The 57,671-nt window shown below is 32.7% G+C and carries 54 protein-coding genes, 4 tRNA genes, 1 pseudogene and 1 other annotated feature; of the genes and pseudogenes, 33 read left to right on the top strand and 26 right to left on the bottom strand.

Translation table 11 applies throughout. From position 1 onward, the window contains the following. Positions 1-206 precede the first annotated feature (206 nt). Positions 207-437 carry a YdcH family protein gene (locus tag A9G34_RS00290; protein ID WP_034945960.1) on the bottom strand — a complete coding sequence of 77 codons (231 nt, stop codon included), beginning with the start codon at positions 435-437 and terminating at the stop codon, positions 207-209. Positions 438-546: 109 nt separating this feature from the next. Here A9G34_RS00290 and A9G34_RS00285 point away from each other — a divergent pair, with 109 nt between their 5' ends. Together A9G34_RS00285 and A9G34_RS00280 are read left to right on the top strand one after the other, a co-directional pair. Continuing rightward, on the top strand, positions 547-2,070 hold the full coding sequence (locus A9G34_RS00285; protein ID WP_065568532.1) for a helicase HerA-like domain-containing protein: 1,524 nt from the start codon (positions 547-549) through the stop codon (positions 2,068-2,070). 81 nt (positions 2,071-2,151) lie between these two features. Continuing rightward, a complete protein-coding gene (locus A9G34_RS00280; protein ID WP_034945954.1) occupies positions 2,152-3,216 on the top strand; it encodes an AI-2E family transporter in 1,065 nt (354 codons plus the stop codon). A 47-nt stretch (positions 3,217-3,263) separates the two neighbouring features. Here the strand turns inward: A9G34_RS00280 and bcp are convergent, their stop codons facing one another. Both bcp and hemL read right to left on the bottom strand, forming a co-directional pair. Further along, positions 3,264-3,740, bottom strand: coding sequence for a thioredoxin-dependent thiol peroxidase (bcp, locus tag A9G34_RS00275; RefSeq protein ID WP_065568540.1), 477 nt, complete (start codon positions 3,738-3,740; stop codon positions 3,264-3,266). 51 nt (positions 3,741-3,791) lie between these two features. Beyond that, a complete protein-coding gene (hemL, locus tag A9G34_RS00270; protein WP_034945948.1) occupies positions 3,792-5,087 on the bottom strand; it encodes a glutamate-1-semialdehyde 2,1-aminomutase in 1,296 nt (431 codons plus the stop codon). 154 nt (positions 5,088-5,241) lie between these two features. On the opposite strand from hemL, the gene erpA reads away from it, so the two are divergent. The 3 genes from erpA (at position 5,242) to A9G34_RS00255 (ending at position 6,416) form a co-directional block, all read left to right on the top strand. Beyond that, on the top strand, positions 5,242-5,580 hold the full coding sequence (gene erpA, locus A9G34_RS00265; protein WP_034945944.1) for an iron-sulfur cluster insertion protein ErpA: 339 nt from the start codon (positions 5,242-5,244) through the stop codon (positions 5,578-5,580). A 659-nt stretch (positions 5,581-6,239) separates the two neighbouring features. Beyond that, positions 6,240-6,327, top strand: a tRNA-Leu gene (locus A9G34_RS00260). Positions 6,328-6,340: 13 nt separating this feature from the next. Further along, a tRNA-Gly gene (locus A9G34_RS00255) sits at positions 6,341-6,416 on the top strand. A 351-nt stretch (positions 6,417-6,767) separates the two neighbouring features. Here A9G34_RS00255 and A9G34_RS00250 read toward each other — a convergent pair. The 7 genes from A9G34_RS00250 to A9G34_RS00220 are packed head-to-tail and all read right to left on the bottom strand — an operon-like array spanning position 6,768 to position 12,046. Beyond that, the gene (locus A9G34_RS00250; RefSeq protein ID WP_034945941.1) at positions 6,768-7,049 is read right to left on the bottom strand and encodes a YciI family protein; all 282 of its coding nucleotides are present in this window, start codon (positions 7,047-7,049) and stop codon (positions 6,768-6,770) included. A 28-nt stretch (positions 7,050-7,077) separates the two neighbouring features. Further along, positions 7,078-7,821 carry an SDR family NAD(P)-dependent oxidoreductase gene (locus tag A9G34_RS00245; protein WP_051825228.1) on the bottom strand — a complete coding sequence of 248 codons (744 nt, stop codon included), beginning with the start codon at positions 7,819-7,821 and terminating at the stop codon, positions 7,078-7,080. A gap of 12 nt (positions 7,822-7,833) precedes the next feature. Continuing rightward, positions 7,834-8,610 carry an SDR family NAD(P)-dependent oxidoreductase gene (locus tag A9G34_RS00240; protein ID WP_051825226.1) on the bottom strand — a complete coding sequence of 259 codons (777 nt, stop codon included), beginning with the start codon at positions 8,608-8,610 and terminating at the stop codon, positions 7,834-7,836. A 5-nt stretch (positions 8,611-8,615) separates the two neighbouring features. Continuing rightward, positions 8,616-9,770 (bottom strand): NADH:flavin oxidoreductase, encoded by a 1,155-nt coding sequence (locus tag A9G34_RS00235; RefSeq protein ID WP_065568531.1) that lies wholly within the window; start codon positions 9,768-9,770, stop codon positions 8,616-8,618. A gap of 19 nt (positions 9,771-9,789) precedes the next feature. Next, positions 9,790-10,929 (bottom strand): AfsA-related hotdog domain-containing protein, encoded by a 1,140-nt coding sequence (locus A9G34_RS00230; RefSeq protein WP_065568530.1) that lies wholly within the window; start codon positions 10,927-10,929, stop codon positions 9,790-9,792. Between the two features lie 3 nt (positions 10,930-10,932). Continuing rightward, entirely contained in the window at positions 10,933-11,457 is a 525-nt protein-coding gene (locus A9G34_RS00225) for a DUF2867 domain-containing protein (protein ID WP_034945932.1), read from the bottom strand. Then, a complete protein-coding gene (locus A9G34_RS00220) occupies positions 11,429-12,046 on the bottom strand; it encodes an NAD(P)H-dependent oxidoreductase (protein ID WP_051825224.1) in 618 nt (205 codons plus the stop codon). The genes A9G34_RS00225 and A9G34_RS00220 overlap by 29 nt, the downstream gene beginning before the upstream one ends. Positions 12,047-13,151: 1,105 nt before the next feature. Here A9G34_RS00220 and hcp point away from each other — a divergent pair. Together hcp and A9G34_RS00210 are read left to right on the top strand one after the other, a co-directional pair. Further along, entirely contained in the window at positions 13,152-14,822 is a 1,671-nt protein-coding gene (gene hcp, locus A9G34_RS00215) for a hydroxylamine reductase (protein WP_065568529.1), read from the top strand. A gap of 124 nt (positions 14,823-14,946) precedes the next feature. After that, a complete protein-coding gene (locus A9G34_RS00210; RefSeq protein ID WP_034945926.1) occupies positions 14,947-15,363 on the top strand; it encodes an Rrf2 family transcriptional regulator in 417 nt (138 codons plus the stop codon). A 182-nt stretch (positions 15,364-15,545) separates the two neighbouring features. Here A9G34_RS00210 and A9G34_RS00205 read toward each other — a convergent pair whose 3' ends face one another. Then, the gene (locus A9G34_RS00205) at positions 15,546-16,193 is read right to left on the bottom strand and encodes a DUF421 domain-containing protein (protein ID WP_065568528.1); all 648 of its coding nucleotides are present in this window, start codon (positions 16,191-16,193) and stop codon (positions 15,546-15,548) included. Between the two features lie 426 nt (positions 16,194-16,619). Here A9G34_RS00205 and A9G34_RS00200 point away from each other — a divergent pair, with 426 nt between their 5' ends. After that, entirely contained in the window at positions 16,620-16,826 is a 207-nt protein-coding gene (locus A9G34_RS00200) for a hypothetical protein (RefSeq protein ID WP_034945920.1), read from the top strand. Positions 16,827-17,135: 309 nt separating this feature from the next. Here A9G34_RS00200 and A9G34_RS00195 read toward each other — a convergent pair whose 3' ends face one another. Further along, complete coding sequence (locus A9G34_RS00195; RefSeq protein ID WP_034945916.1) at positions 17,136-17,408, bottom strand: DksA/TraR family C4-type zinc finger protein; 273 nt, start codon at positions 17,406-17,408, stop codon at positions 17,136-17,138. A gap of 166 nt (positions 17,409-17,574) precedes the next feature. On the opposite strand from A9G34_RS00195, the gene msrA reads away from it, so the two are divergent. Genes msrA through msrB form a run of 3 tightly spaced genes read left to right on the top strand, consistent with a single transcriptional unit; the run spans position 17,575 to position 19,142 of the window. Beyond that, positions 17,575-18,126 carry a peptide-methionine (S)-S-oxide reductase MsrA gene (gene msrA, locus A9G34_RS00190; protein WP_034945913.1) on the top strand — a complete coding sequence of 184 codons (552 nt, stop codon included), beginning with the start codon at positions 17,575-17,577 and terminating at the stop codon, positions 18,124-18,126. Continuing rightward, the gene (locus A9G34_RS00185) at positions 18,126-18,644 is read left to right on the top strand and encodes a cytochrome b (RefSeq protein WP_065568527.1); all 519 of its coding nucleotides are present in this window, start codon (positions 18,126-18,128) and stop codon (positions 18,642-18,644) included. Before msrA ends, A9G34_RS00185 begins: the two co-directional genes overlap by 1 nt. A 54-nt stretch (positions 18,645-18,698) precedes the next feature. Then, positions 18,699-19,142, top strand: a complete 444-nt coding sequence (msrB, locus tag A9G34_RS00180; protein ID WP_034945905.1) for a peptide-methionine (R)-S-oxide reductase MsrB — start codon at positions 18,699-18,701, stop codon at positions 19,140-19,142. A gap of 148 nt (positions 19,143-19,290) precedes the next feature. Here msrB and lptG read toward each other — a convergent pair whose 3' ends face one another. Both lptG and lptF read right to left on the bottom strand, forming a co-directional pair. Next, on the bottom strand, positions 19,291-20,355 hold the full coding sequence (gene lptG, locus A9G34_RS00175; protein ID WP_034945902.1) for an LPS export ABC transporter permease LptG: 1,065 nt from the start codon (positions 20,353-20,355) through the stop codon (positions 19,291-19,293). An 11-nt stretch (positions 20,356-20,366) separates the two neighbouring features. Continuing rightward, entirely contained in the window at positions 20,367-21,470 is a 1,104-nt protein-coding gene (gene lptF / locus A9G34_RS00170) for an LPS export ABC transporter permease LptF (RefSeq protein ID WP_065568526.1), read from the bottom strand. A 144-nt stretch (positions 21,471-21,614) separates the two neighbouring features. Between lptF and A9G34_RS00165 the strand changes: the two genes are divergently transcribed. The 12 genes from A9G34_RS00165 to A9G34_RS00110 all read left to right on the top strand — a co-directional run bounded on the left by A9G34_RS00165 (position 21,615) and on the right by A9G34_RS00110 (position 35,563). Beyond that, positions 21,615-23,099: a leucyl aminopeptidase gene (locus tag A9G34_RS00165; RefSeq protein WP_065568525.1), complete on the top strand. Its 1,485-nt coding sequence runs from the start codon at positions 21,615-21,617 to the stop codon at positions 23,097-23,099. A gap of 14 nt (positions 23,100-23,113) precedes the next feature. After that, on the top strand, positions 23,114-23,569 hold the full coding sequence (locus A9G34_RS00160; protein WP_034945893.1) for a DNA polymerase III subunit chi: 456 nt from the start codon (positions 23,114-23,116) through the stop codon (positions 23,567-23,569). Positions 23,570-23,720: 151 nt separating this feature from the next. Continuing rightward, a complete protein-coding gene (locus A9G34_RS00155; RefSeq protein WP_065568524.1) occupies positions 23,721-26,579 on the top strand; it encodes a valine--tRNA ligase in 2,859 nt (952 codons plus the stop codon). Between the two features lie 182 nt (positions 26,580-26,761). Beyond that, positions 26,762-26,837 (top strand) — tRNA-Lys (locus A9G34_RS00150). Between the two features lie 1,265 nt (positions 26,838-28,102). Beyond that, positions 28,103-28,435 carry a DMT family transporter gene (locus A9G34_RS00145; protein ID WP_034945887.1) on the top strand — a complete coding sequence of 111 codons (333 nt, stop codon included), beginning with the start codon at positions 28,103-28,105 and terminating at the stop codon, positions 28,433-28,435. Between the two features lie 653 nt (positions 28,436-29,088). Further along, positions 29,089-29,808 (top strand): epoxyqueuosine reductase QueH, encoded by a 720-nt coding sequence (locus tag A9G34_RS00140; RefSeq protein WP_065568539.1) that lies wholly within the window; start codon positions 29,089-29,091, stop codon positions 29,806-29,808. A 145-nt stretch (positions 29,809-29,953) separates the two neighbouring features. After that, positions 29,954-30,565, top strand: coding sequence for a CDP-alcohol phosphatidyltransferase family protein (locus A9G34_RS00135; RefSeq protein ID WP_065568523.1), 612 nt, complete (start codon positions 29,954-29,956; stop codon positions 30,563-30,565). A 9-nt stretch (positions 30,566-30,574) separates the two neighbouring features. Further along, positions 30,575-32,332 carry a bifunctional alpha/beta hydrolase/class I SAM-dependent methyltransferase gene (locus A9G34_RS00130; RefSeq protein ID WP_065568522.1) on the top strand — a complete coding sequence of 586 codons (1,758 nt, stop codon included), beginning with the start codon at positions 30,575-30,577 and terminating at the stop codon, positions 32,330-32,332. A gap of 6 nt (positions 32,333-32,338) precedes the next feature. Continuing rightward, entirely contained in the window at positions 32,339-33,670 is a 1,332-nt protein-coding gene (locus A9G34_RS00125; RefSeq protein ID WP_065568521.1) for a phosphatase PAP2/dual specificity phosphatase family protein, read from the top strand. Beyond that, a complete protein-coding gene (locus A9G34_RS00120; RefSeq protein ID WP_065568520.1) occupies positions 33,664-34,146 on the top strand; it encodes a hypothetical protein in 483 nt (160 codons plus the stop codon). The genes A9G34_RS00125 and A9G34_RS00120 overlap by 7 nt, the downstream gene beginning before the upstream one ends. A 62-nt stretch (positions 34,147-34,208) precedes the next feature. Continuing rightward, positions 34,209-35,147 (top strand): phosphatidate cytidylyltransferase, encoded by a 939-nt coding sequence (locus A9G34_RS00115; RefSeq protein WP_065568519.1) that lies wholly within the window; start codon positions 34,209-34,211, stop codon positions 35,145-35,147. A 152-nt stretch (positions 35,148-35,299) separates the two neighbouring features. Next, positions 35,300-35,563, top strand: a complete 264-nt coding sequence (locus A9G34_RS00110) for an HPr family phosphocarrier protein (RefSeq protein WP_034913021.1) — start codon at positions 35,300-35,302, stop codon at positions 35,561-35,563. Between the two features lie 122 nt (positions 35,564-35,685). Here A9G34_RS00110 and A9G34_RS00105 read toward each other — a convergent pair whose 3' ends face one another. Further along, on the bottom strand, positions 35,686-37,047 hold the full coding sequence (locus tag A9G34_RS00105) for an APC family permease (protein WP_065568518.1): 1,362 nt from the start codon (positions 37,045-37,047) through the stop codon (positions 35,686-35,688). A 350-nt stretch (positions 37,048-37,397) separates the two neighbouring features. Here A9G34_RS00105 and A9G34_RS00100 point away from each other — a divergent pair, with 350 nt between their 5' ends. Both A9G34_RS00100 and A9G34_RS10645 read left to right on the top strand, forming a co-directional pair. Continuing rightward, positions 37,398-37,619 carry a hypothetical protein gene (locus A9G34_RS00100; RefSeq protein ID WP_034945877.1) on the top strand — a complete coding sequence of 74 codons (222 nt, stop codon included), beginning with the start codon at positions 37,398-37,400 and terminating at the stop codon, positions 37,617-37,619. 889 nt (positions 37,620-38,508) lie between these two features. Then, entirely contained in the window at positions 38,509-38,682 is a 174-nt protein-coding gene (locus A9G34_RS10645) for a hypothetical protein (protein ID WP_176701459.1), read from the top strand. Between the two features lie 167 nt (positions 38,683-38,849). On the opposite strand, the gene A9G34_RS00090 is transcribed toward A9G34_RS10645, so the two are convergent. Further along, a complete protein-coding gene (locus tag A9G34_RS00090) occupies positions 38,850-40,538 on the bottom strand; it encodes an amidohydrolase (RefSeq protein ID WP_065568517.1) in 1,689 nt (562 codons plus the stop codon). A 150-nt stretch (positions 40,539-40,688) separates the two neighbouring features. Here A9G34_RS00090 and matP point away from each other — a divergent pair, with 150 nt between their 5' ends. The 3 genes from matP to cysB all read left to right on the top strand — a co-directional run bounded on the left by matP (position 40,689) and on the right by cysB (position 44,929). Continuing rightward, positions 40,689-41,153: a macrodomain Ter protein MatP gene (gene matP / locus A9G34_RS00085; protein ID WP_065568516.1), complete on the top strand. Its 465-nt coding sequence runs from the start codon at positions 40,689-40,691 to the stop codon at positions 41,151-41,153. A 29-nt stretch (positions 41,154-41,182) separates the two neighbouring features. Further along, complete coding sequence (gene topA, locus A9G34_RS00080; RefSeq protein ID WP_065568515.1) at positions 41,183-43,792, top strand: type I DNA topoisomerase; 2,610 nt, start codon at positions 41,183-41,185, stop codon at positions 43,790-43,792. 165 nt (positions 43,793-43,957) lie between these two features. Further along, positions 43,958-44,929 (top strand): HTH-type transcriptional regulator CysB, encoded by a 972-nt coding sequence (cysB, locus tag A9G34_RS00075; RefSeq protein WP_065568514.1) that lies wholly within the window; start codon positions 43,958-43,960, stop codon positions 44,927-44,929. Positions 44,930-45,005: 76 nt separating this feature from the next. Here cysB and hisIE read toward each other — a convergent pair whose 3' ends face one another. The 10 genes from hisIE to lolB all read right to left on the bottom strand — a co-directional run bounded on the left by hisIE (position 45,006) and on the right by lolB (position 54,306). Then, positions 45,006-45,632: a bifunctional phosphoribosyl-AMP cyclohydrolase/phosphoribosyl-ATP diphosphatase HisIE gene (gene hisIE / locus A9G34_RS00070; protein WP_065568513.1), complete on the bottom strand. Its 627-nt coding sequence runs from the start codon at positions 45,630-45,632 to the stop codon at positions 45,006-45,008. Continuing rightward, positions 45,626-46,402 carry an imidazole glycerol phosphate synthase subunit HisF gene (gene hisF / locus A9G34_RS00065; protein WP_065568512.1) on the bottom strand — a complete coding sequence of 259 codons (777 nt, stop codon included), beginning with the start codon at positions 46,400-46,402 and terminating at the stop codon, positions 45,626-45,628. Before hisF ends, hisIE begins: the two co-directional genes overlap by 7 nt. Continuing rightward, positions 46,384-47,136 (bottom strand): 1-(5-phosphoribosyl)-5-[(5-phosphoribosylamino)methylideneamino]imidazole-4-carboxamide isomerase, encoded by a 753-nt coding sequence (gene hisA, locus A9G34_RS00060; protein WP_065568511.1) that lies wholly within the window; start codon positions 47,134-47,136, stop codon positions 46,384-46,386. The genes hisF and hisA overlap by 19 nt, the downstream gene beginning before the upstream one ends. Before the next feature lie 2 nt (positions 47,137-47,138). Further along, positions 47,139-47,726, bottom strand: a complete 588-nt coding sequence (hisH, locus tag A9G34_RS00055; RefSeq protein ID WP_034945868.1) for an imidazole glycerol phosphate synthase subunit HisH — start codon at positions 47,724-47,726, stop codon at positions 47,139-47,141. Next, positions 47,727-48,794, bottom strand: coding sequence for a bifunctional histidinol-phosphatase/imidazoleglycerol-phosphate dehydratase HisB (gene hisB, locus A9G34_RS00050; RefSeq protein WP_065568510.1), 1,068 nt, complete (start codon positions 48,792-48,794; stop codon positions 47,727-47,729). A gap of 8 nt (positions 48,795-48,802) precedes the next feature. After that, positions 48,803-49,861 (bottom strand): histidinol-phosphate transaminase, encoded by a 1,059-nt coding sequence (gene hisC, locus A9G34_RS00045; protein ID WP_065568509.1) that lies wholly within the window; start codon positions 49,859-49,861, stop codon positions 48,803-48,805. A 9-nt stretch (positions 49,862-49,870) separates the two neighbouring features. Continuing rightward, positions 49,871-51,172 carry a histidinol dehydrogenase gene (gene hisD / locus A9G34_RS00040; protein ID WP_065568508.1) on the bottom strand — a complete coding sequence of 434 codons (1,302 nt, stop codon included), beginning with the start codon at positions 51,170-51,172 and terminating at the stop codon, positions 49,871-49,873. Positions 51,173-51,176: 4 nt separating this feature from the next. After that, complete coding sequence (gene hisG, locus A9G34_RS00035; RefSeq protein ID WP_065568507.1) at positions 51,177-52,076, bottom strand: ATP phosphoribosyltransferase; 900 nt, start codon at positions 52,074-52,076, stop codon at positions 51,177-51,179. Between the two features lie 39 nt (positions 52,077-52,115). Beyond that, positions 52,116-52,240: a sequence feature (His leader region), on the bottom strand. A 592-nt stretch (positions 52,241-52,832) separates the two neighbouring features. After that, complete coding sequence (ispE, locus tag A9G34_RS00030; RefSeq protein WP_065568506.1) at positions 52,833-53,678, bottom strand: 4-(cytidine 5'-diphospho)-2-C-methyl-D-erythritol kinase; 846 nt, start codon at positions 53,676-53,678, stop codon at positions 52,833-52,835. Positions 53,679-53,691: 13 nt separating this feature from the next. Beyond that, the gene (gene lolB / locus A9G34_RS00025; RefSeq protein WP_034945856.1) at positions 53,692-54,306 is read right to left on the bottom strand and encodes a lipoprotein insertase outer membrane protein LolB; all 615 of its coding nucleotides are present in this window, start codon (positions 54,304-54,306) and stop codon (positions 53,692-53,694) included. 174 nt (positions 54,307-54,480) lie between these two features. Between lolB and hemA the strand changes: the two genes are divergently transcribed. From hemA to A9G34_RS00005, 5 genes and pseudogenes are all read left to right on the top strand, one after another. Further along, complete coding sequence (gene hemA, locus A9G34_RS00020) at positions 54,481-55,752, top strand: glutamyl-tRNA reductase (protein WP_034945854.1); 1,272 nt, start codon at positions 54,481-54,483, stop codon at positions 55,750-55,752. Positions 55,753-55,789: 37 nt separating this feature from the next. After that, complete coding sequence (locus tag A9G34_RS11020; RefSeq protein WP_080715888.1) at positions 55,790-56,041, top strand: DUF1289 domain-containing protein; 252 nt, start codon at positions 55,790-55,792, stop codon at positions 56,039-56,041. A gap of 118 nt (positions 56,042-56,159) precedes the next feature. Next, complete coding sequence (locus A9G34_RS00015) at positions 56,160-56,402, top strand: zinc ribbon domain-containing protein (RefSeq protein WP_034945848.1); 243 nt, start codon at positions 56,160-56,162, stop codon at positions 56,400-56,402. A gap of 94 nt (positions 56,403-56,496) precedes the next feature. Continuing rightward, positions 56,497-56,583: transfer RNA gene (locus A9G34_RS00010), tRNA-Leu, on the top strand. Between the two features lie 717 nt (positions 56,584-57,300). Next, positions 57,301-57,671 (top strand): annotated as a pseudogene (locus A9G34_RS00005) (hypothetical protein); the annotation flags it as partial.

Below are 57,671 nucleotides of genomic sequence, written 5' to 3'. Positions count from 1 at the left end.
TAAAAAAAGCAGAAAGAAAATTAGTAAATAAAGGCGTAAATTGAAAAAATATAAGTGTAATATAATTTCAAAATAAATAATTAGTATAATTATGTAAGTTAGAATACAATAAAAAACCCCAGTAATGGGGTTTTTTTATCTCTCTAAACGAATATGAAATTATTAAAAGAGATAATAACTAAATTTTTTAACAATATATTGGTAAGTTACAGTTTTAAATGGTTATCATTAGTTTTTCTTAAAATATCATAAATTTCGTCTTTAATTTTAAGTTTCTGTTTTTTCAATGCTTCTATTGTTTCGGTCGTATCAACAATAATTCCATTTTCAATATTTTTAATTTTTTGATCAAGTTCATTATGTTTATCAAATAATTTTTGAAAGCGGAGATCGGAATTTTTTAATTTTGATATTACTTCTCGGTATTCTGGAAACATAGCTACTCCCTAGTTAGGTTGAGTGAAATAATAACAATAGCAGTTATCACTATTTCAGCTTACAATATTATTGGCTATTTTAGTAGCAATTTTTATGAGGATTTAATCCATGAGTGAATCAATAGTTATCGCTAAAAGCAATGGTAAAGATCTATCTATTTTAGCTCCTTTCGCAAATCGCCATGGTTTGATCACCGGTGCAACAGGAACCGGTAAAACGGTTACTCTACAAAAAATGGCTGAAGGTTTTTCTCAAATTGGGGTGCCTGTTTTTATGGCCGATGTTAAAGGTGATTTAACCGGTTTGGGTGAAAACGGTATATTATCTGAAAAATTGCAAGCTCGGCTAGCAAATATGGGGGTTGACAACTGGCAATCCGATTCGTTTCCTGTTGAATTATGGGATGTGTTTGGCGAAAAGGGCATACCTGTTCGTAGCACTGTATCTGATATTGGTCCTATTTTATTAGGGCGCTTATTAAATTTAAATGATATCCAATCAGGGGTTTTACAGCTTGTATTTAAGGTTGCTGATGATAATGGTTTACTCTTGATTGATTTCAAAGATCTTCGTGCATTAATCCAATTTGTTGGCGATAATTCGAAAAGATTAACCACTCAGTATGGCAACATTTCATTATCATCAATTGGTGCAATCCAACGTGGTCTATTGGCGCTTGAAAATGATGGGGCAGAATATTTTTTAGGCGAGCCTAGATTTGACATTGAAGATCTGATGCAAGTTGATGATCAAGGTCGTGGAGCTGTGAATATTTTATCTGCCAATAAGTTATATAATTCGCCTAAATTATATTCTGTTTTTCTGTTATGGTTACTATCGGAATTGTTTGAACGTTTGCCTGAAACTGGGGATCTTGATAAACCAAAATTAATTTTCTTTTTTGATGAAGCACATTTGTTGTTCAATGATATTGCGCCTGCACTTTTAAATAAAATAGAACAAGTTGTTCGTTTAATTCGTTCTAAAGGCGTTGGAGTGTATTTTGCAACCCAAAATCCTACTGATATTCCAGATACAATATTAGGTCAATTAGGTAATCGCGTACAACATGCATTACGCGCTTTTACTCCTAAAGATCAAAAAGCCGTAAAAGCGGCTGCACAAACAATGCGAGCCAATCCAAGCTTCGATACTGAGAAAGCAATCATGGAATTAGGAGTAGGTGAAGCACTCGTATCGTTTTTAGATGAAAAGGGAAGCCCTAATATGGTTCAACTCGGTTATGTTATAGCCCCTTGTTCAAAAATGGGGATAATGTCATCTCAAAAACAATTCGATGTGATTCAGCAATCAAAATTTTATAATAAATATTCACATGCCATTGATCAACAATCCGCTTATGAAAAACTTCAAGATGGTTTTTCATTTGATAATTTAGCTGATTCAGATGTGAATAATTTTGATAAAAAAGAGACTAATAGCTCAACAAATCAAGAAAGTTATGGCGGAGTGTTCGGTTTTTTTAGCTCATTATTTTTTGGTCATAAAGGCACCAAAGGTAAATCATATGATGGTATTGCTCAAAAAATAGCTAAAAACACTACACGGCAAGTTGTAAATCAGATAAGCAAGCAAATCACCCGAGGTATTTTAGGGGGATTTAAACGATAAATTAACTTTTTTACCTTTGTTCATTTAGGATTTTAAAAACAAACTTAATTAATAAAAATAAGCAAAATAGGAGTATTTGCAATGCTTAAATTGTTTGTTAATTGGTATAATAGGCAATTGAGTAACCCGCATGTGGTTTCGCTATTGGTTGTTATTATCTTTATATTTTTCATTATTTATTTTTTTAATAAAATATTACTGCCTATATTAATTGCTATTGTGCTTTCTTATCTACTTGATACTCCAGTAAATTTTTTATATAGAAAAAACATTCCTCGAACGCTTGCTGTTGTCATTGTGTTGTTTTTATTTATTCTAGTTGTGCTTGCAGGAATTATGATTTTGCTGCCTTTAATTTGGCAGCAAAGTATTAGTTTGATTAAAAATATTCCACAGATGTTAGAGTTTTCCAATAATTTTTTAACTTCATTGCCAGAACACTATCCTGAGTTAATCGATGTCGGCTTATTTGATTCTATTATTCAGGGTATTACTAATAAAGTTGTGCAAACTGGAAATTCTTTATTGCAATTTTCAATCGTTTCTTTACTTGGGTTAGTTTCGGTGGTTATCAATGCGGTATTAATACCTGTTATGATGTTCTTTCTTCTAAAAGATAAAGCTAAAATATGGGGATATTGTTCAAAAATTTTACCTAAAAATCGTACTATTTTAAAACAAGTTGCGGCGGAAATGGATATGCAAATATCCAATTATATTGTAGGTAATGTTTTACATATCATCATTTTAACTGTGTGTGTTTATATTCCATTTGGGTATTTTGAGTTAGATTATGGATTATTACTTGCAGTGATCGTAGGCTTATCTGTTCTTATTCCTTATATTGGTATTATTATTTCAAGTATTCCTGTAGTTTTAATTGCGCTATTCCAGTGGGGATTAACTGCAAATTTTGGTTATTTAATTTTTTTCTATATTTTAATTCAAACATTAGATGGTAATTTGCTAGTTCCATTTTTATTTTCTGAAAAACTCAATCTTCATCCTTTAGTGATCATTTTAGCAGTCATTGTTTTTGGCGGTTTATGGGGTTTTTGGGGGATTTTCTTTGCAATTCCTCTTGCAACATTAGTGAAGGCAATTATTAATGCATGGCCTAAACCAAAAGAAATTAATAATTTTTAATTAAAGAAAAAAGCAGATTACTTAATAATAATCTGCTTTTACTCGAATCAATTTGATTGATTTTTAAGGTAATCTAAAACAATTTCATGATGATTACTTGTCTTAAAATTATCAAATACGTGTTCAATTTTTCCTTCTTTATCAATCAAAAAACTAATACGATGAATGCCATCGTAAGTTTTACCCATAAATTCTTTTTCACCCCAAACGCCAAAAGCTTGGGACATTTCATGATTTTCATCAGAGAGAAGGGTAAAGTTTAACAGCTCTTTTTCTGCAAAACGCGATAGCTTTTCAGGTTTGTCAGAACTAATACCAACTATTACTACATTATATTTTTTGAATTCATCAGCGCAATCTCGCAAATTACATGCTTGAATAGTACAACCGGGCGTCATTGCTTTTGGATAAAAATAAATCAATATCCGTTGACCCTTGAAATCTTTTGAGCTGATTAACTCTCCATCTTGGTCTGGCAACGAAAATTGAGGTGCTTTTTCACCTTGTTTTAGTGGATTAACCATAAATATATTACCCATGTTAATAGTTTAATATTTTAATCGCTTTTGATATTACTAACTTATATTACTAAAAAAACGTTTTGCTGCATCAATTGTGTGATTGATTTCGTTATCTGTATGCACCAGTGACATGAAGCCAGCTTCGAACGCTGAAGGGGCAAAATAAACCCCTTCAGTTAGCATATGATGATAGAATTTTTTGAATAATTCAATATTACAATTCATCACATCTTGGTAGCTGGTCACTTCTGAGGCATTTGTAAAGAATAATCCGAACATGGCTCCTGCGTGGTTTACTAAAAATGGAACATTGTATTGCTTAGCAGCAGATAATAATCCATTTACTAGTGTTACGGTTTTTTCTTCTAATTCTTGATAGATACCAACATCCATGAGTTTTGTTAATGTGGTATAACCTGCTGCCATAGCGACAGGATTTCCTGAAAGTGTACCAGCCTGATAAATTGGTCCTGTTGGGGCTAATTGTTGCATTATCTGAGTTCGACCACCAAATGCTCCAACTGGCATTCCGCCGCCAATAATTTTACCCAAACAAGTAAGATCAGGTACGACATCATAATAATCTTGCGCTCCACCAAGTGCAACTCTAAAGCCTGTCATGACTTCATCAATAATTAAAAGAGCACCATACTTATCACATAGCGCTCTTAAACCTTGTAAAAATTCTTTTTTTGCTGGAACACAGTTCATATTTCCTGCTACAGGTTCAACAATGATTGCAGCAATATCGTTAGGGTATTTTTCAAATTGTTTTTGAACTGATTCAAGATTATTATAATCACAAACTAAAGTGTGTTTTACAAAATCGTTTGGCACGCCTGGAGAAGTCGGATGACCCAAAGTCAGGGCGCCTGAGCCTGCTTTAACCAATAAGTAATCAGCATGCCCATGATAGCAACCCTCAAATTTAATAATTTTATCACGTCCAGTAAAGCCACGAGCAACTCTTATGGCACTCATTGTTGCTTCTGTTCCTGAATTAACCATACGTAACATTTCAATAGATGGCATAAGCTCAGTAACTAGATTAGCTACTTTGGTTTCAATTTCAGTTGGTGCGCCGAAACTTAATCCATTATGAACAGCATTAATTACTGCGTTAGCAACATCAGGATCATTATGTCCTAAAATCATAGGTCCCCAAGATCCAACATAATCAATATAGGCTTTTTCATCAACATCATAAATATAAGCTCCATTTGCTCGTTTTATAAATAATGGAGTTCCGCCAACCCCGTTAAAAGCTCGTACAGGTGAATTAACACCGCCAGGTAATACTGATAATGCTTGGTTAAATAATTTTTCTGACTTTAATGAGTTTGTAAGCATGTTGTGATCCTTTGACAAAATTATGTGGTATTTATTCATAGAATTGAAAAAATTTCAAGGTAGCTATTAAAAAATTAAGCAATAGCATTTTTCATTTTGTAATTTCTTTTTTGAGCAGTATATAATACGTAAATCCAGATATTAGGAGAAAAAAATGAGTGATGCTTTACCGATTAACTTTACAGATGCTGCTGCAAATAAAGTGAAATCATTAGTAACCGAAGAAGAAAATCCAAATTTAAAATTAAGAGTTTATATCACTGGTGGTGGCTGTAGTGGATTTCAGTATGGTTTTACATTTGATGAAAAAGTAAATGAAGACGATCTATCTATCGAAAAAAATGGTGTATCACTGGTAATCGATCCAATGAGCTTACAATATTTAGTTGGAGGTACCATTGATTATGTCGAAGGGTTACAAGGTTCTCGCTTTGTGGTAGACAACCCGAATGCAATTACAACTTGTGGTTGTGGTTCTTCATTTAGTGTTTAGTATTGTAAAAAGACTTAATAAATATCTATAATTACAGTAAATCATAAATTTACTGCTGAGTTTTTTTGTTTATATACATTTTTCATTACATGCTATTTAGAACATAAAATTGTAGCCTTTTTAGTATATAAATTTTGTGTTCTTACTTACTCATCAATGTCAATTTTGTATTAATTTTACTATTTAATGAAAAGTTGACATATAATTTTGATAAGACTATTTATTAGACCTAATAATTATAAATATTATTTTTATCTAATCTATTGTTATTTTAAACGGTTAAAAAGATAAAAAGTAATTAGCTTCTTGTTATAAAGGTCGCCTTAAAAAGGCGATAAAATTATCTTTATTCCATTATAATTTCAAAAACCATTTTATTTATACTAAGAAAAGTGGTTGATATACAAAGCAAAAATTTAAAATCAACTGAATATAATTTATTATAAAAATTCATTGCCACTTAATTGCAAATACAATCACTAGTTTAATCAAGATATACGTTTAAAATGTATTTTATTTTATGATAGCTTAATAAATCCACAAAAATGATAAACATTGAGCAATTAATCAATAATTTTAAATTTTTAGTTGACGTAGAAATTCAGATAGGTAAAATGCTCAGCATTCGAAACGCAATTATATTTTGTAATGTGTTTTGAGCCCGGGTGGTGAAATCGGTAGACACAAGGGATTTAAAATCCCTCGGCCTTTTTGGCCGTGCGAGTTCAAGTCTCGCCCCGGGCACCACTTACTTACCTATGCGGGAATAGCTCAGTTGGTAGAGCACGACCTTGCCAAGGTCGGGGTCGCGAGTTCGAACCTCGTTTCCCGCTCCAATCTAGTGTTTTTAGATGAAAATCAATATTTATTATTTCATGAAAATTAATAATTGTGTCTGACTTTTCTATTACAATATAGAATCCAATCATTAGGCTTATAGCATTAAAATTTGACCTAACACTTTGGTTGATAAGAATTTTGTTATTATTATTTTATTAACAATTGGTAAAAAATAAAAGTTGATTCAAATACTAGTGATAACCATTTTTCAATTTTAGTGTCTGAATATGACTAGCTAGTGTAATTTATCTGTTTCCCTTCCCATAAAGAACTATACAACTTTAAATGTACTTAATATGCTATCTAAAGTAGTTTCATAGTTTTTTAAGAGAAGGGCATAAAGTGACTTATTGTGTCGTTAGATTAGGTGATAATTTTGATGCTTGAAAAAAGGTATAACTAAGATCTACAAGGTCGTGAATGTAAAAAGGGTCTTCTTTTATTATATTTTTTGTTTCTTCAATCGAGTCACTCATTACTAAAATTATACCGCCTGTTTTATCTTCAAAAAGTCCAGAAGCTAAAAACTTACTGCGAGCGAAATAGTTATCTAAAAATTTATTATGTTCATCTAATTTTGCTAAAATCTCTTGCATTGGTTTTTTAAATGTAGCAGTTACAATTATCATTTGTTTTTCCTTATTTAATAAAATAAATTTAATGTAGTAGATCACGTATTTCAAAAAAATCACCAGATGTGATTTGTAAAGTTTCAATATTATTTAAAACATGAATCAATTCTTTAGCCCTTTGTTGTGAACTTACTAAATAACCATCATTTTTAGATAAGCGCTCAGCTAATTTTTTTAATTCTGGAAATTCATTTAGCTTTGGATTGTCTAAAGTTATTACACGAGAAACTGCTGAGTCAAAAATACATAGTCCAATTACAGCAAAAAATAAATGTGGGTTTTCTAATGCATATATTTTTATCATCATATTTAATGCTGCTTTAGATACCGCATAAACAGACATTCCTTGTCTCGGACGAACACCGGCAATTGAACTGGATATTATAATTTGTTCTAATGATAGCTGGTCATGATTTAGAAAAAAATCTAATAAAATCTTATAAGAAAATAAGTTAACTGACATAACATAATTAAAGTCATCAAAACTTAATTGATCTAACCGAGTAACTTTATTAAATAGACCTGCATTTAGGTATAAACGGTCAATTTTTTTAATTTGTTTTAGATTAGAAAATTCTTTCAAATGGCTAACTATAAATTCCGATTGTGATAAATCTATACAGTGATGATGGAAATGTTGATATTTTTCAAGCTCAGCACATTTACTTCGGGAAATACCATATACACTGTCTCCTTCTTTTAAATGATAAAGAGCTAGCTCACGACCTATTCCTGAGCTTACTCCAGAGATAAAGATATTTTTTTTCATAAAGTTTGTCTTTTAATTGAATTTACCTGAATTAAATCCACCATCAATAGGTAATATAACGCCTGTAGTATATGATGATTGTTGACTTAATAACCATAAAACACTATTAGCAACTTCGTCAGCTGTGCCAAACTTTTTCATTGCTGTAATTGATAATTTTCTTTCTGTCCGTTCAGGGTTCTTTCGCAAATTTTCCTCATTATTCATTCCTCCTAATATTGGTCCTGGAGCTACAGCATTAACTCGAATTGCATGTACATTATCATGATCAACGGCACACTCTATAGCAGCAACTTGTGTTAGCATATTAATGGCGGCTTTACTTACGGAATACGCAGCTTGCATTCGTAATGCTTGTAATCCTGCACAGGATGAAATATTTACTATAGCGCCACCTTTACTTTGAGAAATTAATTGGATTTCTCTTTTTAAGCAATGGGCTGTACCTGTTAAGTTGGTGTCAATAATTTTTTTCCATTGAATAATATCCAATTCGGAGATATTACTATAAGGGGCTGTGATACCAGCATTATTTACTGCAAAGTGTAAAACTTTATATTCGTTTTTAATATGATCAAAAGTATTATCAATGTCATTAGAGTTTGAAATATCACATTTAAAAAATTGGCAATGATCCTTTAATTTTTTGAGTTCAGGCTTGTCAATATTTCTTCCAAGAACAATAATATTTGCTTTTAATTCAATAAGTCTTTGTACTAAGCACAGACCTATACCATTTGTACCACCAACAACGATGATATTTTTGTCTTCAAAATCAATGTATTTCATTTTATTTACTCATATTTAGTTTGAGAATCTCTTAAATAATCAGGGTTAACACAGCAATAAACTCTGTCTAATTTTGGATTGCTTTTATCTTTAAAACAAAAACCATCAAATCTACAAGCGTTGATTTCTCTTTTTTCAAAAAATTTGGATAAAAGTTTTGGATCGGCAAATAATGCCCTTGCCATACCAATATAGTCAAGTTTGTATTTATGGAGTTGCTCTTCTGCATCCAATATTGAGTGAACTAGTCCTGTACATCCTACTGGAATTTTAGTTGTATAAGACTTAATTTTACTTGCGCCAGAGAAAATTCTATTTTTGCTGTTTTGATTATAACCACTTAAAAATTTGTAAAATGTTTCGCCTATACACATTGAGCATTCTATCCCATCAATGCCTAATTGTTCTAATTCATGTATTACTTCCTCTAAATATTCTGGTTTTTGCCCTTCTTCATTATCAAAATAATCATCAATGCCCAAACGAATAAAAATACTTAGGTTATATTTAGTTTTAACTTGAATAGCTTCAATGATTTTTATCAGTATAAGCGCTCTTTTTTTAGGGGTTCCACCATAGTCATCAGTTCTTTTATTTGTATAAGGCGATAAAAAACTACTAATTAGGTATCCATTAGCGGCTTGGATTTGAATAGCTTTACCACCAGCTTGTTGAACTAACCATGCAGAATGAGCAAATTCCTCAATGACATTTTCAATATCACTTATAGACATTTCTATAACTTTGTCTTCTGGGAATTTTTTTTTCATTTTTTGACTAAATTGCCCACTAGGGGATAATAGAGGGCAATTTGTGTGTTTTGATGAACCTTGTGCACCATAATGCTGGAGTTGTACTACCACTAATACATCTTTTTGATGGGCATATTCAAAAATTGGCTTTAGAGCTTGTGCATGTTTCCATTCATATAAAGCTAGCCCTCTTTCATGTAAGCGGGAGGATGGTGACACCGTTGAATTGCCAATTATAATCATCCCAACGCCGCCATCGATAATTTTTTTATAAAAATTGATCAATTCTTCGGAACATTCGCCAGTGGGTTTTGCTAAGTCTAGTCCTATCGATGATAAAAATAATCTATTCTTAATCGATATTCCATTTTCAAAATGTAAAGGTGATAATAGAATTAAATCATTCATGTATTTTTTATCCCAGTTTTTAAATGTTTAGTTCATCAAACATAGGTTTATGATAAAAACAAGTATTTATTATATTATTCAATGTTAGTAACTGAGATTTAGATAAATCGTCAAATATCAAATAGTGCCAATTACTGTTTGTTTCTACTGTTGTGTGTTGTTTTATTGAGAACTCATGTTTATTCAATAAAATTACACTAGAAATATTTGCATTATCATCTTTATCACTTTCTATTGTGATCCCTGTTAATGATAAGTATATTATTTTTTTATTCGATTCTTGGCCATTATTGCTAAATACTTTTATTGACATGTCCTTATCGAAAGGATAAAAATTATGTGTTTTAGCATAGTGTTCATTTCTTAATCTAGGAAAAATACTCATGGGAATAACTGCACAATTTAAGGAGAAAGTTCCTTTAAGTTTACCTTTTTGATAAAACCATGCTTTCTTTTCAAGAATTTTAGGTTTTACCCTACGAACATAATCTTTTTGAGAAAAAAGTATCTCTAGTGGATAAGATGACACAACATAGTCTAAAAAATTTACTCCAAGACTTGTCATTGAGATAGAGACCTCTTTGTATTTATGCCCTGTTGTTGAGTAAACGTAATCATATCCAGCTTGTCTTGCTGCTTCTAATAACATCATTCCAGGAACATGTTCATGGAATTTTTTGTAAAAATATTGGTTTTTTGTATTATTAAATAAGAAATAAGAATAAATAGGGGCTGTGTTTTGTATGTTAGAAATTGCTCTTTTATCATCATCATTAATTGGAGGAATATTGGATAATAATCTACTTCTAATAATTTCCTCTAGATGTAGAGGCATATAAGCACTAATTAATTCTAAAGTGTTATCATCTAGTGGTTTATAAAACTCAGCTATATGTATATCAGAAAGAATAGTACAAGCTACATCTTTTGATATCTCTATTGGTAATGTTCTAAGAGTATAAATATGTTGTTTATTAGATTTACAGCGTTTATAAACAGATTTAAGAAGATGTTCATGCTCTGGATTAGAGAGTATTAAATCGTTAAAATCATCTTCTTTAATCATATTTAATAGTACAATACTAGGTTCATAAATAAGTACATCTTCTACTTCTGATTTATGAACTATGTACGAATCAACAAGTGCTTTTTTATCCATTTTTTATTCCTTCTGTTTAATATTAAGATTTTCGAACAATTTACTTACAATATATGGATGCATGATAGAAACAGGCAACATATATAATTTTCCAACAAGATTGTGATTTTTAACTGATGTAATTAAATATAACTTATTATGATAATCATTAGCGTTGATAATACGAATATGCACACAAACATCTAGATGCCAGTCTCTTACTACCAACGTTAATATATTTTCTTCTTTTTCAATGACTGTAAAAAAGTGGACTTTATTTCCTATATCGGGTTCGTTTTTGTCTAATACATTGAACCCGTTAATGGATTTAATTCCAACTATTTTTCCTAAAAAATCTCTAATGTTAAACAGTAACTCAATCCATTTAGGTTGATAACTCGTTATTTTTTTATAAGCATCATATGCTGAAATTTTTTTAGAAATATATAAGCTTTGATAGCTTAAATAATCAACTTCTTCTGCTATAAGAGTTATATTGTTTAATAAAGCATTGAGTTTTTTAATAGAACCCTTTTGCTTGGCATTCATAAGCTAATTTAATCAATTTTTTATATTGTTTATCTTTAGGAATATATTCTGAAAATATATGTTCTTTGTAATCTTTAAAAATATCATCCAATTTGGACGTTTCTTTAATAAAGTTTGAACCATAAATAAAAAATGGGTAAGTATATATACCACCAACATATTCAATTGTTATCTGTAAATGTCTTAATAACTCATTAATAGAAAAACCTACAACACCTCCAGGAGTATATACTTCTTTTGTTCCACCAATAGATGCTATGACACTAAATTGTTTATTAATGAGCTTAGTTCCTAAATCTGTTCCTTTTCTACCATAAGCAAAACCCGGAAGAAAAATTTCATCAATCCATTTTTTTAATATTGCAGGGTAGGAATACCAATATAATGGAAATTGAAAAATAATGCGTTCGGAGTTTAATAGATAAGATTGCTCTTCTTCTACATTGAACTGATTATTTACACAGGATTTTGAAATATCACGAATTATCAAATTTTCTGAAGCGAAAGGAGTTAATTTCTGTATTAAAGCTTTATTAACAACTGATTCATTTAAATTTGGATGTGCAAGTAAAATTAATGTTTTTTTCATACTCTAGTTCCTTATATAAAAAAGATTATCTTTACATGCTATCATGGTGTTTAAAAAATATCAATACAGCAGTAATTTTCCAGTTAATATTATTTATTATTTTGAAAAATAAGAAGTTATTAAAGGTGCTTTTAATGTCAAAGATTTAAAAATGATCTATAGTGTGAGTGATGTGCTTAAGCGGTTGATTGCTAAATTCAGGGTAAGTTGCATGCTAAAAAGTTATGATAAAATTTAGTTTTATTAAATTAGGTAAGTAAAACATGGTCAATTAAGCTATATGCAAATGTAACTATCTCCTAAATAGTACATTTTCAAAGTCAAAAATTTTCTCCATTAACCCACATAGAGTTTACATAATAAAAAATGACAGAGCACCAATCGTATTTATTTTAAAAGATTCTTTTGCAGGCATTTCAGTCTAAGAGCTTTGCTGTTTATGCTGAATGTATGATTCAAATTTAGCTGCTGTGCATAATATGTTTAACTTAAATTACTAAATTTAGGTTGTTGTTTTGGAGTTCAGTCCTTTTACTGACAAGCATTTACTCTAGGTCTTTTCTAATTGTTTTTACTATATATGAAAACTTAGCTATTAGTGTAACCATAATGTATTTACCCTAAGAATTGAGACTTAAAAGGCAATCTCAAGGTAAATTGTAAAAAAGCATTCAAGTGATAGGTGACTTTAATAGTGTGGCACTAGGCTTGATATTGTAGTCAGTTGTCCGTTAGTAGGATAATCTGGCTCAATATCATGGTTATTTACCCAAAATACGGATAGGTAATAAACCAAATTTATAGAAAAACTTTCACTAGCTAGGAAAAAATTTATGTTATGGTTACTATATCATCCTTTATAGTCCATATCAAAGTGGCTATACCAAATGATTTAACCCTACTTATTAACAACTAGGAGCCAGGGCTGGTTATCGAAGAATAGTTAATTATTTATAATTTTGAAGAACTTTATAGGGCATTAAATAATTTAATCCTAATTTTCTATGATTGTTTTTAAATCAATAAAGCTTAATCTGCTTTTCTTTTTTTATTTAAACATGTATTTTATTTATATGTTTACAAGAATGGAAAAAGAGGAGATATTATGTTCTGTATTCAGTGTGAGCAAACAATAATAAAATCAAATAATAAAGGCTGTAATTATGCAAAAGGTATGTGTGGTAAAACAGCAGAAGTTTCTGATTTGCAAGATGTTTTAGTAGCTAGTTTACAAAAGATTTCGTATTGGGCCACGCTTTGTCGTAGGTATAACATTGTGGATAGAGAGATTGATAGGTGGTCGTTTCAAACTTTTTTTGCGACATTAACTAATGTCAATTTTGATGCGCAGCGGATGCTAGAATATCTTGAGCAAGCTAATATACATTGTCAAAAGTTAGCACATTGCGCTAAAAGTGCTGCGCTTAAAGTAAATGATATTTTACCAGCATTAAGTTATGCAGCTAAGCTTAATTATCCAGATGCAAAAGAGGATCTATTAGCGTTTGCTAGCCAAGTCAAGTTGAATCGAGAGCAAGAACAAGTTGGTGATGATGTAATAGGGCTTCGTTTATTAGCTTTATATGGCTTGAAAGGCGCGGCAGCTTATATGGAACACGCTGCGGTATTAGGTCAATTTAATGATGAAGTTTATTCAGAATATCATCATATCATGAACATTCTTGGCGATAATCCAACTGATGTAGATAAGCTTTTTGAACTTTCAATGCAGATTGGGCAATTAAATTATAAAGTTATGTCGATGCTTGATATGGGAGAAACAACTGAATTTGGTCATCCTGTCCCAACTAAAGTAAATACTAAGCCAATTGCAGGCAAATGTATTTTAGTTTCTGGACATGATTTTCATGATTTACGTTTGATTTTAGAACAAACGCAAGGAAAGGGCATTAATGTTTATACTCATGGAGAAATGTTACCCGCTCATGCTTACCCAGAATTAAAAAAATATACTCATTTAGTCGGAAATTATGGTAGCGCTTGGCAAAATCAGCAAGTTGAATTTGCTAATTTTCCCGGGGCAATTGTTATGACGTCAAATTGTATTATAAACCCTTTTACAAACGGATATGCGGATCGCATTTTTACTCGTAATATGGTTGGTTGGCCTGGGGTTGCTCATATTCAGACTGATGATTTTAGTCCTGTTATTGATTGTGCACTTAATCAATCAGGTTTCAATTATACTGAAATTGAACATTATATAACTGTTGGTTTTGCAAGAAATACATTAATGAATGTTGCGCCTACAGTTGTTGAACAAGTAAAAGCTGGAAATATTAAGCATTTCTTTTTAATTGGGGGATGTGATGGTAGCAAAAGTGAACGTCATTATTATACCGAAATGGCAAACCAAGTACCTAAAGATAGTGTTATTTTAACTTTAGGTTGTGGTAAATATCGCTTTAATATGCAAAATTTTGGTGATATTAATGGCATTCCTCGTTTACTTGATATTGGGCAATGTAATGATGCTTATTCGGCAATTCAATTAGCGCTTGCATTGGTTGAAGCTTTTGAGTGTAGCGTTAATGAACTTCCATTAACATTGGTTCTATCATGGTTTGAGCAGAAAGCAATTGTCATTTTGCTCACTTTACTATCATTGGGTATTAAAGGAATTTATGTAGGGCCTTCAATTCCCGAATTTTTAACAGATAACTTATTGAGCATATTGCAAAATAAGTTTGATTTACGTATTACGGCAGATTCAACCAGTGATTTAAATCAAATATTAACTTTTAATGCGGCTTAAAATAAATGGATTTATGCTATTATCTGCTTTTCGATGCAGATAATAGTGTTTATGGGAACAGATTATTCTAAACTAGAATAGGTCAAATAAGAATATTAATAGATTGTATAATATAGGAGATTTAGTGCAATTATCAAATTTTACTGATTATAGCATACGTGTACTTATTTATTTGTCAGCTTTAACTGAAGGTGAAATGACAAATATTACTGAGGTAAGTAAATATTATAATATATCTAAAAATCATTTGGTTAAAGTTGTCTATAAACTAGGTAAGTTAGGTTATATTGAAACAAAACAAGGAAAGTATGGCGGTATAAAATTAAAAATGCATGGGAGTCAAATTAATGTAGGTAAAGTTATTAGGCAGATTGAACCGCTAGAACTACTTGATTGTAGCGTTTCAGCATGTAATATTAGCCCAGTTTGTCTTTTAAAAAGATATTTATGGGATGCAAAAGAGGCATTTTTAAAAGAATTAGAACAATATACAATTGATGATTTAATTAACGACAAGACAAAATTAATTAGCCTATCATAATTTTATTTGGTTTTAACTAGATAATAACCTATTCCTGAACAGTTTTATTAGTAACTGCCAGGTTAGGTTAAAAGTGATTAAGCACACGCATTAGACAATCTAATTAAATAAAACGATCAAATAAAAATATATGAACAATTAGCAATATAAGTTTATACTTATAAAGTTATATTAATCGGTTATTAATTTTTTTGCTGGGCTTTATCATAAGGATAAATAAATAATTTATTATCAAACCATTCCGCGCAGAAAATATCCTCTATCTTTTCATATCCTTGTTTATGAATTTCTTGTTTAACCCAATCTTCATCTTTTTGGATCTGATTGAGGTTATCATGGCTTATTCCTCCATTTTCAATAATTAGAACCGCAATATCTTTCTCACCTTTCTTGATAATTGTTAATGATCCATTTAATTCATACCAAACTTGCTTTAATTGTTCGAATGATGAAATACCTTGTATATTAACTAAAGTTTCAAAGTCTCGTACAGGTAAATTGGCTTTGATAAAATTATCGGTTATTAATTTTCCATTTTTGACCAGCTGAATAGGCGCACCATCAATTGCATCTCTTAAACGAGAATTTTTGGATTTGATGAATCTGATTATAACCAATAAACCGGCCCAAATTGCTACAAGAGCAGCTGCTTCCCATGCAGAGACGGTTGGGCTTAACAATGCTCCCCCAACCAAAGCACCAATTACCATACTACCAACTTGATCTAACTGAGACATAGGTGCTATTTGGCTTTTGCCTGATAATTTCACATAAATAAGTAAGATAACTAATGCTAATAAAAATTTTGGTGCCATTTCTAATAAATACATTCACTACCTCCTAGTTAATATTTTTATTTATCTGCATGCTGTTACTGTAGTAGTAAGTTGAAGCATTAACTTCAGAATATTTAGTAACTTTTGTTAACAATATGTATGAGTTTTAGTTTAGCGTGAATCATTGATTTATTATAACTTTATTAATAAAAGATATTAATATTTCGAAAATTGGAAACTGTATTATACGCTATATATCTAGATTGGAAAATCGACAATATAAGTCTTATTTGTATATAGCTATTTAATATAGTCTGTATAAACCATGCATAGTTAATAATCATCAACTTTTATTCACTGCTTTTTTATAAAGTGTAAATTAACGAAATCTAATCTTGATTTTTGTTTAATCACAGTTTATATATATTAATGATAAGTAAGGTGCTTATCGCTAATATAAAATTATTGGAGGAGCTTATAATGGTACAAAAATTTGCTTCGTACGGTAGTGATGTTTCAGCGGGTACTTATAAATGTGCAGATTGTGGTTATATTTATTCAAATCAAAGTAAAAAATCCTTACCACCTTGCCCAGATCATAATAAAAAACCACATATTAAGAATGGTTGGTATATTGTTACAGGACAAGGTGATTCAGCTAAAGACCCTCATCCAGATAAAAAATAATCTTAATTTTTTCAGTGGATAATAGATATACTTGCATTTTGATTATTTTGTAAAAAATAAAACGGAGCGTTACTTTTATTTTGAACTGGAATATTTAGTTTGTAATCAGGTTGAGTAACGCTTTAGTTACTGAAAGTTAAATTACATATAATAAAGTTAAAGTTAAAACGGTAAGACTGCTAATTTTTAATATGTTAGTTATTAATGAAATTAGAGTTTTAATTCTATAAATTGATACAATTTTGTAAATTATTGATACAATTTTGTAAATTATGGAAGAGTAATTAATTTAGCAAATATATGGTGTTGTTACCTAAGCTGGCTGTCTTTACTGCCCCGACGATTATATAAGACTGCTGCCTTTGCTATTTGCTTATCAATTTCTTGTTGACAGGTGAAGCAAAACTGGACACCAGGCAATACATGCCTTCTTGCTTCAGGGATGATTTCACCACATTCAATACAAAAATTAGCACTATTAACACCTTGTTTTAATTGGCGTCTAGCATTTTCGATAGCGTCAGAAATTGTACCTTCTATTTGTTGATTTACGGCATCATCTGATGCCCAGCCATTAGCCATAATGTAACCCCTATGATAGTAACGTAGCTTTTTAGATATGGTTTTTTAAATCTTTTTCAAGCCATGGTTTGGCTATTATTAATTTGTATGAATGTTAATGTAAGTTGAATGATAATATATCGATGTAATCAACATATCTATTTTGTATTATTTAGCGGAGATAGTTATGCAACAATATGAACAAGCAACATTTGCTGGTGGTTGTTTTTGGTGTATGGTTAAACCATTTGATCAGTATGATGGTGTTATTCGTGTTATTTCGGGGTACACTGGAGGACATGTTGCTAATCCTACTTATCAACAAGTTTGTCAGGGAAATACAGGGCATACTGAAGCTATTCAAATAACTTTTGATCCATCTAAAATAAGTTATCAAAAATTACTTGATGTTTTTTGGCAACAGATAGATCCTACAGATAAAAGAGGACAATTTGCCGATCGTGGCGATTCTTATCGTCCGGCTATTTTTTATCATAATAAATCTCAACACCAACAAGCATTAATATCTTTGCGTGCACTTGAAGCAAGTAATCGATTTGCTAATCCAATAACAGTGGATATTGAGCCCGCTGTTGAATTTTACTCAGCAGAAGATTATCATCAAGACTATTATAAAAAGCAACCTGAACACTATAATCGTTATTATCAATTATCAGGCCGAGCTCATTTTATATCGACGCACTGGCAGGACAAAAATTCATCTAAGGTAAATAAATAATGCAAAATTATCCACAATATTCTGTAAAACAAAAATGGATTCATTGGTTATCAGCGATATGTGTTTTAATGACTTTTTTACTGATAGCATTTAAAGGAAGCATGTCATATTATTTGGGGGGAATGCCTAATATTTATTTACTACATAAATCTTTTGGGATAGTTATCGTGGTATTAACCGTATGGCGAATACTTGTCGTAAAATTCGAAAGTTCTCCGAATCTATTATCTAATGATAATAGATTACTAAAAATATTGTCAAAATCAGTCCAAGGATTTATTTACATTTTTCTTTTAATTGTCCCTATTTCAGGATATTTGATGAGTAGCCGTGACTTTAATGTATTTGGTGTTATTTCAATTCCTGCAATTGGTATGCCTAATAAGTTTTATACATTTTTTTACAATACTCATATTTTAACCTCTTTTATTTTTATGATTTTATTGCTTTTGCATGTTATAGGGGCAATGTATCACTACTTTTTTCTTAAAGATAAAGTTCTACAATCAATGTTATAAACTTGATATTTTGCCGTTTTAATTATCTTAATAATTTAAAGGGTTTTACTGATTATGAATAAATTAATGAAAGAAAAAGTACTTTCAACGTTAACGCCTATGCAATATCATGTAACGCAGCATAATGGAACTGAACCACCATTTGATAATGAGTTCAACGACAATTATCAAGAAGGGCTTTATGTTGATATCGTTTCTGGTGAACCATTGTTTACTTCATTAGATAAATTTGATTCAGGGTGTGGTTGGCCTAGTTTCGCTAAACCTATTGGTAAACACTCTATTGTTGAAAAAAAAGATAATAGCTATGGAATGCATCGTATTGAAGTTCGCTCAGTAACTTCTGATTCCCATCTTGGTCATGTTTTTCATGATGGACCAAAAACATTAGGTGGATTACGCTACTGTATAAACTCAGCAGCGTTACGCTTTATACCTAAAGATGATCTTAAAGCAGAAGGATATGGGCAATATTTAAAACTTTTTAAGAAAGCTTAGCTAATTAAAACACCCTATTATTTAGTATGAATAATAGGGCTTAGAAAAAAGGTCTTCAATTATTTATGTTTATTTGTTCATTTATAAAATAAAAATGAATTTTGGGGTTTTTCATACCTAACTTGCAGTATTTAACAATTCGTACGAGTTAATTCTTTTTTTTAAATAAAACATAACAAATCATTAAAAATACAATGCTAGTTAATAATGAGCCAATTAATGGATAAAGTCCAATTACAATACTTATTTGTGCAAGGAGATTGTCTGTAATATAGAATAGAAAACCAAAACTTATACCGGTAATGACTCTAACACCCATAGATACGCTGCGCAGAGGTCCAAATATAAAAGATAATGCTAGTAGCATCATTACTGCTACAGATATTGGTTTAATTATTTTTTTCCAGAAAAGTAAATCGTAATATTTTGTATCTTGCCCTGAATTATGTAAATATTTGGAGTATTGATAAAGACCACTAGCAGAAAGTGAATCAGGATCAAATGCAACTATGCTTAATTTATCTGGTGTGATATTGGTACGCCACTTCATAAGTACTAAATTGGTACCAGTTATTTGTTTTGGGTTTGTTAGATCATTTTTTTCAACCTGAGCCAACGTCCATTCATTATTAGAATATACGCCATAATCAGCATGTGTGATTGAAAGTAATTTGTTATTTTCGACTGTGTAAATAAAAATATGTGATATAGAATTATCATTATTGATGCGGCCTATATAGATGTAGTTATTTCCATCTCTTGCCCACAAACTTCCTTTCTCTGCCATTAATGAATTACCATAAAGTTTTTCAGAGCGCATATTTCGAGCAGCTTGTTCCGTTACAGGGGCAACCCATTCACCAATTGCCATGGTAATCACAACCAATGGAATAGCTGTTTTCATCACTGCTTTAGCAATTTTAAATCGACTGAATCCAGATGTTTCCATAACAATAAGTTCACTGCGAGATGCCAGTAAACCTAATCCAATTAATGCACCTAATAATCCAGCCATAGGGAAAAATGTTTCTAAATCTTTGGGCGCCATTAAGGTGGTATAAATTCCTACAGCAAATGCATCATAGTCGCCCTTTATTTTTCGAAGCTGATCAATAAAACGAATGATTCCTGATAAGCTAATTAGTAAAAAAAGTGATAACCCAATGGTACTTAATATTGTTTTACCAATATAGCGATCTAAAATCGAAAACACAATTTTCCCCTTTATGATGCTAAATATTTAAGACGAAGTTTACGTATAAACAAGTTATCCCAGCAATTTAAAAATAACGCAATAATAAAATATACTGTATTAATGATATAAAACCAAGGTTCTGGATTTATATGTCCTTTTCCTGCACTTCCTTTTATTGAACTCGATAGTAAAAAATAGATCAAATAAAGTAGTAAAGCAGGGAGTATTTGGGTAAGCCTTCCTTGTCTCGGATTTGAAACACTTAAAGGAATTACAAGAAAAGCCATTAAAGGTACTGAAATCATCAGCGTTAATCGCCAATAAAATTCTGCTTTAGTTTTTGATGATCGGATATTGTATAAGTCAAATAGTCCAAGTTGCTGGGCATCTAATTTTTCTTCATCGTCATAATTCTCTAATTCTTTGGGTTTTATTATGCCTAAATAATTATGGAAGTTTGATATCCGAAAATCTTTTAATTGTGTAGTACCTTCGTAACGATTAGCATTTTCTAATGTGATTGTTTGGTTACCGTCTTTATCACTTCCTGTTTTACCTTTATTCGCTACAATTATTGATGGTCTTAAATTATTTTTAGGATTAGTTTGTACAATGAAAATCTTTTCAAGATTGTTATTATTAACATTTCCTATATAGATTACGGAATTACCGTCAGGTGTTTGTTGAAACTGTCCTTCTAATAAACCTGTTAAACTTGGATTAATTTTTGCATTTTCAATTAATTGCCCTTGTTTGACGTTAGACCATGGTCCAAACCAAAGTGTATTTATCATTGTTAATATACAAGTAAAAATGCAAAGTAAAAAAACAACTTGATAGGCGATATTTTTTTTCACTCCACATGCATGCATGGCAACCATTTCACTATCAGAGTAAAGTCGCCCAAAAGTAACTAATACACTTAAAAAAAGACTTAGCGGTAAAATAAGATCTGCTATATTAGAAATACCCAAGACGAGCAATGGCATAATTAAATCACGAGGTATATTCCCTTCAATGGCGCTCGATAGAATTTTAATTAGCTTTTGAGAAAAGAAAATTAATAGTAAGATGAAAAGAATTGCACCTTGAGTTTTCAATGTCTCTTTAACTAAATATCGTCGAATTATCACATTTAACCTATCTGCAAAATTAATGTTTTATAAAATTGAACTATTATAAACTGAATTAATCGGTTTAGTTATCTTTTTTGTTGCTATCCCATAATGAATCGATAGAATATCAGTATTTATCCCATATTTTACAAGAGAAGTTTTATGAAATTTTTAATTAAAAACAGTGATATTATAACCAAACTAAAAAATGAATGTTTAGTTATTTCAATAAGTTCAGAAAAAGAACAATCAGCTTTTGTAAAAGATTTAGATCAATTTACTAAGGGAATGATAACTCAATTAATCAAATCAGGTGATATAAGTGGTGAATTAGGACAAACAACTTTGCTATATCCATACATGAATAATTTAAGGCAAAAGATATTATTTGTAGGTTGTGGTAAATTCAAGGAATTTGATTTAAGCAAATCTAAAAAATTGATACAAACGGTTATTAATGAAGTGATTGCCAAAAAAATTAAAACTATTTCCTGGGATCTTTTAACCATTAATTCATCAATAAGTGATGAGGTAGCTAAGCAACTTCCACAAATTGTAAGCGAGATAACTTATCGCTTTGATGAATTTAAATCAAATAAAACAATTGGATTAAGTTTAAATAACATTGCTTTATTATATAACGATCCAAAATTAGTTGATACTGTAAGTAATAATTTGGCGCAGGGTCAAATTATTGCAAACGCTGTTGAATCGACTAAAACTTTAGCTAATATGCCTTCAAATATTTGCAATGCTCAATATTTGGCAGATCAAGGTAAGCAACTTGGAAAACGTCACTCTTCTTTAAAAGTTTCTTGTTTAGGGGAAAAAGAGCTAACTAAACTCAATATGAATGCTTATTTAGCTGTCGGACGTGGTTCACAGAATGAATCAATTATGACAGTTATTGAATACAAAGGTGCCAAAGAAAAAAATGCTCAACCTTATGTATTAGTTGGCAAAGGATTAACCTTTGATTCTGGTGGAATCTCAATTAAGCCTTCTGCAAGCATGGATGAAATGAAGTATGATATGTGTGGTGCAGCAACAGTGTATGGGGTTATGAAAGCTGTCGCCGAATTAGAGTTACCTATTAATGTAGTCGGAATTATGGCCGGGTGCGAAAATATGCCAAATGGTAATGCTTATAGACCAGGTGATATTTTAACGACAATGTCTGGCATAACCGTTGAGGTCATTAATACTGATGCCGAAGGTCGTTTAGTTTTATGTGATGTGTTGACTTATGTTGAACGTTACAATCCTAAAATTGTGATTGATATAGCTACGTTAACAGGAGCCTGCATTGTTGCACTTGGTCACCATTATACTGGAGTAATGGGTAACAATGAAAAATTAGTTGCACAGCTAATTTTATCATCGAATAAGGCGGGCGATAAAGCATGGGCGTTACCGATAGATAATGATTTTCAAGAACAAATTAAATCAAGTTGTGCTGATATTGTTAATGCAGGGGGCCGTGATGGTGGTACGATAACCGCTGCTTGTTTCCTATCACGGTTTACAGAAAAATATCCGTGGGCTCATTTAGACATTGCAGGCACAGCTTGGCAATCAGGAGCAAAAAAGGGGGCTACTGGGCGCCCAGTTGCAATGTTGATTCAATATTTACTTGAAAGTAATTAGCGAGCTTACATTCTATGAAAAAAGTGATTTTCTACCTATTAGAAAACCAGACGGAAGCGAGTGAATTAGGCATGTTATTTTATGAAAAACTCGCTTGTGAAAAAATTGTTGAGGCTTGGCAAAACAAATTGCGAGTATTGGTTGCTTGTCAAGATCAAACTCAAGCAGAACGAATAGATGAATATCTTTGGCAATTAGATACTGAAAATTTTGTTCCACATAATTTAGCTGGTGAAGGCATGAAAGGAGGCTCCCCAATAGAAATTAGTTGGCCGGCGAGGCGTAGTAGTGGTACTCGTCAATTATTAATTAATTTACAAGAGCAATTTCCTGAATTTGCAGGTGTTTATCGTGACATAATAGATTTTGTACCCGTTAATGAACGATTGAAATTGCTAGCTAGAATTAGATATATGTCTTATAAAGACGCAGGTTTTAACCTTAAAACTATTCCTACTTTATGTAGATAGGTTTAAAAATTATCAATAAAATTTTAGATAAAAGTTTTTTTAAAAGGGATCAAATGTATCTAGTTTATTGTTCTGCCAATTTATTGTTTTTCTATTTTACTGTAGAATAGGAAGTATTTTTATGCCCTAAATCAGGATTTATGCATTAATTATGAAAAATACGACTTATAATCCACACGAAATTGAACAACCTATTTATAAACATTGGGAAGAAAGTGGTTATTTCAAACCCAATGGCGATAAATCTCAGCCAAGTTACTGTATTGCTATTCCTCCGCCGAATGTAACTGGTAGTTTACATATGGGGCATGCTTTCCAACAAACAATTATGGATGCCTTGATTCGTTATCATCGTATGCAGGGGCATAATACCCTTTGGCAATCCGGAACCGATCATGCGGGTATTGCAACGCAAATGGTAGTAGAGCGTAAAATTGGCGCAGAAGAAAACAAAACTCGCCATGATTATGGTCGAGATGCTTTTATTGACAAGATTTGGCAATGGAAAGCTGAATCAGGTGGTAGCATCACAAAACAGATGCGTCGTTTAGGGGATTCGGTCGATTGGGATCGTGAACGATTCACAATGGATGAAGGTTTATCAAACGCAGTAAAAGAAGTTTTTGTTCGACTATATCAAGAAAACCTCATCTATCGCGGCAAACGTTTAGTTAATTGGGATCCTAAATTACGTACGGCGATCTCAGATCTAGAGGTTGAAAACCGAGAAGTTAAAGGCTCAATGTGGCATTTGCGTTATCCATTAGCTGATGGAGTCAAAACAGCCGAGGGTAAAGATTATTTAGTTGTTGCAACCACTCGTCCTGAAACCTTATTTGGCGATACTGGAGTTGCGGTTAATCCTGAAGATCCACGCTATAAAGATCTGATTGGTCAATTTGTAATATTGCCATTTGTGAATCGCCGGATTCCAATTGTTGGTGATGAACATGCCGATATGACCAAAGGTACAGGGTGCGTAAAAATCACCCCTGCACACGATTTTAATGATTACGAAGTTGGGCGACGTCATCAATTACCGATGATCAACATATTTACTTTTGATGGTGATATTCGTCAGCAAGCTGAAGTGTTTGATACTAATGGTGAACCAAGTGATGCTTATGAACCCACTATTCCAGAGCAATTTCAAAACCTAGAACGTTTTGCTGCTCGTAAAGCTGTGGTTTTTGCATGTGAATCACTTGGTATTTTAGAAAAGATTGAACCTCATGATTTAACTGTCCCTTATGGTGATCGTGGTGGTGTTGTGATCGAACCTATGCTAACAGATCAATGGTATGTACGTGCAAAAGTACTTGCAGAGCCTGCGATCGATGCTGTAAAAAATGGTGATATCCAATTTGTACCAAAACAGTATGAAAACATGTATTTTTCTTGGATGAATGATATTCAAGATTGGTGTATTTCACGTCAATTATGGTGGGGGCATCGTATTCCTGCTTGGTATGATAAACAAGGTAATGTTTATGTTGGTCGTGACGAAGCTGAGGTACGACGTGAAAATAATTTGTCGAACGATATTGAGTTAGAGCAAGATGAAGATGTACTTGATACTTGGTTTTCATCTGCACTTTGGACATTCTCAACGTTAGGTTGGCCGGAAAATACTGACGAATTAGCCACGTTCCATCCAACGAATGTACTAGTGACCGGCTTTGATATCATTTTCTTCTGGGTTGCCCGAATGATCATGATGACCATGCATTTTATTAAAGATGAGCAAGGTAAACCACAAGTTCCTTTTAAAACAGTGTATGTTACAGGCTTAATTCGTGATGAAGAAGGACAAAAAATGTCAAAATCTAAAGGTAACGTGATTGATCCTTTAGATATGATTGATGGTATTTCATTGCACACATTATTAGAAAAACGTACTGGCAATATGATGCAACCTCAATTAGCTGAAAAAATTGCTAAACGAACTCAAAAGCAGTTTCCTAATGGTATTGAAGCTCATGGTACTGATGCATTGCGTTTCACGTTAGCTGCCTTAGCATCAACAGGACGAGATATTAATTGGGATCTAAAACGATTAGAAGGATATCGAAACTTTTGTAACAAACTTTGGAATGCTAGCCGTTATGTATTAATAAATACAGAAGGGCATGATTGTGGGTTTAATGGGGGAGATTTTGATTACTCTTTAGCAGATAAATGGATCTTAGCTGAATTTAATCAAACCGTTCAATCTTATCGTGAAGCATTTGATACCTATCGATTTGATTTAGCCGCAAATATTTTATATGAATTTACTTGGAACCAATTTTGTGACTGGTATTTAGAGCTAACCAAATCGGTTTTAGCCAATGGCAAACAATCACAGCAACGTGCTGCTCGTCATACTTTAGTGACGGTGCTAGAAGCTTTATTGCGCCTTGCTCATCCAATTATTCCATTTATTACGGAAGAAATTTGGCAAAATGTAAAAGGATTAATGCACATAACGGCTGACACCATTATGTTACAACCAATGCCTAATTTTGATAAACAACATATAAATGACGAAGCTGTAGCTGATATTAATTGGATAAAAGATGTGGTAATTGCTGTGCGAAATATTCGTGCAGAAATGAATATTGCACCAAGTAAGCCATTGCAACTACTAATTCGAAAAGCCTTACCAACGGTACATCGAATTATCAGTGACAATATCAACTTTATTGAATCACTAGCAAGATTATCCGAAATTGTTTTACTTGATGATGGCGAAACAGGACCACTGTCTGTCACTAAATTGGTGGATGGTGCTGAATTACTTATTCCCATGGCAGGATTAATCAATAAAGAAAACGAACTTGTGCGTTTAGAAAAAGAGATCGAACGCATCAATAGCGAAATTTCTCGTATTGAAAACAAATTATCTAACGCAAGCTTTGTTGATAAAGCACCGGCTGCAGTAGTAGCGAAAGAGAAAGAAAAACAACAAGGTTATATTGACGATAAAGCCAAACTGCAAGAGCAGTATACTGCAATAAAAAATCTATAATTTGATTATAAAAAATCTCTCAATAATAACCTTATTGAGAGATTTTTATTTTAATTCATGTGGTTAATTCCACTTCAAATAAAAAACAAATCGGTAGTAAAATTTTATAATGATAAAATTAATTCAAATGATAGTTTGCATTTTATTATAGATTTATATACAATGATCCGAATTAATTCTGTGGGTTGTTAGCTCAGTCGGTAGAGCAGTTGACTCTTAATCAATTGGTCGCGGGTTCGATCCCCTCACAACCCACCATTAAATGCCTGCTTTTACAACGCTATTTAGGTTGTTTGTGGTCCTGTGTATGAGTGTCAATTATACTTTGTGCCGTGAATGTGACATTATTTGGCAAGCTCCAGCATATGATCAGTATTCAAGTGAGTGTATTTCTTTATCATTTCAACATTTCCGCTGCAAGCACTTTTAACGTAAATAATAGTGTACTAACTTGAACGTGCCAGCTTGACCAAGTGTGGCTCAAATCATGGAATGTAAAATCTTCAATACCCTATAGTTCATAGGTATTGCTAAGATCTGGTTGATCAATATCATTAATGCGTTTTGGGTTTACGTGTAAAAACTTATTCACAATTATTTTTAAATCGTAATTTATGTATCAATTCAATTGCACCATGATTTAACAGTAACAACTTAGTTCTCTCTGATTTTGTATCATCATTTATTACCGTTGCCACACGGTTAACAAGATTCACATTGTGCCACGTTACACTTGGAAGAGGTTGCACTAACCTCTTGCTTGTCGAAGATTTGTCTCTGCACAACTAAATATCACTACATTCATTTATCCTAGCCCAATTTCTATTTTTTATTAACTAATTGCCACATTTTACGTGTAATTAGTAACGTGTTATTGGTGAGAAAATACGATATTTAGTTTCGTCATCAATATAAAAAATTAGCTAATTAAAAATTAATTATAGCAATTTTTAGGCTTAATAAATCAAATGGAATCTTTTAAAAATTATTTAGATAGAATTTGTTATTAATTTGTTTATATTGTATTAATACATTTGTATTTATTTTTTGACTTTGATTTAACCGTTATGATTTGGCGAAAATGATTTTATTTTTAGAAATAGAATTAATATGATAATCAATATATTAATCGTGATTAGCATATTACAACGATGAATTTTCTTCTAATGTAATATCATATTTAGTAGAAAAATATGATAAGATTAAATAGAAAGTGTATCGATATTAAAAATATGCTTAAAATAGAAAAAAGAAATTCTATTTTATGATTAATAAATAAAAAAGCATGTTATGAACCATCATTTTGTCTATTTAAATTTATGATAAATTGTTATGGTAGTATTGATTTCAAAAATTCAAAGTATTTCAGTATCTTTCATTTACTAATAGCCAACTTATTGCATATGATATTTTTAATCATTAGCGATTGAAATTTTTGTTTAGATAATTAAAAATTTTGCAAAATGCTGTAATATTTTGGATATTATTTATATTAGCATTTTAAGTAATTATAGGTATTAAAAATGAATTCATATTTGCTTCTTTTTTTTGCAATTATTTGTGAAGTTATCGCAACTTCTTCATTGAAATTATCTAATGGTTTTACCAATCTTGTTTTCTCGATTATAACCATTATCGGCTATAGCGCTTCATTTTATATTCTTTCTTTAGCATTAAAAACAATTCCAGTAGGTATCGCTTATGCAATTTGGTCAGGAATTGGTATCGTTCTTATTAGTTTAATAGCTTGGATTTTCTTAAAACAAAGTTTGGATTTAGCTGCAATGATTGGCATGGGATTCATTATGTTTGGTGTTATTATAATAAATCTGTTTTCTAAGGTCTCAGGGCATTAAAATTACTTATTGAGAGAGTGCTCTGTAAATCTGTTCAATAATGTAAATTTCTAAAAATAGAAAAGTAATTATTCGACACTCGTTCATTTATTTTATAGACAACTTGCATGGTTTAGTTGACATTTTTAGTACTCTCTAAGCGGAGTGGTAACATAAACAAACTAACCCCAAAAAATGAATCAAAAATTAAAGTGAAGTAAAATAAAATTAGTTATATCAACCTTTTCATGTTAAATAATACCAAAAAGAGTTTTAAATAATTTTCAATGCTACCTATATACAAAAACTATATTAATTATAAAAATAAGTTTACTTACTTTTTATAAATCCTATTTATTAAGTTTCTTTTTTATAGAATAATTTGCCTTAAAATAATCATTGCTTTCCATATAAAATAGTTAACATTTTTGTAAGTAACCGTATAAAAATAAATATATTTGGTTCATCGAAAACTTTAAAAGTTATCAAATAACACATCATCATTAATAAGAATGATAATATTAAAGTAATAATTCTGTATGATAAAATGTTTTAAGTGATGTGAACGTTGAAGCATTAAAATTTTTATGCTTATCTTGAATGGTTGCATATATCGCTATATTATATATCCACTTAAAAAGACTTTAACCACCAAAATTATAAATTTAGTCCTCATGTTAATTAATGCCAAAGATATTCTCGAAAAACTAAACTCTCATAATAAAATCAATTATGATTCTGTGTTAAAAGATGTGATTGCCGATTGGCAATTGAAAGAAGTTCGTCCTAAATTATTGATTCATAGCTGCTGTGCGCCGTGTAGTACTTATGTTTTAGAATATTTAGCTCAATATGCCGATATTACGATCTATTTTGCTAATTCAAATATTCATCCTCGTGTTGAATATGAGCATCGTAGCGTGGTACAGCAAAAATTTATCGCCGACTTTAACGAAAAAACAGGCAATAATGTGCAATTTTTAGAGGCGCCTTATCAGCCAGCAGAATTTATTAAACAAGTTGGTCATTTGCGTGATGAGCCCGAAGGTGGCGAGCGTTGCCATATCTGTTACAAAATGCGTTTAGATTTAGCAGCCATTAAAGCTCAAGAGTTGGGATTCGATTATTTTGCTAGTGCATTAACGCTTAGCCCTAAAAAAAATAGCCAAAAGATAAATGAACTTGGATTTGAAATCCAAGAGATTTTTTCAGTGAATTATTTACCTTCTGATTTTAAAAAGAATAATGGTTATAAACGCTCAATTGAACTTTGTAAAGAATACGATGTATATCGACAATGCTATTGTGGTTGTATTTTTGCTGCCAAAGCACAAGGTGTCGATTTGAAAAGTGTGATAGCTATTGCTAAACAAGGATTAGAGAAAGACCTTTAAGCATAAAGATACATTAAAATCATGGTAGGTTTATTTATGAACACGCAATTCTCAAAAATTATTCAATAGTTATATCTATAATTTATATTATTATAATTCATTAGATTAGCTATAAGTTATGTGTTTGCAATGAGGGGGTATTAGCATATTGTCAATTTATCAATTAAAACCAAAATTTCAAGCAATCCTTAGGCCTTATGCTAATTTTCTTTATAAGGCCAATATTACCGCCAATCAGGTAACATTAACCGCCTGTTTTGGTTCAATTTTGATTGCTTTAATTGTTGGCGCATTAGTTACGTACCAATGGATTTTTTTCCTTGTTCCAATATGGATGTTTATTCGTATGGCACTCAATGCTATTGATGGCATATTAGCAAAAGAATATAACCAACAAACAAATTTGGGTGCTTATTTAAATGAAATTTGTGATGTTGTGTCAGATAGTGCATTATTATTTATTTTTACGACAATAGATGTCGTGAATAATGATTTAGTCATTTTGGTGATTTTATTGTCATTATTAACAGAATATAGTGGCGTGTTAGGTATTATGGTCGGTGTTTCAAGGCGGTATGACGGCCCAATGGGAAAAAGCGATCGAGCGTTTGCTTTTGGGGCTATAAGTCTAGCCATTGCAACTTATTTATTACCTTTAAATTGGATCAATATATTATTATCTATAATCAGTATTTTGCTAATTTATACCATTATTAATAGAATTCGAAAAGGGATTTTAGACGCTCAAAAATCATAAGGAGAAAATATGCGTCAACAGCAACAAAAAACATTTATTAGCCATGATAGCTGCCAATTATTTTATCGTTATTGGCCAGCAGTTGACAGTGATAGCAATACTAAACCTTCGCGAGCAATTGTTCTTTTTCATCGTGGTCATGAACACTCTGGGCGAGTAGCACATCTTGCTGACGAATTAAATCTACCCGATTATCATATCTTTGCTTGGGATGCCCGAGGTAACGGTCAATCTGAAGGTGAGCGAGGTGATGCTCCTGATTTTGCAACTTTAATTAAAGATGCAAACTGTTTTATTGAACATATTATAGATGGCTATGATATAAATCCAGAAGATATTGCTGTTATAGCCCAAAGTGTGGGTGCGGTTATCGCTTCAGCATGGGTACATGATTATGTGCCAAATATTCGTGCTTTAGTACTTGGCTCTCCAGCTTTTGACATAAAATTGTATGTGCCATTAGCTGTGCCAGGTTTAAAATTACTGTATAACTTGAAAGGTAACTTTTTTGTTAATAGCTATGTAAAACCTAATTTGTTGACACATGATGCTGATCGAGTACAATCTTTCACAGAAGATCCGTTAATAACACGACCAATATCAGTACGCTTACTTTTGGATTTATATGCAGTGTCGGATCGTATTGTTAAAGATGCAAATGCGATAACTGTACCAACACAGTTGTTAGTTTCAGGTTCAGATTATGTTGTCAAGCGTAAACAACAAAAACTGTTTTACAATAATTTAGGTACAGAACAAAAAGAATTTCATATATTACCTGGATTTTATCATGACACTTTTGGTGAAAAAGACCGTAAATTAGCACTTGATTATGCAAGACGATTTATTATTGGTTGTTTTGCTAACCAACCATGTGTTCCATTATTAACTAATGCTGATTTGATAGGATACACAAGGCAAGAGGTCGACAATTTAACATTGCCGCCATCAGGTTTGATTAAGACTTTATACTGGCGATTTATTAAAGCTAATTTAAAATATGCTAGTAAACTCTCAGATGGAATCAAGTTAGGATTTAATACAGGATTTGATTCGGGAAGCACACTTGATTACGTTTATCGTAATGAACCATCAGGAACATCAAAACTTGGGCATTTTTTGGATTATATTTATCTTCAATCGATTGGTTGGCGAGGAATTAGACAGCGTAAAGTGCATCTTGAAGAACTATTAAAATTAGCCATCGATAAGTTACATGCGCAGAACTATTCTGTGGATATTGTTGATATAGCCGCAGGGCACGGGCGTTATATTTTAGAAACAGTTAATCAAATTTCTAACAAGCCTAATTCTGTATTATTACGAGATTACAGCGATATTAATGTACAAAAGGGTAGAGCGTTAATAGAAGAAAAAGGCTTAACGGATATAGTGCGTTTTGAAAAAGGGGATGCTTTTAATCGACAGCAATTAGCCCAATTGTCACCTACCACCACATTAGCTGTTGTTTCTGGGTTGTATGAGCTGTTTAGCGATAATCAGATGTTACGTGATTCTCTAGCAGGGCTTGCTGAGTCTGTGCCTGAAGGAGGATATTTAATTTATACCAACCAGCCATGGCATCCACAGTTAGAGCTTATAGCAAGGATACTAACATCTCATCGTGATGGAAAACCATGGATTATGAGAAGACGTACTCAACTTGAAATAGATCAATTAGTTGCATCGGCTGGTTTTAAAAAAATAACCATGCGTATTGATAAATGGGGAATTTTTACCGTATCACTTGCGCAACGAATTAAATAATTAATAATGATTAGCGTAAAATGGCGGTTTAATAAGTTGATTGCTTATAAATCAATATGGCTAATTAGTTTGGCCATATTCTTTTTTATTAGCTATAATTTTGCTAACTGGTTTACTTCTACACGTAACGATGTAGGTCGTATTGTTTTTGAATGGGAACGTTTAATCCCTTTATGGCCTTGGTCCATCATACCTTATTGGTCGATAGACCTTATGTATGGGCTTGCAATTTTGCTGGCTTGTTCTTATCAAACACTAAAAATCCTCTGTTTTCGTCTTTTATCTGCTCAGATTATTTGTATAACCTGTTTTTTGATCTTCCCGCTCAAATTTTCTTTTGAGCGCCCGGCATTAGATGGATTATCGGGGATATTATTTGATATCTTAATGGGGTTTGATAAACCCTTTAATCAAGCACCATCACTTCACATTACCTTATTGGTTATTTTGTGGCAATTTTACGCCAGTTATTTTCGAGGAATTTGGCGTTATATGTTGAATATTTTGTGCTTATTGATCGGCTTATCAGTATTAACCACTTGGCAACATCATTTTTTTGATATTCCGACAGGGCTTTGGGTGGGGTGCTTTTGTATCTGGTTATGGCCAGACAATCATTTATCGCCAATAAAAATTGATCAGTTACCTAAACAATATGTGTGGGGTAGTATCTATTTTTTACTGTTTTTATTCTCGTTTTGTTCTGCTATCTACTTTTCTTCTTGGGCATTATGGTTATTATGGGTTTCAGGTGCATTTTTACTAGTATCTCTAAATTATTTATTATTTGGCGTGGTTGGTTTTCAAAAACAGGATAATGGGCACTTTAATTTGGTCGTTACTATTTTATATTTGCCTTATTTTATTATTATGTGGATTAATTCACGGGTATGGACATTTAAAAATAATCCAATGGATTTAATTGCTGATAATGTTTATTTAGGTCGCATACCATCTAATAAAATATTGCTAGAAAATCAATTTACTTTTATTGTAGATCTTTGTGCTGAATTACCGATAACCCAATTTAATAGCCATTATAAACTGATCCCTGTATTGGATATGACACCACTCAATATTGAAAAATGTCAACAAATAGCCGAAACTATTGAAAAGTTTAATAAGCAGGGTAAATTATTAGTCTGTTGTGCTTTGGGGTATTCACGCAGTGCTACAGCTATTATTGCTTGGTTAGTGTTGACTAAAAGAGTATCAAGTATAGATGAGGCAATAGCTAAGGTAAAAACATGCCGGAGTAATACGGTTATTACCACTAAGCAACGGTTAATATTATCTGAATGGTTTTCACAAATAGTAAAAAGGGAATTGACATGTTAAATCATGATGAATGCAAAATAGTAACAGTGTCTCAAATATCACTGGTGACATTTTGTAGCTTATTGGCTATTAGCTTACCAATTGGCCTATTTTCACTACTATTAACCATTATAGCCTTATGCTTTGGTTTAATAACAAATGGGATAATTAATGGGCCTTTATCATTAACTATTTTTTATTTTATGGCTTTTATTATTGGTTTAATTAACCTCTATTACTTCTTGCGTATCCAATTTGACAAGCGGTTGTTTGATTATCTAGTAACCTGTAACGAACAACTAACTAATACACTAATAGAATTAGATAATGCGTTAGTAACTTTTCATTTAATTAAATCTGACCAGTTACCAACAAGAACCATTACTGCACGTCAACAAGGTACATTAAGGTTGTTTAAGCAACAAATTATTGTGCTTGTAATACAAATCATATTGTTAATAAACGCATGGGTTAGTAGTATTATTCAAGTTTGTTAATAAACTTGATAATAAAATAGCTTTATATTAAACAATAAATAATAAGAGGAAAATAATAAATAATGTTTAATTATCAAAGTGATATTTTGTTGTTATTTAGCGGTATTGCTATTTTTCTTATGATTGCATCAACTATTGGTTGGCTGCTAAAAAGGCGTTTTAATAGTCCAAATAGTGTAATTGATAATCTCAATACTCGCATAAACGCATGGTGGGTAATGGTGGCAATTATCAGTGTTGCGTTTTTGATAGGGAAATTAGCTGTGATTTTTCTGTTCTTTGTGATATCAGGTATTGCATTACGTGAATTTTTAATTTTAACCTCTGTCAATCGTTATGATTTTTATGCATTGATATTTGCTTATTGTATTGCTTTACCAGTGCAATACATTTTAGTGGTTATGTCATGGTATGAGTTGTTTAGTATCTTTATTCCTGTTTATGGTTTTTTATTATTAGCAATTTTAGCAGCAATAACAGGGTCAACGGATAATTTTTTAGCACGAACTGCTGAAGTGCAATGGGGGTTAATGATTACAGTTTATAGCATTTCTTGTGTACCAGCAATATTAATATTACCTATTGATAATTATGAAGATCGTAATCTTTTGTTAATTGCCTATTTGGTATTAGTTGTTGAACTATCTGATGTGTTGCAATACGTGTTTGGTAAGTTGTTTGGTAAACGCAAAATTAGCCCTAATCTATCACCATCTAAAACCATTGAAGGATTTATTGGTGGAATATTATCAGCAAGTTTAATAGGTGCTTGTTTATTTTGGTTAACCCCTTTTAGCTTTATACAAGCGGGCTTAATTTCACTTATGCTTACGTTGCTGGGGTTTCTGGGGGGATTGGTTATGTCAGCCATTAAACGTGATAGAGGTGTAAAAGATTGGGGAAAGCTAATCGGTGGTCATGGTGGTGTACTTGATCGTTTTGATTCTATCTGTTTTGCTGCGCCAATCTTTTTTCATGTTGTCCATTATTTTTGGATATAGGGCTTCTATAATATTTAACTAACTGTAATTTTAATAATTTACAAAAATGAAATAGTATAAAAATTTACATGTAAAAAAGAGAAAAACAATTTAATTTATGATATAAATACAGGCATTGTATTAATATTAAGATATAAAGAAGGATATATAATATGTTAAAAGAGCAAATGGTAGTAAAAAATTCAACGGGCTTACATGCTCGCCCAGTTACAACACTAGTTAAATTAGCTGGTCGCTATAAATCTTCAATTGAGCTTGTTTATAATGATAAAGCAATTAAATTAAAAAGTATGATGGGTTTACTTGGTGCAGGCGTTAAAGGTGGTTCAACTGTAGAAATCATCTGTGATGGTGAAGATGAACAAGCAGCAATGGACGAAATCCGTGAATTATTTGCAACTGGTTTTGGTGAATAATTAACTTAGTTAATATAAGTTAGCTTAAAATATTTTAATAATCCCGTCGATTTTAATCGACGGGATTTTTTAAAGGGCATAACTAAATACTTTTAAGTAGACCTGTTTAAAAAGATTTTAACTTAATCTTTAATTATTGAACTTAATTCTTTATGATCAATTGATGGCAATAATGTAGTAAAACCTTTAGTTAGATAAATTAGATAGAAGAATCCAATTGCTAACCAAATTAAACCAACAATCATTGCTGTCGCATCAAGGCTTGTCCACAACCACAATGAAAGTAAAACGCCAATTGTAGGTAATAGTCCATATTTAAATAGCATTGATATTGTTTTTGAGCTTCCTTTTCCTAAATAGCTTTTAATAACACATAAATTGACAAAAGTAAAAGCCACTAATGCACCAAAACTTATCATTGAAACCACTAAACTAAGATCTAGTACTAATGACAGCAATGAAAAACAGGCAACAAAGATAATCGATAAATAAGGTGTTCTAAAGCGTGGGTGAATTTTATAAAAAATCTGTTTAGGTAGCACCCCTTCACGTCCCATTGCATAGAATATCCGTGATACACTGGTTTGTGCAGTCATTGCTGAAGCAAACACCCCCGTTAAATAAGCAGCTTGGAAAAAGTTATACATAAATTCACTACCTAAATGGCTAATAATACCAACTTGACGAACTACTGCTAAACTTGCGGTATCTTTATTATCAACAAAATCAGTCCAAGAAGGATAAGCCAAATGTGCACAATAAGAAACAACTAAAAAGATACATCCAGCAATGAGTACTGTCCATATAATTGCTTTTGGTAGTGATTTTTGGGCATCATTAGATTCTTCAGCTAATGTAGCAATAGCATCAAAGCCTAAAAAAGCAAGGCATAATATTGCTGCACCAGATAGTAATCCACTAAAATCTTTTGGATTGACTAATAGAGGTTTCATCATAGAATCAGGGGTCAAATTGACACTGGTAAATGTCAAAAAGATAAATAATCCGATAAAAATTACTTGGACAATGATCAAAGTGAAATTAACCGAATTAATTAATTTAATTCCTAAATAATTTAAAAAGCTAACACTAATTAAAGACCCCAATACAAAAAAAGGTGCAGGAATGCTAGGAAATGCTTCATTAAGATAAATACCTAGTACCAAATAATTTAATATTGGTAAAAATAGGTAATCAAGAATTTGTGCCCAACCCACCAAAAATCCAACTTTTCCACCAAAAGTGCGTTGTACATAGGAATAAGCAGAACCAGCAATAGGTAGCTTATTTGTCATACGACAATAGCTTAAGGCTGTAAAAAAGATCATCGCAAGGGTGATAATATAGGCTATAGGCAAGTGTCCATTACTGGCAACAGTGACTTCCCCATAAGTGGTAAAGATTCCCAAAGGAACCATATAAGCTAAACCAAATGCAATTAATGCAGGTGTGGTTAAAACTCGTTTCATTTTTATTGCGGACATGACTACTTTGCTCCTCTGTCCCAAAAAACAATAAAAAACTACTAAGTATAGTTTTGCCTTTTTACCCGCTTAAAGCGGCAGGGAATTCTGCCATATTATAATAATTATGCAAGCTAATTTTAATTATATTGACATTAAATTATGCAAATTATTTAATATGAACTAATTATAATCAACTCCTAATAAAGTAAAATTTTTTCCACTAATTCAATATCGATTTATATTTGATGTTTTAAAATAAATAATATTTTAGGAAAAAATTAGAGCTATAAAACAGTAAATCTAGTTTTAAGGTAAAAGGGAAATCAAAAAATGAAAAAAATTATTTTTTATTAATTATTTGTTTAGTTTTGACAAATTGTAATAAAGCACTATTAGAAAAAATATTAAATAATATTGAAGAAAATTCTATTAAAACTATCAAGTTAACTGATTATACTGATTTAAAATGGGATGAGTTGTGGTTAATAAGTGGCAATATCGGCAGATATTATTTAAAGTTTATGCGTGATCAAGCTATTGATGTCAAAAAAGTTCAATATTCTGATACCAATACTGATTTTGGACTATAATCAGTAACATTCTGACACGATCGTGTATGTCTATAATAAAAAAGTTGTTTATTATGAGTTTCCTCCAGATAACAGAGATAGAGAGTTTTATACATTAGCTCCCGTTGTACCATATGCACTTCTTGACTTCAAATTACCATTGGGACAAATCATTATTCTTTCAAATAAAAATTCTGAATGTGAAGTAAACCACAAAGAATTAATTCCTCTTAAACCGATTAAAATATATGAAAATATGGATACAAAATTAAGATGTAGGGATAATTTAAGAAATTACTATAAATAACATGAAAAATTCCTATAGTTTCTCTTTATTTAAAAATAACATCAAACTAGGAAATTTTTATTTGCTGTTATTGATATGATTTTTGTTTTTACTTAAACACATTGCGTTCCTGAAACTTTTTAACAAAAATGCGCTGTCTTTGTTTATTTAGATAAACTGTGTGATAACCATTATCTTAATCAAAAATTCACAAAATTGCCTATCCACAAACGAATAGAAAATCCCAAAATTTGAACTGAGATATAGCATTATCAATGATTATTTAGCGATTCACAAGACAGAAAACAAAAGCTTTAGCGATTTCGGGAAAAACACATTATGCGTTTTAATTTTCATATTTGTGATCCAAATCTATTATTTGTCATACAAAATAAATGTCGGCATAAATAAATTATTGTATATTTAATGTGCGAAATAATGCAAAAATTAAGTTATTTTTGATAGTTATCAATAATAAAGAGGCTATATTTATGCTGTCAATCCTTGTTTTATCGGTTGATTTAATCAGTGAAGTTACGAATCACAAATCATCTATCATTAATTTAATGGCTGAAACTAGCCAACCTTATTTAAATAGATGTTAAAAGTTTTTTTGAAGATGTGATGGCTCATGAGCAAAAAATGGAAATAGATGTGTTGCCAAATATTGCATTGGCTCATGCTAAAAGTACAGAGGTTGCTGGTCTGTTAGGCATGATAAATGGCATAGATTCGCTTGTCGCATTTGGTGGTTTAGTAGCTTTAGGGGGAATGACTAAGGGGCCATATGGTATGTGATTGATATGTTTATCGAAGCATTGATTATTGCTATTATTTACATTTCATAAAAACGAAAACGGTGGAAACAGAAAAAGCAATTGAAGTTGATTAAAGCTTGGATAATTATTTATGCTACACCACTAATAATTGTTGGTGTAGCAATTTGACATAAAAAAATTTAAATTTTAAATTACATCATTTTGATAAACCGTTTTACCGCCAACAATAGTTGTTAACACATTAACGTTTTGGATATCATTAGTTGGTATGGTAAATGGGTTGCGATCTAAAATAATTAAATCAGCAAATTTACCTTTTTCAATTGAACCAATATATTCATCTTGTTTTAATACATATGCAGCATTGATAGTGGCACTACGTAATACTTCGGTAATGGTTAAATTACGATCACTATCTAATTGCGGATGATCAGCATCAATTTGTCGGGTCATGGCAATTTGGAAATCATACCACTCATTTAACGGATCAATTGGCCAATCACTCCCAAATGCGCAAGTTACACCTGCATCTATATATTGTCCATGAGCTTCTAAACCGTTATAACGCTCTGGACCAAATAACGTTTTATATTGTTCGATCATTGCCGAACTACAACCAGCCCACTGGAAAGAAAATACTACGCAAGCGTTTAATTGTTTATATCTGGCAAACTGGTGTGCTGCGCTTAGTTCGTTATGTGCAGTGCTTGGACGGATATCAGCATTAGGTAAGGCTTTTCGCATTTTTTCAATAGCATCAAGTACCACTTCAATTGCCCCTTCACCAACAGTATGCATATGTGGATGAAACCCTGCTTTTGCAGATTCAAGTATTAATGCATCTAACATTTCAGTGGAATAATAAAGATCTCCGTAACGATCTTTTTCGTCTTCTAATTGATATGGTTTAAGTAATCGTGCAGTCATCAAAGGTGCTTGCATTACGCCATCTACAAATAACTTAGTATGTGATATTTTAATGCCTGGTTTAGGTTGCCAGTTTTTATCATCATAACGAGCGGCAAACTGTTTTACTTTCTCAATGACATTTGGAATATCGGCGATTGATGACACATCATCAGGTGGCAATTCTCGAGCCCCAAACAAACGGATAGAAAGTGTATCTTGTTGCTGTAGTCTTAAAAAGGCATCTGCTTGAGTTTCAGTAATTCGAGCATCCATAACGGCAGTAACGCCCTGTTTATTTAATTCTGCTTGCGATAATTTTGCAATATTAAGTGCTTGTTCATCGGTGAGTTTAGATATGCTGTCAAATGCACGCATGGCTGGGGCATCTTCTAATATACCATTTAATTCGCCGTCATCAGTACGACCAATTTTACCATCAGTTGGCTCTGGCGTGTTTCTATCTAGCCCAAATTTTTCTAAAGCAATGCTATTGGCAACTAATGTATGACAGTCATTTGAAAATAAAATAACAGGGCGTTTTGTATTGAGCCTATCAAGGTCAAAGCGTGTAATATCGGTACCGATAGGTAGCACCTCTTGTCGTAACCAACCACGAACTTGCAACCAGTGATTATCATCGCTTATAGAATCTTTATCTAAATATTGTTGTATAATGGCTAAGGTTTCATCAATAGTTAAGCTTTGATAATTCAAATTACATGAAGATAGTTGCATTCCTCCCCAAAAAGTATGCAAATGCGAATCAATAATGCCAGGCATCATGGTTTTACCTTTTAAATCATTAATTATTGTTTGATTATCAATATAATTACTGCTATTTATTTCTTGCGAAGTTCCTGTTGCAATAATATAGCCATTTTTAATCGCTACAGCTTCACAAACACTGTTTTGTTTATCTGCTGTATAAATATAGCCATTAATATAAATAACATCAGCTTTAACCATTATGAGTGATTCCTTAAATAAACATCAAAAATGAAAGGTGAACGATAGCAGATTTATAAAAAATTTGTCAAATGTAATAATTTTCTTTATTGTGTGTCGAGATTATGCTACAAATAAACTAGATTAGTTACAGCGTCACAAGGTGAGCAGATGAAGTATCAACAATTAGAAAACCTTGAATGCGGTTGGAAGTGGCATTATTTAGTAAAAAGGCATCTAGAAGGTGAGTTAATTACTCGTTATATTGAAAAAAGCGCTGCTGAGCATGCTGTAAATGAATTAATGCAATTAGAACATAATCCAACGAATGTCGTTGATTGGATAAAAGCGCATTTAAACCCTGATTTAGATAATCGTATGAAACAAACTATTCGGGCTAAACGGAAACGACATTTTAATGCAGAACAACAATATACTCGAAAAAAATCCATTGATTTGGAATTTTTAGTCTGGCAACGATTGGCTAATTTGGCGAAACGCCGAGGATGCACGTTGTCACAAACCATTACTCAACTGATTGAAGATGCTGAGCAGAAAGAGCAATATGCAACAAAAGTATCAACAATTAAAGACGATTTACTGTCAATTCTTAATGTGAAACTGGACGGTAAATAACTAAAACAATAGGATAAATAGGTTTAATTATGGGAAAATCCCTTGTTATTGTGGAATCGCCAGCCAAAGCAAAAACGATTAATAAATATCTTGGTAAAGATTTCGTGGTTAAATCAAGTGTAGGTCATATTCGCGATCTACCTGTGAGTGGTAGCAGCCAACGAGCTGAAAAAACCGCAAAAGAAACAAAAAATAAAACCGAGAAAAAAGTTAAACGTTCCGAAAAACAAGCCTTAGTCGATCGCATGAGCGTTGACCCATATAACGGTTGGAAAGCACATTACGAAATTCTACCTGGCAAAGAGCGGGTTGTGTCTGACCTGAAAAAACTGGCTAAAGATGCTGACATGATCTATCTCGCAACCGATTTGGATAGAGAAGGGGAAGCCATTGCATGGCATCTTAAAGATGTGATAGGTGGTGAAGATAGCAAGTATCGTCGTGTTGTTTTTAACGAAATTACCAAAACGGCCATCAAAAATGCTTTTAATGAACCGTCGATGCTTGATATGGATAGGGTTAACGCCCAGCAAGCACGTCGATTTATGGATCGAATCGTTGGCTTTATGCTATCGCCATTACTTTGGAAAAAGGTTGCTAGAGGCTTATCAGCAGGTCGTGTACAATCTGTTGCAGTACGTCTTGTTGTTGAACGTGAACGTGAAATTCATGCTTTTATTCCTGAAGAATACTGGGATCTGTTTGCTGATTTGAAGACGGCTAAAAATGAACCATTAAGTTTACAAGTCACTCATTATAAAAACGAAGCATTCGAACCTAAAGATAAAGTTGCCATTGATATTGCGCTAACTGAACTTAGTAAAAGCCAATATCAAGTAACTAATATTGAAGAAAAGCCAACTAAAAGTAATCCAACAGCACCTTTTATTACCTCGACTTTACAGCAGGCAGCAAGTACTCGTCTTGGTTTTGGTGTTAAAAAAACCATGATGTTGGCTCAAAGATTATATGAAGCAGGTTACATTACCTATATGCGTACTGATTCGACCAATTTAAGTCAGGATGCACTAGTGATGGTACGTGATTATATCGGTAAAAATTTTGGCGATAAATATCTACCAAAATCGGCTAATGTATACAGTAGTAAAAAGAACTCGCAAGAAGCACATGAAGCGATTCGCCCATCAGATGTTACAATCTTAGCTGATAATCTTAGTGATGTTGAAGCTGATGCCGCTAAATTATACCAACTAATTTGGCGCCAATTTGTAGCTTGCCAAATGACATCGGCTGAATATAACTCAACAACAATTACGGTTAATTCAGGTGATTTTACTTTAAAAGCCAAAGGTCGGACATTGCGTTTTGATGGTTGGACTAAAGTACAGCCACAACTAGCCAAAAATAATGAAGATAAAATATTACCATCACTATCGATAAACGATAAGCTTGATTTAATTAACTTAAATCCAAATCAGCATTTTACCAAACCGCCGGCAAGATATAACGAAGCATCTCTTGTTAAAGAGCTTGAAAAGCGAGAAATTGGGCGACCATCGACTTATGCAACCATTATTTCGACAATTCAAGATCGTGGTTATGTGCGTTTAGATAATCGTCGGTTTTATGCTGAAAAAATTGGTGAAATTGTTACCGATAGACTTAGTGAAAACTTCAATGACCTAATGAGTTATGATTTTACAGCACGTATGGAACATGCTCTGGATGAAATTGCTCATAAAAAACAAGAATGGCGAGAAGTGCTTGATCAGTTTTTTAGTGATTTTAGTCAGCATCTTGAGGTTGCTGAACAGGCGCCAGATAAAGGGGGAATGAAGCTTAATCCATTGGTGCTAACACCTGAAATTAAATGTCCAAATTGTGGGCGTGAAATGGGTATTAAGACTGCCGGTACTGGTGTGTTTTTAGCTTGTTCAGGCTATGCGTTGCCACCTAAAGAGCGTTGTAAACAGACCATTAACTTAATTCCTGAACACGAAACATTAAATATTCTAGAAGAAGCTGAAACAGCAGAAACTGATGCTTTAAGAGCCCGTAAACGCTGTCCAAAATGTCACACAGCTATGGATAGTTATCTACTTGATAATGAACGAAAACTACATATCTGTGGCAATAACCCAATTTGTGATGGTTTTATTGTGGAAAAAGGTAACTTTAAGGTTAAAAGTTACGAAGGACCAATTATTGAGTGCGAAAAATGTGGTTCAGAAATGCATTTAAAATCAGGGCGATTTGGTCTATATATGGGCTGTACTAATCCTGATTGTAAAAATACGCGTAAAATCTTAAAAAATGGTGATGTTGCACCACCAAAAGAAGATCCTGTTGATCTACCAGAACTTCAATGTAGTAAATCAGATGCGCATTTTGTATTACGTGATGGTGCTTCAGGAATCTTTTTGGCTGCACATAACTTTCCAAAATCAAGAGAAACACGAGCTCCTTTGATTGAAGAGTTACAACGTTTTAAAGATCGTTTGCCGGAAAAATTTGTTTATTTAACTGAGGCTCCAAATAAAGATCCTAATGGAAATCCATCAATTGTCCGTTTTAGTCGTAAAAACAAACAACAATATGTTACTTCTGAAGTTAATGGAAAATCCACAGGATGGGTGATGCAATACGTAGATGGTAAATGGGTTAATGGTAAAAAGTAGGTAAGAGCCTTTAAATTTTGTTAAAAAGTTTCAGGAAAGTATGATTTTCAGTATAAAAACGATTTTATTTTGTGCTGACATGTAAAATCTTACCTTCTAAATTCTCCCTTTTAAAGCATTATTAAAAGAGAGAAAAGCATACAGTTAAAGGAGCTTTTGTGTAATATGAAATTGCAGCAATTACGTTATATTGTTGAGGTCGCAAATAACGACCTCAATGTATCGCTAACATCCGAAAAACTGTATACTTCTCAACCGGGTATAAGCAAACAAATAAAATTATTAGAAGACGAGCTTGGCGTTAAGATATTTACTCGAGTGGGTAAGCACCTTTCTCAAATCACACCTGTTGGTGAAAAAATTATTGCTCTTGCTCGAGAAATCCTCAATAAGTCCAATGATATTAAGATTATCGCCAAAGAATTTAGCCAACCTAATCAAGGTTCATTAACGATCGCAACTACCTATACTCAAGCACGTTATACCTTGCCAGTTGTGATCCAACAATTTATGCTGCAATACCCAAGTATTACTTTGCATATGGAGCAAGGCTCATCCCTACAATCTATTTTACAAACTCAAGCAGGCCTGGCTGAATTTGCTATTGTGACCGATATCTCACAGCTTAGCGATGATATGATTGCCTTACCTTGTTATCACTGGAACCAAGCTGTGATTGTGATGAAAGAACACCCGCTTGCCAAAAGTAAATTAATTTCGATTGAAGAGCTTTCAAAATATCCGTTAGTTAGTTATGATTTTTCTAATGATGGTTCAGATTTAAATCAAGCTTTCTTGCGTGCTAAACAATCGCCTAATATTGTTTTTAGCACAACGGATGCCGAGTTAATTAAAACTTATGTTAAATTAGGCATTGGCGTTGGTATTGTAGCAAAAATGGCCGTGTTCAATGCTTCAGATGATGATTTAGTTGTACTTAATGCTGGGCATATTTTTCCTTACAGCACGACCTATATTGTTTTTTCTCGCTCATTATATTTACGCAGTTATATGTATGATTTTATCAGTCAGTTTTCGCCTCATTTGAATCGACAAACAGTTGACAAAATTATGTTATGTGAAAACACTTCCGAAGTATTAACGATGTTTAACGGGGTAAAATTACCAGTTTACTAATTTATTCTATCTTTTTTATGAGAATAAAAAAATTGAAACAAAGTGCGATATAACTCGCACTTTGGATGGATTATAACTATTTATGTCTTGCTTTTAAAATACCAATGACATCTTGTAAAGACAGATTTTGGTCTTGGAGTAAAACTAATAAATGATAAATTAAATCGGCAGATTCATTTTTTAGTTCCTCGCGGTCATTAACTGTTGCCGCAAGGGCTGTTTCAACGCCTTCTTCTCCCACTTTTTGGGCTATGCGTTTAGTGCCGTCATGATACAGTTTTGCGGTATATGATGACTGAGGATCGGCATTTTTACGCCCAGCAATTATCTGCTCTAATTCAAACAAAAATCCCCATTGGGTTTTAGTCGAAGCAAAACAACTTGTTGAACCGGTATGGCAAGTTGGACCAACTGGATCAACTAAAATCAATAACGTATCATTATCACAATCAGTTGAAATACTCACAACATTAAGAAAATTGCCAGAAGTTTCGCCTTTTGTCCAAAGGCGCTGTTTGGTTCGTGAATAAAAAGTGACTTTGCCGCTATTTTGTGTTTGTGCTAACGCTTCTTGATTCATATAGCCAAGCATTAACACATCACCCGAAACATAATGCTGAATAATGACCGGCATTAAATTATCCACTTTTTGCCAATCCAGTTGTTGTAAATCTAATTGGGTATTGCAATTTTGCGTTAACATAATCGAATATTTACTCCATGTTGTGCCAAATATTGTTTAAGTTCACCAATATTAATAATTTGTTTATGAAAAACTGAAGCAGCTAATGCTCCATCAACTTGTGCTTCATTAAATACCTGTAAAAAATGCTCAATTGTGCCTGCACCGCCAGAAGCAATCAGTGGCACGTTGCATACTTCTCGAACGGCGTTTAGTTGAATAATATCATATCCATTACGAACGCCATCTTGGTTCATCATATTAAGAACAATTTCACCTGCACCACGTTTTTGTACCTCCTGTACCCAGTCGAGAGTGTTCCATTTTGTGGCAACGGTACGTTTTTCGTCACCAGTAAATTGATAAACATGATAATTGTTTGATTGTTTGTCATACCAACTATCAATACCAACTACAATGCACTGTACTCCGTAGCGATCTGCAAGCCTTGTAATTAAACTAGGATCAGCAACGGCAGGGGAGTTAATCGAAATTTTATCGGCCCCAAAGGTTAATATATGACCTGCATCTTCCACCGTTTTAATACCACCAGCAACACAAAAAGGAATATCAATTACTTCGGCAACTTTTGCGATCCAACTTTTATCGACAACACGACCGTCAGATGAAGCGGTAATATCATAAAAAACGAGCTCATCTGCACCTTCTTCAGCATATCTTTTTGCTAAGGGGACTATGTCTCCAATAATTTCATGATGGCGAAATTGTATACCTTTAACCACTTGTCCATCGCGAACATCTAAACAGGGGATTATTCTTTTAGCCAACATGAAATTGCCTCCTGAACGGTAAATTTTTCTTCAAGTAAAGCTCGCCCAACAATGACACTTTTAACACCGCTGTCTTTCAGTGCTTTGACATCACTCAATTGACCAATTCCGCCAGACGCTTGAAAAGCAATCTGTGGGTATTTATGACTAATTTCCTGATACAACTGAACGTTTGAGCCACTGAGAGTGCCATCTTTAGAAATATCTGTACACAATACATGTCTTAAGCCATAGGGAAGGTAATCATCAATCACTTGTTCTAGTGTCTGACAGGAATCTTCTTGCCACCCATGAATAGCGACATATTTATTTCCTTGGTTGTTAATGCGGACATCAAGAGCCAATACTAGCCTTTCTGCACCATATTTTGAAAACCATTGTTTGACCAATTCGGGTTGCTTAATAGCTGTCGAACCAATTACTATGCGAGCCGCGCCGGCAGATAGCAATGATTGTATATCTTTTTCAGTACGAATTCCTCCACCGACTTGAACCGGTATTTGCACGCCATTAATCAGAGTTTGTATTAGCGAAATTTGGCGTTTTTGGGGATTTTTCGCACCTGTTAAATCAACAAGATGTAACAGTTTAGCACCTTGTTTTTCATAATCCTGTAAGCGTAAAAGTGGATCGTTGCCATAATCACGTTTTTGCTCATAATCACCTTGATGTAATCGCACAACAGAACCATCGATTAAATCAAGTGCAGGAATGATTGTTGGAAAAGCTATCATAGTTACATCTCCAAAAAGTTTTTTAGCAATTTTGCACCGACTGAGCCAGAACGCTCGGGATGAAATTGCACGCCGTAAAAGTTTTCTTTTTGTACGGCAGCGGTAAAGCTTTCGCCGTAATTGGTTTCTGCTATTGTTGCTGAGCATAATGGCATCGCGTATCCATGTACAAAGTAAAAATGAGCATCATCAGGAATATCTCGAAATAAATGATGACCGGCTTGAGGGAAAACCTGATTCCACCCCATATGAGGTAAAGGTAAACCACAATCAGGAATTTTTCTAACTTTTTCGTGAATAATTCCCAATGTATTAACATGTCCTTCGGTACTATAATCGGCTAAAAGTTGCATACCAAGGCAGATTCCTAATACTGGTTGAGTACAAACTCTTATTAGTTCGGTTAAATTACGCTCTTTTAATTTTTTCATTGCCGAACTTGCAGATCCTACTCCTGGTAAAAACAACTTATCTGAGCTGAGCACGATATCTGGGTCAAGGCTAATTATTGGATCATAACCTAATCGTTGCACGGCATATTTGACCGAAGATAAATTAGCACAGCCAGTATCGAGGATGACAATCTTCATTTATAGTACTCCTTTTGAGCTTGGTAATCGGTCACTTTCAATTTTGATGGCTTGTTTTAATGTTCTAGCAAAAGCTTTAAATAAACTTTCTACTTTATGATGATCATTATCGCCTTCTGTTTCAATATGCAATGTAATAGCCATAGCATAACTAATTGAGTAAAAGAAATGTTCTACCATTTGCGTGCTCATATCGCCAACTTTAGGGTGAGTAAACTCTGCTTTAAATTTTAGATAAGGGCGTCCTGAAATATCTATTGCACATTTAGCTAAACACTCGTCCATAGGGATAACTGAGGCATAACGAGTAATACCACGTTTATCACCTAGTGCTATTTTTAGTGCCTCTCCTAAAGCTAGTCCAGTGTCTTCTATGGTATGATGATCATCAATATGTAAATCACCATCAACTTGGATATTGAGTTTAATTCCGCCATGAGTTGCAATTTGATCGAGCATATGATCAAAAAAACCAACTCCAGTATTAATTTGACTGCCACCTTGGCGATCAAGCCACACTTCAACAAGTATTTTAGTTTCTTTGGTATTGCGTTTAACTTTTGCATAACGATCTTTAATGGTTAATCGTTGGGCGATTTCGTCCCAGTTTAAATTTTCAGGATGATATCGTAATCCTTGGATTTGCATGTTTTCAGCCAATTGAATATCAGTGACCCTGTCACCAATAACATAACTGTTTTGTTTATCTAATTTACCACTAGTAAGATATGGCAAAACTAATTGGATTTTCGGCTTACGACACTCACAATTATCTTCTGGAAAGTGTGGGCAAATTAAGACATCCTCAAAATTAACACCTTGCGATTTAAAAATCTGCATCATCAAATTGTGTGGACCATCAAAATCAGCCTGTGGATAGCTACTAGTCCCGAGCCCATCTTGATTAGTGACCATCACTAAATGGTATCCCGCAGTTTGTAGCTTGAGTAGGGCTGGGATCACATTAGGTTCAAAAACCAATTTTTCAAACTGATCAACCTGAAAATCAACCGGAGGTTCAGTAATTAGTGTGCCATCTCGATCAATAAATAAGTACTTTTGTAACATTTTTGCTCCTATTTAATTGTTTTGAGCGCAGAAATGACTGCTTCGCAATCGGCTTGGGTACCAATGGTAATACGAATAATATTTTGTTGCCCAATAGATCTACTTTGATCTCGTAAAATAATACCTTGGTGCCATAAAATATTAAATACATCTTTATCATGTTGAAATTTAACACACAAATAGTTGGAATAACTTGGATAAACTTTTTCGACAATAGGCAATTGTCGAAGTAAATTGGCAAATTTTCCCTTTTGATTATTTAAATTTACCACATGTAGCTTCATGGTATTCACACCATCTTTACTCAATGCTTGAGCTGCAATATCAGCAACAGGGGTTGCTAGAGGGTATGGTGCAATAACCTTCTGTAAGGCTTCGATCACAGGTTTATTAGCAATGGTGAAACCGCAACGTAATCCAGCCAAAGCAAAGGCTTTGGATAATGTTCGTAAAATCACCAAGTGAGGATAGTCATTAAGCCAACTAACAACACTAGATTCAGGTGAAAACTCAATATAAGCCTCATCAATAATGACCAAAGCACGATCTTTGGCAATATTAAGTAAAGCTTTGATATCATCAGAATCGATTAAATTACCGGTCGGATTATTTGGTGAACAGACATAAATTAGTTTTACAGTATCAATATTTTGTTTTATACCCTCAAGATCAAGTTGCCAATCAGAAGTGGTTGGCACAGTTTTGGTTTTAATACCTAATGTCTCAGCACTTACTTGGTACATGCCATAAGTTGGTGGACAATATAAAATACTATCGTGCTGAGGCTCACAAAATGCACGCATTAAAAGCTCAATGGCCTCATCAGCTCCTCGGCTAACAAGCACTTGTTCAGTTTTAACCCCTGCATATTGTGCATAACGCTGAATTACTTTTTCAGGTTGTGGTTCTGGGTAGCGGTTTAAGGTTTGTTCTGTCAATTCAAAATGAGGTGCTACCGGATATTCATTGGCATTTAGCCACACATCGCCTTGACCACCAATTCGCCGAGCAGATTGATAAGGTGTTAATTGCTGAACATTTTTTCGAACTAATTTATTAATATCCATTTTAACTACCTATTTTTGATTTATTGAATTTAATACCGATAAACGAAGACTAACTGCTTGTTTATGAGCGGTGAGTTGTTCAGCCTCTGCCATAAGCTCAACGGCATTACCTATTGCTTTTAATCCTTCTGGTGTTAATTTTTGCACCGTCATACGTTTTTGAAAATCAGCAAGCCCAAGACTAGAATATGTGGCTGTATAACCATAAGTTGGTAATACATGATTGGTTCCTGATGCATAATCACCTGCTGACTCCGGTGACCAATCCCCTAAAAAGATTGAGCCAGCACTAGTAATTTGCTCAACTAATTCATCCACATTTGCAGTTTGAATAATTAAGTGTTCGGGACCATAGCGATTACTAATAGCAACACATTCATCCAAATCTTTAGTTACAATAAGGCGACTTTCTTGCAATGATTTTTCAGCGATATTCTGGCGGGATAGTTGCGTAAGTTGTTTATCGACTTCAATCGATACTGCTTGTGCTATTTTTTCATCAGGTGTTAACAAAATAACTTGTGAATCAGGACCATGTTCAGCTTGCGACAAAAGATCGGCTGCAATAAAAGCTGGATTAGCCGAACTATCAGCAATGACTAATACTTCAGATGGACCTGCAGGCATATCAATGGCTGCGCCATCAAGGCGTTGACTAACTTGGCGTTTGGCTTCGGTAACGTAAGCATTTCCAGGACCAAAAATCTTAGCTACTTTAGGCACTGATTCAGTACCAAATGCCATAGCTGCAATTGCTTGGGCTCCACCAAGCTGGTAAACTTCGGTCACGCCACAAAGTTCAGCCGCATATAATATTTCATCAGCAATCGGAGGAGGCGAGCATAAAATAACTTTACTACATCCTGCAATTTTTGCAGGGATTGCTAGCATTAATACGGTTGATAATAAAGGTGCTGAGCCACCAGGAATATATAGTCCTACTGATTCAATTGGGCGAGTCACTTGCTGACAATTTATACCTGGCATTGTTTCAACTGTAATAGCTTGTTTTACTTGAGCTAGGTGGAATTTTTCGATATTAGAAACAGCAAGTTGCATAGCTTGTTTCAATTCTGAATTAACTCGGCAAGTTGCAGCTTTAATTTCATCTTGAGTTAATTTAATTTGCTTGATCTGAACTTTATCAAACTTGTTACTAAGCGTTTTTAATGCCTCATCACCATTTTGTTTAACTTGACCCAAAATATCAGTTACCGATTGACTAATCGAATCAGAAGCAGTAATTGCAGGGCGAGTTAGTAGCGCTTTTTGTTGTTCGTTAGTACATTGTTGCCAATAAGAGAGTTTCATATTATTACTCCATCATTTTTTCAATTGGTAATACAAGAATTGAACTTGCGCCTAATGTTTTTAATTTTTCCATGGTTTCCCAAAAAAGAGATTCACTACTCACCATATGTAGCGCAACACGATTTTGCTCGCCCGTTAACGGTAAAATGGTTGGGTTTTCGGCCCCCGGTAATAGCGCAACAATATCATCTAACACCTCAGTAGGGGCGTGAAGCATAATATATTTGGATTCACGAGCTTGAATAACGCCTTGAATGCGTGTCATGATTTTATCGATTAACGCCTGTTTTATTGGCGACATTTCTCCTTGACGTTGAATTAAGCAGGCTTTTGATTTATAGATAACTTCAATCTCTTTTAGTCCATTGGCCTCAAGCGTTGCACCACTCGAAACCAAATCACAAATTACATCGGCGAGCCCAGCCCGAGGGGCAACTTCGACCGAACCATTAAGCAAACAGGTTTTAAAGTTAATATTATATTGAGCAAGATAACGGCGGAGTAGGTGAGGGTAAGTGGTGGCAATACGCAAATCATTTAAACATTCTGGTCCTGTATACTCAAAATCACGCGGTGCTGCGATCGACAACCGACAGCCACCAAAATCTAAACTGCGCAATTTTTTAAATTGTGGATCTTCGCCTTCGGCCTGCCTATCTAATACTTCCTCCTCTAAAACATTTTCGCCGACAATCCCAATATCGACAACGCCATCAATAACCAGTCCGGGGATATCGTCGTCACGAACACGCAAGATATCAATGGGCATATTTTCAGCAAAAGCGATCAAACGTTGTTCTTGAAGATTAATTTTAATACCACATTGGGCAAGTAACTTTTTTGATTCGTCACTTAATCGACCTGACTTTTGCATAGCAATGCGTAAACGCGAATTATCCAACATATTTTTCTCCAAAGTTATCTAAAAAATTTATAAACCACAAACAAAAAACCCTCGGAAGTTTGATCTTCCGAGGGTTTTCTATTTGTTTTTGCGATATCACCGGAAGACCAAAGTCTTCCAGCACCAATCGCCCGAAGACTATTCAGGAATGATGGTGGTGGTGGTGTTTAGCAACAAAACTAGTAATAAAAATGCAAAAACAAATCATAAAATCAAAAGCCAATAAGTTAATTAATTATCAATACTGCTATACAATATATAACATAAATTTCTAGCTAGCAACAATTTTTACAAATTTTCGATAAATCAATCCAAAAATAGTTGTTTATTGATTACAATTATATAACTTGTTTTCATTACTAATTGGCTTTATATCAGTAATTTTTTGAAAAAATGTGCTAACTTTTTATTTGAAAACAGTTTTTTATAAAATAATAATTATCAATTAAAATTTCATAAATTTTAATAAAGTCTAAAAGGTAGCCAATTTTTTTAACGGTATATGTTGGTTTAATATATATCATTTTTAGAAAAAGAATGATAAAGAAGTAATCAAAAAATAACGTGTCGGTTGTTTTGCAGCTTTATGAGCATCTAGGATGATACATTATAGCGATCATCACCTAATAAAACTAAATCAGTTTTATATTGTTTTATTTTTATTTTCCTATAAATCAGCAAATTAACATCAATGAATAATTATTTAAAAATTGCAACAGAGGTTATTACTTGTCACATAATATGTGATATTCAATTTTATATTAAATTTGAGTATAAAGGAGATGTATTTAATGATTTCGCAATAAAGCTTTGAACAGACAATTTGCTTAACTGTGCTTGGATTTTTTTAGCTTGCTCTTTGGAGTTACAACGAGTAAAAACGCATGCTCCAGTACCAGTTAATCGGGTAGGTGCAAATTGCGAAAGAAATGTTATAAGTTCGTCCACTTTAGAATAACGTTTACGTACAATTGGCTCACAATCATTACTAAAATCATCTAATGCTAATGACAGTAACTCCTCAAGATTACGAAACGGCGTATCACGCTTAAGTTGTGGATCATTAAATACTTTGACGGTGGAAATTTCAATATTAGGATAGGTGATTAAATACCAATATTCAGGAATATTGACGATTTCAAACTGATCACCTATACCTTGAGCATAAGCTGCGTGACCATAAATAAAAATGGGAACATCTGCGCCAATTTTTCGTCCAATATTCATTAATATATCGTTTGATAAGTTCAATTGCCATAGTTGATTTAAGGCAACCAAAACAGTTGCTGCATTTGATGATGCGCCACCAAGCCCTCCCCCCATGGGTATTTTTTTTTCAATAGTGATATCAACACCTAAATTCTGTTGATTAACATAAGATTTTAAACATTCGGCCGCAATAACAATTAAGTTTTTATGTGTTGGAATTTGAAAAAATGTGGTATTTAAATTTATCACTCCGTCTTTGCGTAAAGTGAATGATAATTTATCATAATAATCAATAAATTGAAACAAGGTTTGTAAGTTATGATAATTATCAGGACGACGACCTGTAATATACAAAAATAGATTTAATTTAGCTGGTGATAACCATTGTTTCATAAAAAAATCCTTATTATTTTAATATCCACTTATCAATTTTTAAACGGATGCGTTCATCATCATGGGTAAGCTCAATTGTTGCCGGCATATCTATATTTCTATTTTTTAATGAGTAAGCTATGTAATTTGCAATTTTTACATTCCATTTTTTGCTATCTTGCATAAATGAGGTCGATATTAACCGACCAGCATTATCTAATTTATCATTAGCAATATCATTAGAATACCCTTTTAGCCAATCATGTAACGAATTAAGGGGAATATTAATATTCGAGATCTTTCTTATTAGATTTTCAACATTATTATCGATGTAACGATAGCCATTTCGATCTATTAATTCCGCATAATTAGTATCTACTTTTAAAGTGAAAATATTACCACCAAGTGGTGTTGTAAGCTTAATTCCATAACGATCAACAGATTGTTGAATAATTAAAAAACGTCCATAGTTACGACTTTTGTCGCTAAAATACGCAATGCTTCCATTAACTTGAAAAGTATTTATTTGTTTTAAATCTTCTTGATGAATTTGCCATTGTTGTTGAATAGATGTAACGTCTTTAGGTGTTATTTGACATGCACTAAGCAATAAAGGCATTACTATCAATATATATTTAAATTTAAACATAAAATAACTCGTTAGTTGTTTATGCACATTAGATTGCAACATTATAACTGATAATAAGTTGAATAGAAAAAGTAACTGTCAATTAACGTTTAATATTTTTTTATGTATAATGTCGGCAACAAGACACTTAGTAAAAAAGTTATGTCTTATAAACGATTATAAAAGAAAAATGCAATGTCTATTACAATATTAGGTGTTAATCATAAAACAGCACCAGTGGCTTTACGGGAAAAAATTGCCTTTACTAATGAAATTATCGATAAAGCGCTGTATAGCCTTTTTCAGCATCCTTTAATTGAAGGTTGTGTTATATTATCTACCTGTAATCGCACTGAAATTTATATAAGTTATGAGCAAGAAACCGATCACCTAAAATTAAAGCGATCGGTTGAACGTTGGCTTGGACAATTCCATAATGTAGATATGACTCGCTATCAAGAAGCTATATATTGGCATCAAGGACAACGTGCAGTTGAACACTTAATGTCAGTTGCAAGTGGTATGGACTCAATGGTGCTTGGTGAGCCGCAGATTTTAGGACAAGTAAAACAGGCATATGGTTTTGCACAAAATAATCATTGTTTATCGCCTAACCTAAAGAAGTTGTTTCAAACTATTTTTCATGTGGCAAAAATTGTCAGAACAGAAACAAATATTGGTGCTAATACTGCTTCTGTTGCCTATGCTGCTTGCCTTGTTGCTCGTAGCCTTTTTGTCGATTCAAATCAATTAAATGTAATGCTTGTTGGTGCAGGCGAAACAATTGAACTTATTTCAAGATACTTAAAACCACATAATTTTAATCATGTTATTGTTGCTAACCGTACTCGCGAAAAAGCCTTAAAATTAGCTTCTACCATGGATGCTGAGATCATCTCATTACCTGATATTGCTAATCGATTAAAGGATGTTGATATAGTTATCAGCTCTACAGCGAGTCCTCTACCTATTATTGGTAAAGGCATGGTTGAAAGAACATTACAGGCACGAAATTATCGACAAATGTTATTTATAGATATAGCTGTACCGCGTGATGTTGAAGAAGAAATTAAGCAACTTGAAAATGTACATCTTTACACTGTTGATGATTTACAAAAAATGGTAGAAAGTAACCTAGAACAAAGAGCCATTGCAGCAAAAGAAGCGCAATATATTATTCAAGAACAAGCAGAACAATTTATTGATTGGCTCAAAACCCGTCATGCAATTAATTATGTAAAACAGTATCGTAATAATGCTGAGAATATTAAACGAGAGCTAGAAATCAAAGCTTTAAATGCAATCAAACAAGGTGCCAATATTGATGATGTTTTAGCTAAGTTCTCACGAAAACTAACCAATAAATTAATCCATGCACCTACGCAAACATTGCTTCATGCGGCAACTCATGAATGTGGTAATTGTTTCAAAGTGCTAAGTAAGGGGTTAGGCTTAAAAGATCAATAATTAAATTATTAGTGTTCGTTAAAAGAGGTATCACGAATTGGAACAGATCGAATTCTTTGATATTCAAAGTCCCTGTAGGCGTGTTTGTGAAACTGATAAACAGGGATATTGTAAAATGTGTTACCGTTCAAGAAATGAAAGATTTAACTGGTTAAATTTCTCCAATACGCAAAAACAAGAAGTATTGCGCTTATGCAAGCAAAGGGCCAAAAGAAAGCGTTCTATTCTTTTGAGTCAACAACATTCACAATCAACACAAGAATCACCACAAATCAGTTTGACTTTATAATTTATATTACCTTATTGCAACTATATCTTGTAATCTGGTTTAGCTCGGAGTAGCATCTTTTATAATTTGTTATATTAAATAGCTTAAAGCCTTAGTTAAATTAAACGAGACTCAATATATGAAAATGTGTATTGCATGCGGAATGCCAATGACATCTATTGGTGATTATCCTTTGCATGATATAACAAAAAATTATTGTAAGTATTGTGCTCATGATGACGGCAGAATGAAAACATTTGATGAAAAATGGCATGATTTAACCTTAAGTTATGTCGAAAAACATAATGTTGATTATCCGATTGCAAAACAAACCGCTTATACAATTCTTAAAAAGCTACCTGCATGGAAGCGCAAGTGGTAGCCGAATTTTTAGGCAAACAAAGCGCTTTGTTATAATATATATTGCAGATATCACACAGCTTAGTATAATGCTCTAGTTTATTTACACTTCTAATGCCAGTGTGGCGAAATTGGTAGACGCAGCGGATTCAAAATCCGCCGCCCTTAAAAGCGTGTCGGTTCGAGTCCGACCACTGGCACCAAGCTTACAAAACAGTTAAAACTGATTTTTAGATTTAAAACTTTACTAGTCATGATTTTTAGCACATCATTTATATCAGTTTGCGGTAACTGGAAATAATCAAAATCAGATGTAAAATCAAATAATAAACAAGATGCATTTAGTTCGGTAAAAGTTCCTATCCTAAAAATTTTATTTAAATTACATACAAAAAAAACTTATGCTGCATTAATTCAGTTAGCTTTCGCTTTAATGAATTACAGGTGCTAATTGGCATTATTACGTTAGTCTTCATTGTTACGCTAAATATAAGTTAAAGTTTCATCAAAAAATTAATCCTATTTAAAATAATTTTGTGAATTGTTTAATACATTTTTCTAAAAAAAATTTGAAAAATTTTATGAGTTAAATTATATTATTAGCAATAAATAGATTATCAATGTAATTTAATCAATAAAATATTACGAACACCTTAAGGTTATTTAATTCGATTATAAAGATTGCATTGTTATATTGATTTTATGGGGTTGTTATATTGCTGTAATAGATTAATCAATATTAAGCGATTTGAATTTTTATGTTATAGATTGATAAGTTAGAAAAAGCATTAATTAAAATAAACCATGCTATGATTTTCTCTTTTGACTGCTATATTATTAAAGATCTAAATAACTCAATGAAATATTAATAAAAATCAGATTAAATTATGAATTAAAAAGGATGAATGATAGGAGAACGCATGGTAAAACATTTAGATAAAATCGTCGAACAAGCAGGGAAAGATTTGCTTAGCCAATTAACAAATAAAGTTAGCCATAACCGTTATACACTAACCATTGATGAACTCAGCACTCCTATATCGGTGTTAAACGTCAAAGGCGAAGAGGCCTTAAACCAGCTGTGGCATTACACCATTACTTTTACCAGCGCCAATAAAACCCTATCTACCGATGCTTTTTTAAACCAACCGGCTACTTTCTCATTTAATTCTGTTGTAAGCGATGCGCTCAGTTCTGCAATCCGTGCCTTGGGTGATTTTACCAATGATAAAAGCACCCGCAAGGTTTATGGCATTATCACCGAGTTTAGCCAATTATCGGTGAATAAAGA

Source organism: Gilliamella sp. Choc4-2 (assembly GCF_001690355.1).
GTDB classification, from domain to species: Bacteria; Pseudomonadota; Gammaproteobacteria; order Enterobacterales; family Orbaceae; genus Gilliamella; species Gilliamella apicola_A.
This window is presented reverse-complemented; position numbering and strand designations above follow the sequence as displayed.

Bases quoted from the DNA above. Each gene is read 5' to 3' on its own strand.
- hisIE (WP_065568513.1), bottom strand. From the start codon at position 45,632: ATGTTAACGCAAAATTGCAATACCCAATTAGATTTACAACAACTGGAT.
- A9G34_RS00280 (WP_034945954.1), top strand. From the start codon at position 2,152: ATGCTTAAATTGTTTGTTAATTGGTATAATAGGCAATTGAGTAACCCG.
- hisD (WP_065568508.1), bottom strand. From the start codon at position 51,172: ATGAAACTCTCTTATTGGCAACAATGTACTAACGAACAACAAAAAGCG.
- A9G34_RS00195 (WP_034945916.1), bottom strand. From the start codon at position 17,408: ATGGCTAATGGCTGGGCATCAGATGATGCCGTAAATCAACAAATAGAA.
- hisA (WP_065568511.1), bottom strand. From the start codon at position 47,136: ATGATAGCTTTTCCAACAATCATTCCTGCACTTGATTTAATCGATGGT.
- A9G34_RS00205 (WP_065568528.1), bottom strand. From the start codon at position 16,193: ATGTATTTATTAGAAATGGCACCAAAATTTTTATTAGCATTAGTTATC.
- A9G34_RS00290 (WP_034945960.1), bottom strand. From the start codon at position 437: ATGTTTCCAGAATACCGAGAAGTAATATCAAAATTAAAAAATTCCGAT.
- hisG (WP_065568507.1), bottom strand. From the start codon at position 52,076: ATGTTGGATAATTCGCGTTTACGCATTGCTATGCAAAAGTCAGGTCGA.
- A9G34_RS00200 (WP_034945920.1), top strand. From the start codon at position 16,620: ATGGTACAAAAATTTGCTTCGTACGGTAGTGATGTTTCAGCGGGTACT.
- matP (WP_065568516.1), top strand. From the start codon at position 40,689: ATGAAGTATCAACAATTAGAAAACCTTGAATGCGGTTGGAAGTGGCAT.
- ispE (WP_065568506.1), bottom strand. From the start codon at position 53,678: ATGAAACAATGGTTATCACCAGCTAAATTAAATCTATTTTTGTATATT.
- hcp (WP_065568529.1), top strand. From the start codon at position 13,152: ATGTTCTGTATTCAGTGTGAGCAAACAATAATAAAATCAAATAATAAA.
- hisF (WP_065568512.1), bottom strand. From the start codon at position 46,402: ATGTTGGCTAAAAGAATAATCCCCTGTTTAGATGTTCGCGATGGACAA.
- hemL (WP_034945948.1), bottom strand. From the start codon at position 5,087: ATGCTTACAAACTCATTAAAGTCAGAAAAATTATTTAACCAAGCATTA.
- A9G34_RS00160 (WP_034945893.1), top strand. From the start codon at position 23,114: ATGAAAAAAGTGATTTTCTACCTATTAGAAAACCAGACGGAAGCGAGT.
- A9G34_RS00120 (WP_065568520.1), top strand. From the start codon at position 33,664: ATGTTAAATCATGATGAATGCAAAATAGTAACAGTGTCTCAAATATCA.
- A9G34_RS00140 (WP_065568539.1), top strand. From the start codon at position 29,089: ATGTTAATTAATGCCAAAGATATTCTCGAAAAACTAAACTCTCATAAT.
- A9G34_RS00130 (WP_065568522.1), top strand. From the start codon at position 30,575: ATGCGTCAACAGCAACAAAAAACATTTATTAGCCATGATAGCTGCCAA.
- A9G34_RS00220 (WP_051825224.1), bottom strand. From the start codon at position 12,046: ATGAAAAAAACATTAATTTTACTTGCACATCCAAATTTAAATGAATCA.
- msrB (WP_034945905.1), top strand. From the start codon at position 18,699: ATGAATAAATTAATGAAAGAAAAAGTACTTTCAACGTTAACGCCTATG.
- A9G34_RS00145 (WP_034945887.1), top strand. From the start codon at position 28,103: ATGAATTCATATTTGCTTCTTTTTTTTGCAATTATTTGTGAAGTTATC.
- erpA (WP_034945944.1), top strand. From the start codon at position 5,242: ATGAGTGATGCTTTACCGATTAACTTTACAGATGCTGCTGCAAATAAA.
- A9G34_RS00125 (WP_065568521.1), top strand. From the start codon at position 32,339: ATGATTAGCGTAAAATGGCGGTTTAATAAGTTGATTGCTTATAAATCA.
- bcp (WP_065568540.1), bottom strand. From the start codon at position 3,740: ATGGTTAATCCACTAAAACAAGGTGAAAAAGCACCTCAATTTTCGTTG.
- msrA (WP_034945913.1), top strand. From the start codon at position 17,575: ATGCAACAATATGAACAAGCAACATTTGCTGGTGGTTGTTTTTGGTGT.
- A9G34_RS00110 (WP_034913021.1), top strand. From the start codon at position 35,300: ATGTTAAAAGAGCAAATGGTAGTAAAAAATTCAACGGGCTTACATGCT.
- A9G34_RS00115 (WP_065568519.1), top strand. From the start codon at position 34,209: ATGTTTAATTATCAAAGTGATATTTTGTTGTTATTTAGCGGTATTGCT.
- hemA (WP_034945854.1), top strand. From the start codon at position 54,481: ATGTCTATTACAATATTAGGTGTTAATCATAAAACAGCACCAGTGGCT.
- A9G34_RS00015 (WP_034945848.1), top strand. From the start codon at position 56,160: ATGAAAATGTGTATTGCATGCGGAATGCCAATGACATCTATTGGTGAT.
- A9G34_RS00090 (WP_065568517.1), bottom strand. From the start codon at position 40,538: ATGGTTAAAGCTGATGTTATTTATATTAATGGCTATATTTATACAGCA.
- A9G34_RS00250 (WP_034945941.1), bottom strand. From the start codon at position 7,049: ATGATAATTGTAACTGCTACATTTAAAAAACCAATGCAAGAGATTTTA.
- A9G34_RS00185 (WP_065568527.1), top strand. From the start codon at position 18,126: ATGCAAAATTATCCACAATATTCTGTAAAACAAAAATGGATTCATTGG.
- A9G34_RS00235 (WP_065568531.1), bottom strand. From the start codon at position 9,770: ATGAATGATTTAATTCTATTATCACCTTTACATTTTGAAAATGGAATA.
- A9G34_RS00230 (WP_065568530.1), bottom strand. From the start codon at position 10,929: ATGGATAAAAAAGCACTTGTTGATTCGTACATAGTTCATAAATCAGAA.
- lolB (WP_034945856.1), bottom strand. From the start codon at position 54,306: ATGTTTAAATTTAAATATATATTGATAGTAATGCCTTTATTGCTTAGT.
- A9G34_RS00225 (WP_034945932.1), bottom strand. From the start codon at position 11,457: ATGAATGCCAAGCAAAAGGGTTCTATTAAAAAACTCAATGCTTTATTA.
- hisC (WP_065568509.1), bottom strand. From the start codon at position 49,861: ATGGATATTAATAAATTAGTTCGAAAAAATGTTCAGCAATTAACACCT.
- A9G34_RS10645 (WP_176701459.1), top strand. From the start codon at position 38,509: ATGGCTCATGAGCAAAAAATGGAAATAGATGTGTTGCCAAATATTGCA.
- A9G34_RS00285 (WP_065568532.1), top strand. From the start codon at position 547: ATGAGTGAATCAATAGTTATCGCTAAAAGCAATGGTAAAGATCTATCT.
- hisH (WP_034945868.1), bottom strand. From the start codon at position 47,726: ATGAAGATTGTCATCCTCGATACTGGCTGTGCTAATTTATCTTCGGTC.
- A9G34_RS00165 (WP_065568525.1), top strand. From the start codon at position 21,615: ATGAAATTTTTAATTAAAAACAGTGATATTATAACCAAACTAAAAAAT.
- topA (WP_065568515.1), top strand. From the start codon at position 41,183: ATGGGAAAATCCCTTGTTATTGTGGAATCGCCAGCCAAAGCAAAAACG.
- A9G34_RS00245 (WP_051825228.1), bottom strand. From the start codon at position 7,821: ATGAAAAAAAATATCTTTATCTCTGGAGTAAGCTCAGGAATAGGTCGT.
- cysB (WP_065568514.1), top strand. From the start codon at position 43,958: ATGAAATTGCAGCAATTACGTTATATTGTTGAGGTCGCAAATAACGAC.
- hisB (WP_065568510.1), bottom strand. From the start codon at position 48,794: ATGTTACAAAAGTACTTATTTATTGATCGAGATGGCACACTAATTACT.
- A9G34_RS00240 (WP_051825226.1), bottom strand. From the start codon at position 8,610: ATGAAATACATTGATTTTGAAGACAAAAATATCATCGTTGTTGGTGGT.
- A9G34_RS00155 (WP_065568524.1), top strand. From the start codon at position 23,721: ATGAAAAATACGACTTATAATCCACACGAAATTGAACAACCTATTTAT.
- A9G34_RS00105 (WP_065568518.1), bottom strand. From the start codon at position 37,047: ATGTCCGCAATAAAAATGAAACGAGTTTTAACCACACCTGCATTAATT.